Source organism: Niameybacter massiliensis (assembly GCF_001282685.1).
GTDB lineage: Bacteria > Bacillota > Clostridia > Lachnospirales > Cellulosilyticaceae > Holtiella > Holtiella tumoricola.
In genome coordinates, this window is record NZ_LN875035.1 from 1,823,794 (window position 1) to 1,881,464 (window position 57,671).

Sequence of the window (57,671 nt, forward strand, 5' to 3'; positions counted from 1 at the left end):
TTTTCAATGATTGCATAAAGTCCAAGAAAGCTATTTGGATTCTTCTCTAAAAAGGTTTTGAAATACTCAATTACCGTAAAATGATTATCATACCATTCATCACCACAAACACCTCTGTTTGCTTCTAAATAGGCACACCATCCACTTTTATTACTTGGCTCTAAATCTAGTACTTTTTTTGCATATTCAGATGCTAATTCGTGATCACTGTGAGCTCTATGATTATAAAGACAGGCTAGATTTTCATATGCTCTTACATTGTTTGGCTCTTGTTTGAGCACCCCTTCTAAAAAACGAACTGCATGATCAAAGGTCTCTGTTTTTATCCTTCTCTCATTCCAATACATATTTTCAATACGCTCAAATTCAGTTTCATTAGGTAATTGAAATAATTCATCTATAGTAATACCAAAATAAGTTGCTAACTTAGGTAATAGAGCTATGTCTGGTACACTCATTTCAGTTTCCCACTTTGAAACTGCCTGAGGCGATACACCTAAGTAATTTGCTAGCTCTTCTTGCTTTACATTTTTCTGTAATCTTAAGGATTTGATTTGCTTACCTATATTCATTACGCCCCTCCACATTCAACCTTTAGTAGTTTTTGATTTGATGTATCAGCTGATAATGCTATTATAAGGATTATTTTCTAAGGCTTCAATGGAGGCATATTTGATTGTAATCTACCCTTAGTTGAATAAAAAAGGCTTTTAAGTCATTCTACTTAATAACTTAAAAGCCTTTTTACTATGTTATACTATAGCTATATTTAATTAAACTACAAGGGGGATCTATATGCTAAGCAATGACTATAGTTTATTTTTTATACTATGTGGTATTCCTATCTTATTTTCTCTATTTGCTTCTGATAAAACAATCTTATTCATCTTAAACAGTAGATTTCACAGAGATTACCCACATAAAAATATAAAGAAGTACTCTTTATTTAAACGTATAGAACTTTGCTGTATATCTCTGATTTTAGAGATTGCTGTAGCCCTTCTTATGACATATCCTAACTTCGATATTAATTACTATGCTTTAGTTATTATCTTCTTTATAGCTATAGAATGGCTTTTAGAAGTTAAACTCTTTGGTCCTAATTAATACTATAGGCCATTAGGATAGCATCTTCTGTTGGTTTCGTATAATAATTCTTTCTTCTACCGATATCTGTAAAACCTGTTCCTGTATAAAGATTGATAGCAGGTGTATTACTTGCACGTACTTCTAGTATAAGTACTTCTAAGTTTTTGTCTTTACCATATGCAATCAGTCCATCTACAAGTTGTTTCCCTATACCTTTTCTTCTACCACTTGGGCGTACTGCAATATTGGTAATCTGCCCTTCACCTACTACATCCCATAGACCTGCATAACCTAGTACTTGTCCATCTTCTTCTGCAATAAGATAATAAGCTACTGGATTTTCAAGTTCTTTGGTTATAGATTCTAGAGACCATGGTACGCTAAAAGAGTCTACTTCTATAGCATAAATTGCTTCAATATCCTCTTTTGACGCTTTTCTAATGACCACTTTGTTCTCTCTCCTCTAGCTCTCTTTCTGCTTGGCTCTTTCTAAGATAGATTGGTACAAATTCATCTGCATCTACCATCTCACCTTTTTCAAAAGCTTCACAAGCTAGCTGAGCAAGTACACTTGCTCTTTGCATGTGTAAGAAACTTGGTGCAAACTGGGCTGCGTCTCCCATTACATCTGTAATTTTACCTTTAAGCACATCTACACCATCACCTAAGAAGATGGTCTGTCTTCCTGCAAGTTTCTCTAATAACTCATCGATTTCAACAGCTAAATGGTCACCTTCACGCTCTAGTGTTCCATTTTTCCATTGGTAAATCCCAGTATAAACTTGATTTCTTCTGGCATCCATAATTGGGCAAATCACTTCACTTGCAAATGAAATATTGTGTGCCATAACATCTAATGTAGGTATCCCAATAATAGGTACACCAATAGCAAGTGCCATAGCTTTTGCTGTTGCTACACCAATACGGATGCCTGTAAATGACCCTGGCCCACTTGTTACTGCTACTGCATCTATCTCATTCATTTCAAAACCAATTAAGCCTTTAAGATGTTCAAGCATTGGCATAATGGTTTGAGAGTGTGTAAGCTTATGGCAAATATAGTATTCACCTACTAATTTATAATCACTAATATATGCTACACTTCCTGATAAACCTGAAGCATCTATCGCTAATATATTCATGTATTCACCTACTTCATTGTAATTTTTCTATAATCAAAACCTTGTTCTAAGTCTTTCTCTATTGTAATCCATTTTGCTGTATCTGGGATAGCATCTGGTACATTGTTTGCCCATTCTACTAAGCATACACCTTCTCCAAAGAAATAATCTTCGTATCCAATCATCTCTAACTCATCTGGATCTTCAATACGATACATATCAAAATGATATAATGGCATTTCGCCTTCATATTCTTGTACAATTGTAAATGTTGGGCTTGTAATATGTTCTGTAATCCCAAGTCCAGTTGCAAAACCTTTTGAAAAAACAGTTTTACCCACACCTAAATCCCCAATGAGGCAATAAATATCCCCTTTCTTGGCATTCTTGGCGATTTCATAACCTCTATTAAAAGTTTCTTCTTCTGATAAACTAATCCATTCCATAGGGGTTTCCTTTCTTTATGTCATTAAGCATTATTTTAATACTGTTTGCTATAACTTTCAACTCTTTACGCCCTTTTATGTATTCAAAGTATAACTGAATGACATTTATTTTATGCATATTTTAAAAACTACGGCACATACTAAGTTTACATCAACAACATACAATTTTGCTTTCACTTATTCCTCTCCCTTAACCTCATAGACAAAAAATGGCACTTAGCTTATTGCTAAGTGCCATTTTTATTTGCTTTGTTTTATAATTTATTAATTAGATTTTTTGAGTGATAAGTATCTAAGTGCTGGTTGCATTGCTTTAATAATAACAGCACTTACTATAGAAACAATCACACCTTTAATTAAGTTAAATGGGATAATTACAGTTAATACGAATGGTAATTTTTCAACTTCTAATCCGTATAATGGAATAAGAATGAAGTAGTTTGCAAATGCACCTACGATTGCCATTGCAACTGTACCTAACCCTAAACCAATTACTATTGTTTTAAAGCTTTTATTTTTTCTTAACATAAATGCTAATGGTAATAAATAACCAAGGCTTACTAATAGGTTAGCAAGTTCACCTACACCACCTGTATAAGAGTTAAAGAATGCTAATGCATTTTTGATAACCGTTACGCCAAGTCCTACAAATGGTCCTACAACGATACTTCCTACAATAGCAGGTAACTCACTAAAGTCGATTTCTAAAAATGTTGGAAAAGCAGGTAATGGGAATTTAAATACTCTCATTAAGATAAAAGCTATAGCACTTAAAAGTGCAACCTTGATAAGCACTTGTGTATTAAATGATTTTTTTTGCATAAAGCATCCTCCTGAATATAAAAAAGCAACCCATTCATTCTTAGGGTTGCCGTTTTTTGTATAATCATTGCATACTTTATGAAATATTTCTATATAAGAAATAATACTCTCTATTAGATATGCTTACATGCAACTCTTCTACCATCCAGACTTTACTGTCGGTTTTGGAATTTCACCAAATCAATACATTACTTCTAATGTAGTCGCGGACTGTCACCGCCGGTCGGGAATTTCACCCTGCCCTGAAGAATTAAGTTAGCTTCTTTATTTAATTTTATGAGCTTATTATACGCCCCTATACTATAAATTGCAAGCATAAGGCTTATACTTCTTTTAAATTTTAATCTTATATATTTTTCTCACAATAATTATTCTTTTATTTTTTCCTAGTTGATTAACCTTTTTATTAAGTCATATACTATAACTAGGGTACATTTATCTAATTTCTATTTAATGACTAGGAGGATTTTAACGATGAAAGAAAAGCTTATTTGCCCAGATTGTAATCAAAAAGAAGTAGAAGAAGTTAATGCTTGTGGTGCAAGCAATTATTTTTGTAATCACTGTAAAAAACTAATCTCATCTAGCCGTGTTAAAGAAAAAAATAATCTCGAAGAACGTAAATAACATAAAAGGAGCTGCTACATTATAATGTGACAGCTCCTTTTTATACCTATCTAATTATCTAATGACTTTTCTTTTTTGGTGAGATCATTAGACCTAATACAAGTAAGACACCTACCAAACTAATTCCCATAAGAATATAAGTTGCAACTTGCCAGCTTGCCTGTTCTGCAGTCCCTAATATTACAGGCCCACAAGCAAATACACCTATATAATAAAACAGATTCATAATCGCAACAGTATAACCAATTAAACTTGGCTTTTTAGCTATGGCAGGTGCGATACAGAATAATGCTGTTATGGTAAATCCTCCAAATATAGCTACTAAAAGGGTATGTAAAATATAAGTCGATGGTCCTAATATAGTTGCCATATAGCTTGTTCCTATCAAACCTATAAAACCTAATAATGCAGTCAATAATGGCTTACCTGTTTTGTCCACAATAATCCCACATAAAATACAACATGGTATACCAAATAGTCCATTAAGTCCTGCATAGAAATTAGCTGTTCCAGCATCCAATCCATAGAATCCCATAAACAGCTGAGGGTAAGTCGTAACAAATGTGAATAATACAAATGCTACACATCCTCTTGCAAGTGCTACACTCCATAATCTACTGTTTTTCATTGCTTCTATTAACGAAGGTTTTTCCTGTTTATTATCTTCATGTTCTTCTTCTGGCACCTGAATAAAGCACCAAACAAGTATAAAGCAAATCACACTCATCCCAGCTGTAATAAACCATAAACTTTTTAAACCTAAGCTACTTGTAATGCTTAATCCTACATTCATCATTACAAATGATCCAAGTGCTGCAAATGTATTAAACATTCCCATAGCTGATCCTGCTTTTTCACCAAACCACCCTTTAATCATTGCAACCCCTACTAGGATAATCATTGCAAATGCAATACTTTCTATAGCACGGCTTATTAAAAGCACACTATAATGATTGGTTAATCCCCCTAGTACATTCCCTATCAACAAAGACATCATTAATGATAATAATAACTTTTTAGGCCCTAACTTATTCATAATGGTCGCACTCGGTATTGCTAATATAATACCTGCAACCGTAAAGATAGACATCAACCATGATGCTTGTGATAGAGAGATATTCATACTGTCACTAATCATCCCCATAATTGGTGGTACCTTAAGCTGGCTAATGGCAACTGTTATCGCACAGAAAAACAGTATACCAAACATACTCCACTTATTTTTCATTTGTTTCCTCCAAAGTCCTTTTTGTCTGTATAAATACTTCCGTAGTGTATAATTTTTAAGCCCTTCATTGCAATAACCTATGTATATTATTTTTAATGTGGTTAAAACTCTATAAGATAAGGAGGTGTATGCCGATGCGCATTCCAAAACATATAGCTGTTATCCCAGATGGCAATAGACGCTGGGCAAAATCCGCAGGTCTTGAGAAACATGAGGGCTATAACCACGGGTTAGACCCTGGACTTCTCTTTCTTAAACTCTGCAGAAAGTATGGAGTTGAAGAAGTTACTTACTATGGTTTTACAACTGATAATTGCAAACGTCCTAAAACACAAGTTGAGGCTTTCTCTAAAGCTTGTGTTGAAGCTGTAAAACTTATTGAAGATAAAAATGTCTCCCTACTTGTTGTAGGAAATACGGAATCAGACTGTTTTCCATCAGAACTACTTCCATATACCACCCGTACTAATCCAGACAGCGGTGATATTAAAGCTAACTTTCTTGTCAATTACGGATGGGAATGGGATCTTGGGGCTATGCATACTGATACTAAGAATCGAAAAAGTATTTATGATTCCCTTCGTTCCAAAGACATTTCTCGTATAGACTTAGTCATCCGCCTCGGTGGGCGCTCTCGCCTTTCAGGCCTCCTACCCGTTCAATCGGTCTATGCTGATATCTTTTGCTTAGATGATATGTGGCCTGACTTTAATGAAGATCACTTTTTAGCAGCCCTTAACTGGTACAATGGACAAGATATCACACTAGGTGGATAAACAAATAGAGGAGCTTATCTAAGCTCCTCTTAATCTAACATTAACTATATAACAATTTTTTATTATGTCTTTTTACTATGCTACAATTTCTTCATTACTTGTAGCTTCTTTTCCTTTAAAGCCATACATCCAATTCCCTTTTAAGTAATAAACCAAGAAGAATAATGAGCTTAACGACCATGTTAATGGATATGCCCAGAATATTACTTGAATATCATTGATAAAGTGAGTAGCTACTGTTACATAGATAACCCTTATCACACACCAACATGTAAGCATAACAAGCATTGGTACAATAGACTTTCCAGCACCTCTTAAAATACCTGCAATACAATGTGAAAAGGCAAGTAAGAAGAAGAAAAGAGCAATAGTTCTTGCTTGTAATGTACCATAAGCAATAACTTCCGGATCTCTATTAAATAGGCTAATTAACTGCGGTGCTGCTATAAAGAAAAGTATACCGATGGTTTCTGCTAATAGCATAGATGTAAGAATTCCAAAATGTGTCCCTTTTTTAGCACGTTCATATTTTCCTGCTCCTAAGTTCTGTCCTATAAATACGGTCATAGACATAGTAAAGCTTGTAATTGGAATAAATACAAAACCCTCTATCTTAGAGTAAGAACCACACCCTGCTACTGCTACTGCATCAAAAGCATTTATATTAGACTGTACAACGATATTAGCTAGTGCAATAACTGAATTTTGCACACCAGATGGAATACCAAACTGTAAAATCTGTTTAAGCATATCCATATGTACAGCAAGCTTCTTAAAGCTTATTTGGTACACCTCATTGGTGCGCATTAAATGACGGAAAGCTAAAATTGCACTTACAGCTTGTGCAATAACAGTTGCTAAAGCTGCTCCGCCTATACCCATTTTGAAGACAACAACAAATAATAAGTCTAATACCACATTAGTAATAGAAGAAACAATAAGAAAATATAAAGGTCTCTTACTATCTCCTACTGCTTGGAATATCCCACTAGCAGCATTATACATTACAATAGTTATAATCCCAGCAAAATAAATACGTACATAGGTCACAGCATTTTCAAATACTGATGCTGGTGTCCCCATAAGTTTTAGAATTTGTGGTGCTAGGATAGATCCTATAATAGTAAGTCCAATTCCTGAAATTAAGGCAAAACAAACAGCTGTATGAATTGCTCTTTCTACATTCTTTTTATCGTCTGCCCCAAAATAGCGTGAAATTGCAACCCCTGCCCCTGAGAATACACCTCCAACTAATCCTACTAGTAAAAAAATCAATGAGCCCGTGGAGCTAATCGCAGCAAGAGACTCCTTCCCTAAAAAGTTTCCTACAATAAGTGAGTCCACAATATTGTATAACTGCTGAAATAAGTTTCCCAAAAAGATAGGAACTGCGAAGGTTATTATTTTTTTATAAATAGAACCTTCTGTCATTAACATTACATTTGACTGCATTTTTCAATCCCCCATGTAGTTTGCATGATCTTGTTTAGTTTAAGTTTTTATAAAAATTTTTACACTAATTACTAATTATAGATTATATATAATTTTTTACAAGAGTTACCTGTCCCTGTTTAGCTCTAAAAAAAGGCACTCCATGATTGAAGTACCTATCTTAAGCTATATTTTATTTTTTATTACATTATCCCTCTACTTCATCTAAACTTTCCATAATCTTAATATGTGGATATGCTTTAAAATCTTCTTTAGTTGTTGTCCCTGTTGTTACACCTGCAAATGCTACACCTGCATTTTGTCCAGCCTGTGCATCAATATAACTATCTCCCACATAAAGGATTTCACTACTGTTTGCTTGGAAATATTCAGCTGCTTTAAGAATACCCTCCGGGCTTGGTTTAGCTTCTTGTACATCTTCTCTTCCAATAATTAAATCTACTAAATGACTTACTTCATATACTTTTAAAGTATCTTCTATTCTATAACGATATTTAGTTGAGATAATCCCTACTTTGTGCCCTGCTTCTTTCAAGCGTCTAAGCATTGGAATTGTTTCTTTATAAAGTGTTGTATGCGCTGTCATTACTTCATCTGCTTTAACTATGTATTCCTTTTCATACTGATTAAGTAAGTCTTCATCATTGGACTGCACTAATACTTTAAATCCGTCTTTAAGTGTCAAACCTATTGTACGTTTAATGGCCTCATCTGTTATATCTTCAATACTATGGGTATCTAAAACATGTCTAAAGCACATTACGATACCTCTCTCTGAGTCTGCTAACGTATAATCAAAATCAAATAAATAGATATTGTACATGGTTAATCTCCTTTTTATTTCTATATCTCTTTTTAGCATATACCTGCTTTCTAATTTGCACAACTCACTTCTATACAAAAAGGTATATCAAATAAATTCTTGATATACCTTTTCTTTAAGTTCCTAAATTATTTCAATGACTAAGAAGCTTGCATAAAGACAACCATTTTTAAACTTTACCTCATAAAATATTCATCTTTTCTTTTAGCTTCTAGTAAATTCTACAGCTGTTACATTTTTTAAACAAACAATCGCAGCTACATACTTATTAGTCTTCGACTCCTGATAGGTTAATACTACAGTAGAAAGTCCTGAAGCTGCAATATTTTTGAGCGGACTGCTTGGAAGAATGTCAACCATATTAGTAGAAATAGTACCTACTTGGTTTAAAAGGAATTGCTGTTTTAAAAAGAACTTTCTTAACCTTTCTGATGGGCAGTTGTTAAATTGACAAAGGTCAATATGCTGAGCTACACAATCACAACAGCTGGCATTATCACTAATACATGCACTACAACTAATACTCTTACCAGTTGCACATTTACAAGATGCATAATATTCATAACTACAAGGAGAAAGGGGATCTTTAATAATAGGCTCACCATTATTATCAAGATCTACTGTAGCTTCACACGTTTTTTGGCAGCAAAGCGTATAATTCAAAATAGTTTGAATACTTGTAATAAAATTGTTAAGATCCTCTTGTTTTTCAAAATAGACTTTTATTGCATCAATATTGCATATTGGGAAATATAAATCACTACCAACAAAAGATAACATACCATCTAGATTATCATCAATAGGAAGTCCTCCTGCAGTAGGAAGATCTGGATAATTAAAAGAGTTAACAATAATATTTGCAGGCTTCGGTTGTTTTAATCCTTTAAGGTAAGCTACTACCTTATTTAGAGTAATTTCACAAGGACAAATACATGGAGCAGCAGGACCGGCTGGGCCAGTAGGGCCAGCGACACCAGCTGGACCAGCTGGACCGATTGGACCGATTGGACCGACTGGACCGATTGGACCGACTGGTCCGGTTATCGGCTGTTGACAACAACAGCAACCGTCTCTACCATCTCTACCATCTCTACCTGGGGGGCCAACTGGACCGGGAGGGCCAACTGGACCGGCAACACCGGCTGGACCGGCTGGACCGGCTGGACCGGCTGCACCGGCTGGACCGGCTGGACCGGCTGCACCTGGTGCTCCTGGTGCTCCTGAAGGACCTGAAACACCTGGTGCGCCTGGTGCTCCTGGTGCTCCTGAAGGACCTGAAACACCTGGTGCGCCTGGTGCTCCTGGTGCTCCATCTGTCCCATCTTTTCCGTCTTTTCCGTCTTTGCCATCTTGACCATTCTGACCGCCTTGACCATCTGCTCCATTCTGACCATCTTGACCGTTCTGACCATCTTGACCATTCTGACCATCTTGACCGTTCTGACCATCTTGACCGTTCTGACCATCTTGACCATTCTGACCATCTTGACCATTCTGACCATCTTGACCATTCTGACCGTCTTGGCCGTTCTGACCATCTGCTCCATTCTGACCATCTTGGCCGTTCTGACCATCTGCTCCATTCTGACCGTCTTGACCATTCTGACCGNGTTATGCGGTATTAGCGTTCGTTTCCAAACGTTATCCCCCTGCATAGGGCAGGTTACCCACGCGTTACTCACCCGTCCGCCACTAACTTTGAGGAGCAAGCTCCTCGCAGTCCGTTCGACTTGCATGTGTTAAGCACGCCGCCAGCGTTCATCCTGAGCCAGGATCAAACTCTCAATTAAAAAGTTTGTCATCTGACATTTTGTACTGTTAAGTAGTACTGACTCGAATCTTTAAGATTCATTTTGAATCGACTGGTTTAATGGTTATTTGATTAAGTTGTCCATGCTTATTTCGTAAGCACTTGTTTATATTACCAATTAATACTTTCGCTGTCAACCTATAAATTGTAAAAATCTTGTTCAAAATTCATTATGTTTAGTGTATAATGAAGAAGCACACTTACGGCAAAGGATGAAGACTATGAAAATACTAATTGTTTCAGATGTAGAAAGTACATATATTTGGGATTTTTTTGATAAAGAAAAGTTTAAAGACATTGAACTGATTATTTCTTGTGGCGATTTAAAGGCATCTTATCTTTCTTTCCTTGTAACAATGATACCGGCACCACTTTTATATGTTCCAGGTAATCATGATGTAAGGTATTTAGATCAAGAACCTGAAGGTTGTATTAGCATTGATGACCAAGTCTTTATCTATAAAAATATAAAAATAGCCGGTCTCGGCGGTTGTATCGAATACTCTGGTGGCCCTTTCCAATATACTGAAAAGGTTATGCAAAAACGCACCAAAAAACTTATGAAGGCTTGTCAAAAAAAAGGTGGTTTAGATATACTTGTAACTCACTCACCTTCATTAGGCATAGGGGATGGCGATGATTGGGCTCACAAAGGTTTTGCCTGCTTTCATGATGTTTATGAGAAACTTTCACCAAAGTATCATTTACATGGTCACCAACATCTGAATTACGGAGCTAAAAATAAACGTCAGCTTATCGTAAATGAAACACAAGTTATTAATGGTTTTTCTTATTACATTCTTGATTATCCGAATCCTGAATAAATAAAAAAGCAAGTACATTTAAATGTACTTGCTTTTTTATTTTCAATATCTATCCTTCATTGTGTACAATATTTTTCATATAACTAAATGGATCTGTTGGTTTTAGATCTTCAGTATTAGGAAGTTCTCCTTCTACCCCATCCACAAGCCAATCCATGTTAATAATATCTTCATAGTCACATACTTGACCTGTTTTCACACGAAGCACTTTATTTTGATCATAAATAGGTCCTATAAATGGATTAAATTCATTTCTTATAATAGCAGTTTTAACGCCTTCTACTAATGATTTCATTGGCTGATTAATATTACGATTTGAATAAAGCACATCTACAATACCTGTATTCATCCCTAACCAGAAATTCATTGGTTGGTCTCCAGCTGAGATATCAGCAAGTGTTTTCCAAGTACCTGTTAAAATATTACGGATAACACTTTCATAAAATACACCCCAGTTCCAAATAGCCATTGCATAATGTTTTTTATCCTGTTCATCTTTGCCTATTGCATAAACACCATATTCTTTTGACATATCACCTGGTACCGGTAGATCTTCATTTGAAATAATATCTACCCCTGCTTCTATTAAATGTTTTGCAACATCTTTACCTTGCTCTGGATTATCCCATCTATATGTCCACATCGCTTTAACTTTGGCATAAGGATTTACTGCGCGTACACCAAGAGTGAAAGCATTAATACTAGAAACCACTTCTGAAATAGGATAAGGTGCTACATATCCAATAATATTAGTCTTTGTCATTGCACCTGCTATCATCCCCAAAATATATCGTGGCTCGTGAATACGTCCAAAATAGAGCGTTAAAGATTTATAAGAATGTGTTCCGGCACAGTTGAAGAATTTAACCTCTGGATACTGCATGGCTGCCTTTAAAGCAGGTGCAACAAAAGTTGGGCTGGTCGTAAAAATAATATCATATTTTTCTTTGGCCAGTTGCTCAAATACTTCATAAGCTTCTGCACTTTCAGGAACATTAATAATCTTTGTTGTTTGAATTTGATCCTTGAAGATATTATTAATGTGTAAACGTCCTAGTTCATGGCTATAGGCCCAACCAGAAGTTTCTGGTGCTTTTGCATAAACAAAAGCAATTTTCAAAGTACGTCTAAAGCTTAAGCGATCTGTTATAGAACTCAACATACCTTTTTTCTTAGGCACTTCTAAAGAGTCTGTTTTAACATTAGCCTCATCTTGTTCAATCGCTTCTAATTCAGCGATTAACTTCTGAATATATTCTTTATGCTCATTTGCAGTAATTTCTTCTGGTAAGCCATAGATCTTAAGGAAGTTTAGAAGTGCATCACCTGTGGTAATTTTAAGTCTTGCGCCACCTTCTTTAAGATAGATATTTCTAAATGGTCGATAAATCTCTGCTATAAATTGCTTTTCTTTAGAGTCAAATACATTTTTACTCCATTTATACTGATTAATAAATTCATTTAATTCTTTAAAACGTCCTGGTTGTGTAAACCAGATGATATTAATATGAGTATTTTTATAAAAATCTAAGAACTCATAATAAATGGTATTGACTTTATTACCTGGATCCCTTTTAGGTACTAAACGTGTAACATAAGCATTAAAAGACGTGGCACCCACATATTTGAGTACACTTACTCGTTTATTACCTTCTACAACAAAAAATCTATTTAAATATTCATATACTTTAATAGGGTCACGAATACCTTCATTAACATGCGCACGATATAAACTCATCCATTTATTTGCAAACTCAGTATTAATCCCCATAAGTGGCATAAAATTATGAGCAAATGAAATGCTTCTTGAATGGGTATAGGTTCCTGTAATTTTATTAATTGGAATTTCTACAAGTCCTAAAGAAACTTCGGACAAAATTTCACTAGATTGCATAACGCCATCTAATGATGGTAAATAACCAATTTCTCCTTTGTTTACCATAGCATTCCAAGATTGCTTAGCACTTTTATTTGCTTGTTCGTAAACATTTTCAAGCTCTAATTGATTCATATCTTCACCCCTTTATTAGGATTATTTAATTATGTAAAATCATTTACGGTCAAAGTTTTCTATATTATTTTCATTAAGTCCCCAGCTTAGTATACGTCCATCTAAGTTATAATACATTTCAAACTGCTTTTCATCTATATTATATAACATTTTACTTGGAGAAAGAATTTGATATGTTGGCGATTCAATGACTTCATTCAAAGTCATTGTTCCATCTGAGTTAAAAGTTACTTCCTCTCCTGTTTCCTTAGAAATCCAGGTTCCAACCAGTTTAGGTTCATTATATTGCTCAATCGTATATAAGCATCCCCCACCTATACCTAACAGACACATTGTCCCTATAATAATACGGCTTATAGAATTTTTCTTTTTATTTTTAGTAGACTTATAAGTCGACATGGTCTTGCCCCCTTTTAATGATTACTCATTATACAATAAAAATTGCCATTTTTCAATGTATCCATAAGATAAAAGAGCCTAATAATTACAATTAGGCTCTAATGTAAATCTTTTTCACTAATGCTAAATTCCATAGTTCCTGATGTATAGGGTGCAACTTCATTTAAATTAAATACAAGAACTAAGTCTCCATGAGGTGTGATGTAGAAATTTTGGTCATCTTGAATCTTAAGATTTCCATAAATCTCGTCATTTAATAAAGTTTTTGCGTCCGCTCGTTTTTCAATTTGTTTAAGGATAAGGCCTTGAAGTTTATCTTTATAATTTGCTTCATCTTTAAACAATTGATCCAGTGTGAGAATACGATTTGTCTGTAAATCTAACGTTACGTACTTATAGGTAGAAAGCCCATGAGCACCGCCTTTATATTGGTAGTCAAAGAAACTGATAACAAAATATGGACTTTTAGTTTCTTTTATAGTGTATTGACTAATCAGTTCATATTTGTTTTTAGATGAATCATGTTTCGCTTCTTTAACAAGCTTCTTTTGTAAATCTGTCCCATGTTTCTTTAGGATGGCGTTAATCTTTTTTTCAGCTTTTTTATCCTTTAAGCCACTAATAGCAGGATACTGAATTTGTACATGCCATTTTTCTTCATTTTGCATATTACTTTGCTCTTCTACTTGTACTTCCATTGGAACAGCCATAACAAATATAGCTGTCCCAGGTGTATCATTTGTACGTTCTTTGCTTGTTTCTTCAGCATAACAAGGTATTATATTTAGAAAAACACTTAAAAATAAAATCAAAGCCATTTTCCTAGCCATTTTAAAATCCCCCTGTTCATTGATGAAGTTACAAATTTAGTATGTGTAATTTATGACACTTTATAATAAGCAAACATTTGCAGAACTGTTTTCTATTTCAATGTATAGGTAAAAATAAGGTTTTATTTGTAATTTTATTGGATAAATATTGGATGAGTAGTATACTATAAAAGATAGAATGATTAAATAATTTGAGGTGTAGGAAATGAAAGATATGACTGAACAGATTCAATATATGCATCGTTTTTTTAAAACAGGCAAAACATTACCTATAGATTTTAGACTTTATTTTTTAAAAAAATTAAAAAGATATCTTATGGCTCATCAGGAAGATTTAGCTAAAGCTCTCTATGCAGATTTTAAAAAACCATACTATGAAACTTATATGACTGAAATTTATATGGTCCTTCAAGAACTTGATCAAACCATTAAAACACTTCCTAAATGGGCAAAGACAAAAAACTATACAGCTCCTTTCCCTCTTTTAAGTGGCACAACACAAGTGACCCCTAAACCTTTTGGTTTATGTGCTGTTTTTTCACCTTATAACTATCCTATTCAACTTTCTCTTTCTCCTTTAATTGGTGCACTTGCAGCAGGGAATTGTGTGATCTTAAAAGTTTCTGAGTACACACCACATACTTCTAGAGTGCTTAAACGTCTTTTATCCGAAGTTTTCCCACCTCATTTAGTATGGACATTAGAAGGTGATGCGACTATCTGCGAAACGCTATTAAACCAGCCTTTAGACTACATTTTCTTTACAGGCAGTACAGCTACCGGCAAGAAAGTAATGGCACAAGCCTCAAAGCATCTCATTCCTCTTACATTAGAACTAGGGGGCAAAAATCCTGTTATTGTAGATTATAGTGCGGATCTAAAAATAGCTGCTAAACGTATTGCATGGGGCAAATTTATGAATGCAGGCCAAACTTGTGTCGCACCTGATTATGTTTTAGTTCATGATAGTGTGGTAGATGAATTTTTAGAGGCCTTAAAAACTGAGACAGAACGTATGTTTAAAGATAAAGCAAATCTTTCTCGCCTCATTCATGAAGGCCATTATGTACACATTTTAAAATGCATCAACGAAGATAACATCTACTATGGTGGTCATTTTGATCCTGAAGATCTTTATGTGGAACCTACTATTTTATATCCAACAAAGTTAAGTGATGAATGTATGCAAGAAGAAATCTTTGGACCAGTGCTCCCCGTCCTTACTTTTAACAAACTTTCAACCGCTATCGAAACTGTACAACGTTTTCCTAAACCACTCGCATGTTATATCTTTAGTGAAGATAGGTTGCGTACCAATCATCTTTTGAAAAATCTTTCTTTTGGTGGTGGTTGTATTAACGATACCATTATGCATTTAACCCATTCAAAAGCACCCTTTGGTGGTGTAGGTTATAGCGGAATAGGTGCTTATCATGGTAAATATAGCTTTGAAACCTTCTCACGTCCACAAACCATTTGTTATAGTTCTAAGTTTGAGCTTCCTCTTCGTTATCCTCCTTACGATCGTACACTTCCACTTTTAAAGCAATACATTACAAAACGTTTTTAGATAAAAAAAGAGACTGTTTTCTAACAGCCTCTTTTTTTACTTTTAAAGATCTAGTTTCATTTCTAATCATCACACTCATGACCTGTGCAAATACAATCATGACCCGTTTGTTTTTTAATTTTATTAAGTTGATCTAAGAAATCATCTATCTCACCAATTTCCATACGATCATTAGTATGCACATCATAGATTTTACCTTTATTAAAATCTCTTAAAACATACGTGCATCCATTACTATCGTCTTTATGAATACAACGATAGCCTTCTTTATATTTTTCTTTGAGAGCATCTACATTTGTTGGCATAAAAAAACCCCCTTTTATTTAGTTAAAATAACCTAAATCAAGGGGTTTTATACATCTTAACGTCTATCAAAATTTAACTTTTTAATTTCATTTTGTTTCTGACTCGCTTCTATTTCATGGGTATAAATAGATAGTGTAATAGATGGATTACTGTGGGAAATTAATGAAGATAATGTTGTAATATCCATTTTAGCTGCAATACAATAAGAAGCAAAGGTATGTCTAAAAATATGGGCATGAATATGTCTTCCAAGTACTGTAGAAAGTTTAAGCATTAAATCATGAAGAGAGCGTGATGCTAAATGCTTATTGCTATCTTGACGACTTGGAAATATATAAGGAGAAGCTTCTAAGTTTGAAAGAATCTCTTTATTTTCAAGTTTTTTAAGCTGCATTTGATAAACACCTAAAAACTCCAATAACTGAGGATGAATAGGAATATTGTTATATTTAAATCCCTTTGCTAAAAGCAAAATACTATTGGTTTGGATATTAATATCTTGTTTTTTTATACTTACAGCTTCCGTTGCACGACATCCTGTATAAAGTAAGATACCTATAAGAAGCCTATTTCTGATCCAACAATAATATAAATAATCAAAATGATTGCTACTCCCTAATAGTACTTCATTTTCACCAATTTGACCATCTATGTAATCAATGAGTTCTTCTATTTCTTCTGTAGTTAAAATTTCTTTGGGTGCTTTAGTCTTACGCATTTTAATAGGATCAATATATTCGTACAAACGTTCATCACATAATCGTTTTTCATAACAAAATTTAAGAAACCGATGTAATACGACGCGTTTACGTTTAAGACTTGCAGGTTTTAGATCTTGACTTTGAAGTTCAATTAAATAATCCTGAATCATTTCAAAGTTAATTTCTTCAAGATTCACAGCTTCTATACACTCTTGCCATTGATTAAGATCTTGCATATAAGCTTTAAGTGTATGAGGTGAAAGCTGCATGCCTTCTAATGAGACTTTAAAATAATGAATACTCTTTTGAATCGTCATTCAATACCTCCTCTCCTAAAAAATTATATTATAAAAGGGCTGTTAAAAACAGCCCTTACTTTCTTATTATTGAGCAGGTTTTGTGCATTTTTTGTAGATTACATAGTACATAACCCCAATAAATACCCCACCGATAAGATTTCCGATCGTAACTGGAATTGCATTATTGACAAAGAAGTTTCCCCAAGTTAAAGTATCTAACTTATCTGCAGCTACTCCTGACATTTCTACAAGTTCTGGATTCATTTTAATAAATAAACCAACTGGAACATAGTACATATTAGCTACAATATGTTCTGCTCCACTAATTGCAAATGCAAAAATAGAGAAGAAACCTGCTAATATCTTACCTGTTACATCTTTTGCTGAGTAAATCATCCAAATACCAGCACATACAAAGATATTACAAATGATTGCTAAACAAAGTGCTTCAGTAAAAGGTAAATTCGACTTTGTAATGGCTGTTTTTAAAGCATAAGCTGCAAAGCCACCATCACTCATTCTAAACAAACCTGTATTTGCTTGCAAGAAAGCAATAGATACTGCACCTACAAAATTACCAGCAAGTACAATCACTAAGTTTTTAAAGAAGTCAATTACTCTTGTACGTTTTTCTAAAGTAGATAAGACAATCAGACAGTTACCTGTAAAAAGGTCTGCTCCATTAAGTACAACAAACATTAACCCTATTGGGAATACTGCACCTGTTACAAGTTTTGCTACACCTTTATCATGAATAGCATGTGCTGCAGTTGATGAAGCTAACGCCCCAAGTGCTATATAAACACCCGCCATAACTGCCATTAAAAAAATTGCAAGTACCGTACGATTAACTTTTGCAACACCTGCATCTGTTGTGTAATCTAAAATCTCATTTGGTGCTAAATAATTTTTTGCCATTTTATACACTCCTTTTCCAATCAAAGAGTATACCACCTATGCCTATTCATTTCAACATTATTCTTTCTCATTTTCCTTATTCAACAAAATTTGTTGTATTTTTGTCTGAAGTTGTTGCATATCGCTATAATATTTTTCTTGTATTTTTGTCTTTTCTTCATTAAATATAATATTTTGTTCTAGTAAGGAATTTTTAAGTTCTAATTCATACTTTTCTTTAACGGTAGCTAATTCTTGTGTATATTTTTCTATCTCTAATCGAAGTACTTCTTTACTTTTTTCTATTTCTCTTTGACTAAACCAAAGTTCTGATGCAATTTCATCGTTACGTACTTGTAAACGTTCATTTTCACTAGTACGTTCTTCTATTTCTATTTCTAAGCGCTCCCATTTACTATTTTCTCCTTTTAAGCGTTCGATTTCTTCTTCATACTTGTCGCATAGTACATGATGTTGCTTCATTTGTTGTTTTTGTTCTTTAACAACTTCTTCTAACCCTTCTTTTTCTTTTTTTAATCCACAAATCTGTGCTTCTAGGTTTTTCTTTTCTTCCTTTAAAGCTTTTATCTCAGTTTCCTTTTCTTCTTCTAACTTTTTTAATGTCTCTTTAAACATTTCTTGTTTCTCTAATAAAGCAATCTTTTCTTTTTCTTTTTCACTTAACAGCTCCTCTACTTCATTTACCCGATCTTCTACTAAAAGGTTAACCCTTTCACCCATATTTAAATACATATTTTGAATACGATTTAATAGTCTTTGCAATTCATCTATATCTTGAACCAATACACTTTCAGACTGTTTTTGACGTTCTAATTTATAGGCACTCAATAACACACTCATAAACTCTTTCCCTGTTAGTTGAGTGTTTTTCATCATCTCTGCTAACTCATTTTTCATCTCTTCTGGTACCTTTACACCAAATGTTACATCTGCCATTTATATTTCTCCTTTTAAGGTTAACCTTATTCTATCCAGGTTAACCTATATATTTTATAGTTAACTCTTTTATTTTCAACATAGTTAACCAAAGTTAACTATTATTTATATATTAGCATAGTGGATATAATTAGCACAACCTACCACAGATAATTATGTATTATCTGTGGTGGGTTTTTAATTTAAAAATAAGAAGTTGATAAAAGGATAGAAGAAAGGATTAAAAAGTAAAATGGGGATAAAAAGAAATAATAAAAAAGTAGAGGTATGAATTTTCTAACTATTTCTATCATCAGTGATATAGCCAATGTGATATAAATCAAATTCTTTAATAAAGCAAACTCAAGTATAAATTTAAAGAGAATCATCACTTTCTAGATAAGATCGTACAATAAAGATTTAAACAAATGAAGATATTTAAACAAAATTAAACTACCTTTATCCATGTACTATAGATAAAGGTAGTTTAGAAAATATTGCTTTTTGTTTATCTTCCTACACTTGTATTATCAGCAGCTCTATCCCTTAATTCATATATAGGATTTTCCTTATCCTCATAACGATAGTCTCGACCTTTTTGACAAATATAATCATGAATAACTCTGTGACTCGGAACTTGATCAACATCATGATTTAAAGTATTTTGGAATTTATAGAACTCTGATTCAGAGGATAATTCTGATACATTAGGATAATTATCTTTTATGGAAGTTAATTGTACTGTAGTTCCTAAAACATTTCTTACATATTCTTTATTTTCACCTAATGTTAATAGTTGTGGAAAACATCCATCAGGAATAATTTGTTGCCATTCTTTATTTTCATATTTCTTGAGTAGATTCGCAGCTTGATGTAAATGATTTACTTCTTCAATAAAATGTTGTTCCCATATTTTCTTAATATATGGATCGGTTTCATCTTCATAACAAGAATAGTATAAATAACACTCTGTATATTCATGCTGTAAAAGACCTTCAAGCCAAGTCATTTTTGCATCAAGTAAGCTACCATAATGACTAACATGTTGCTCTTCAATAAGTGCAATCTCCTGATATAAGCTTCTACCCCTATCTGAGTCATAAAAACCTGCTATATTCATATAATAGTTCATTGTCTGCTGTTCTGCAGCCGTAATAATACCAATATTAAGTTTAGTAATAGGATCGGCTTTACAAAAATCTACACATGCCCTAATATTATCAGCTGGATATCGATGTTCTGATATAGTAGGTCTTCCTGGCATAATTTCTGTATAATGCCCTACCAATTGTTCAGCTTTAATTCCTTTTTCCATTTCTAATAAATCTGAATAGCGATAAAGGTGATCAAAATCTTCTAGCAAAGCAAAATCTAAAGCCATCTTCACATGTTTATCAGGTTCTCTTTGTGCGAGTCTTGCTGTAAGATCTACTGCAAGTTGTTCATAACTTATAGTAGTCTCCAGAATAGATTCATCTGCTGGTTTAAGAACACTGATCATTTTTTGTTGTTGCTGTTCACTTCTCCTAGTTACAGCAATTTCTCTCCGTAATTCATTATTCGTACAGTGTCTTGAAAAATTATGCGAGAACCATACTGCTTCATATTCCGTACCATTCATTAAAATGATACGGGTTTTTGTATAGGGATCTACTTCATTTTTATTATAAGGCTTTGGATAAATTTTCTTCCAATCTTTAAATAAATTATCTGTTTTGATAGGTTTCTCTAAAAAAGGATTCACTTTAAAATCATCTCCATTCTTAATTTTAATATGCCAGTTCTATATTCATTTCATCAACTTCCTAATTGTAGAAAGTTAGATTTCTATGAAATAATCTTATATGTCTAGTTTGTGTAAATTCTCTATTTAAAATCCAAGAATAAATTGTAAAATTATTACCATTTAAAGTCAATTCAGGTTTAAAATATTTTTTTATAAAAAAACACCGAGGTCTCAGCTCCTCGGTGTTTATATATAATTCCTTTAAATAGATAAAAGATAAAGGACTAAAAAGATTAGGCTTCTATAACAGCTTCATCATCTGTCATGATAATTGTTTCATCTGTACTTGATACAAAGAGACAAGCTGATAAGTCACCTGTTACATTAACTGATGTAGTCATCATATCTAGTATACGATCTACACCAGCAATAAGTGCAATGGCTTCAAGTGGTAGACCAATTGACGAAAGTACCATTGTCATCATAACAATTACTGTTCCAGGAATTGCTGCCGCACCAATTGATGCTAAAGATGCTGTAACAATTAGAATGATTAATTGACTTCCTGAAAGTTGAATACCATAGATTTGAGCAATAAATACCGCACAAGCAGCTTGGTAAATTGCACCACCATCCATATTGATTGTTGAACCTATATTAAGAACAAATTGTGCAACTTCTTGTTTAACACCTAAGTTTTCTTTTGCACATTTGAGTGATACCGGTAAAGTTGCAGCACTACTTGCTGTTGAGAATGAAAGCATTTGTGCTGGTAAAATACTTTTAATAAATTGCATTGGATTCATTTTTGCAAAGATTTTTGCACTCATTCCATATACAAAGAAACATTGTACAAGGCATGCAATAAAAATTACAAGAATTAATTTAATTAATGAAACAAGTACACTCCAACCATTTGTTGCTACAACATCTGCAATAAGTGCACATACAGCAATTGGTGTAATACGCATAATCATTTCAACGATTTTGTACATAATATCAGAGAAATTTGTAAAGAGTACTTTTGCTGCACTCGCTTTTTCACCTAAACTATTAATTGCTACACCTACAAAGGCTCCGAAAATAATAACTTGAAGTGTATTACCATCTGTTAAGGCTTTAAATGGATTACTTGGTACAATATCAACGATTAAGCTCATTAAATTTGTTGTTTGAATAACAGGTGCTTCTGCATTTCCTAGAAGCACACCTACACCCGGTTTCATAATAAGTGCAAGAGTCATTCCAATACATGCTGCTAAAACTGTTGTTGTCATATAATATGTAAGTGTTTTCTTACCCATAAGACCTAAACGATTCATATCCCCTACATGAGTCATACTTGAAACTAATGTACATAAAATTAGTGGTACAATAACCATCTTCATTAAATTAAGGAAGATCGTTCCTATAGGCTGAATCACATATTCTAGTAGCCCATTAAATTGTCCCATTTGGATAATAATTCCTAGCACTACCCCTGCCAGAAGTCCAATAAAAATTTTGCTCGATAAACCTAGTGATTTCTTCATATATTTCCCTCCGTTTGTATTCTGTATGATTGTATACAATTATACGTGAGTGATAGGATAAAAGCAAGTGCTATTTTCAAATTTTGGAATATCATCTAAATATTTTAAAGATGTTCTAGCTATCTTACATATAAAATTACAAAAACACACGTACATACCCTTATCCGAATTAAGAAAATAAAAAATAGCCAAAATAAAATGAGCAATTACTCCATCCTGGAAATAATTGCCCATTTTATAGTTGTATATCTTCTATTATTTAGCTAAATGGGTTGCACATACATAAGCTGTTGAAAAAGCTGCTTGTATATTGTACCCACCTGTATCACCGTCAATATCTAACACTTCTCCAATACAATAAAGACCTTTTTGTTTACGACTTTCCATTGTAGTTGGATTAATTTCTTTAAGAGAAATACCACCGGCTGTTACCATAGCAGAATTCATTCCACCAATACCTGAAAGATTAAAGGTACATCTTGTCAGTTCTGTTACAAGCATCTCCCTTTCCTTTTTAGAAAGTCTTGCACAGGTCTGGTCATTTGGAATACCTAAATGTTCTAAAACCGTCTCACAAAAACTACGTGTAAGTGTATCAAATTGCTTTAAATAAGTTAATACCCCTTCTTTTCCACGCTCAGGAATTTCTTTTGCAAATTGATCACGTACCATTTCATAAGTCATAGGATAAAGATAGTTCACTGTGAGTTGATCCCCTGGCATCATCCATCTTGTAGCATCTAAAATAACTGGACCAGAGAGCCCTTTATGTGTAAAAAGTAAGCTTCCATGGCGTTCTACTTGTTTCTTGTTTTCGTGCCACAAAGTAACGCCTGCATCTTTAAAAGATATACCTGAAAGTGCACAATAGGTACGCTCATGAGTTGTTACATAAGTTAGTGCTGGCCTAGGTTCAACAACTGTATGTCCTAAAGCACTTGCTAACCGATAACCATCTCCCGTACTTCCTAGATGAGGGAAAGATTTTCCGCCTGTTGCGACAACCACATGATCTGCTAAATAACGTTCGCCATCTTGTGTCTCCAACGTAAAAATACCATCATAGCGTTCAATATGTGATACGCCTTGATTGTATTTTACTTCTACATTGCATTTCTTACACACCATCAATAAAGCATTCAATACATCTATACTTTTTGAACTTTTAGGAAAGACCTTACCATTTTCTCTTGTTTCGCTACTTATTCCTGCCTGTTCAAAAAATCGAATAGTATCTTCATTGGTAAAACGAGTAAGTGCACCTTTGATAAACTTCTCATGATCACCATAACGTGTAAAGAAATGTTCAATAGGACCACTATGCGTAAAATTACATTGCCCACTTCCTGATATTAATAACTTCTTACCTGCCTGTGCATTTTTCTCTAAAACAAGCACTTTTCTACCCGATTTTCCTATTTGACCCGCAGCAAAAAGCCCTGCTGGTCCAGCACCTATAACAATGGTATGATAATGCATAGCGTCCTCCTTCGTTTGATTTAATCTATTTGAATCGCATAAATTTATATCTTAGTTGTTTTTTAGCAACCTTTATAGAATAACAAGAATGCTGTCGAAATGCAATGTTTTTTATCAACTTTTTTCTTTTCTCTAGTCTCTCTAAGAGCTATTCACTTTTGTACAACTTCATTTATAGTTAAATTCTTCCACAAGTGTCCTAAATTTATACTGTCTACCCATTCTTAATACAGCATAAGTACTGCTAAATAGATAAGAGGTTGATCGGAATCTTCCAATCAACCTCTTATTTTAGAATGTAAATTTAGTTTTTATTTAGACTTTGCTTCGCTTTTGAATACTTTTCGATTATCCCAAATGTATTGCCCACCTGAGACAACAGTTAAAATTAATGCTGCATAAGCTAATAAAGTAGCAATCAATGGCCAAATACTTAACTGAATTGGAGCTAAGTATACAATAATCATGATCATTTGCACAACTGTTTTAATCTTTCCAAGTGAACCTGCTGCAATGACAATATTTTCATTAGCAGCTACAAGACGCAAGCCTGATACTGCAAATTCACGAAGTAAAATGATTACAACAATCCAAGCTGGTAAAATTCCTGCTGGAAGGACTGTACCTTTGTCAACAATCGCAATCATAGCAGCTGTTACAAGCATTTTATCTGCTAAAGGATCCATAAACTTTCCAAGATTGGTTACAAGGTTATATTTACGAGCTAAATAACCATCCAAAAAATCAGTGAAACTTGCTATCACAAATATAGCAAGTGCGATCCATAAAGTAACCGGCAAGCTTAGCCATGGATTCCATATCACAGCCATAAAAACAAACACTAATAGTATTCTTGCTAACGTAAGTTGATTAGCAATATTCATAACTTCATCCCCATTCTTTGTGAACTTGTTAGATTAAAGCCCCAATTAAATCGTAATCACTTGCTTCAGTAATTTCTACGTCTACGTAATCACCAGAAATTAACTCACCTTCAAATGGAATGAATACTTGTCCATCTATTTCAGGTGCATCTTGGTAAGAACGTGCGATATAAACATCTTCGCCTGTAAGTTTACCTTCAATGAGTACACGCATTTTTTGTCCCACTTTTTCATGTGTTAAAGCTTCTGAGATTTCATGTTGAATCGCCATAATAATATCTTTACGTTTTGCTTTAACTTCTTCATCAATTTGCTCTGTAAGACGTGCAGCAGGTGTGCCTTCTTCTTGTGAATAAGTAAATACACCTAAACGGTCAAAACGCATTTCTTTTACAAAGTTGCAAAGTACTTCGAAGTCTTCTTCTGTTTCTCCAGGGAATCCTACAATTAAAGTTGTACGAATCGCCATACCTGGAATCTCTTTGCGTAATTTTGTCATTTTAGCAATAAGCTCTGCATTTGTGCTCTTTCTTGCCATACGTTTAAGAACTGGGTCTGCCGCGTGTTGAATTGGAATATCTAAATAGTTACACACTTTATCATTTGTTTTGATTTCTTCAATAAGTTCATCTGTAATATTTTCTGGATAACAGTAAAGAATACGAATCCATTCAATACCTTCTACTTGTCCAAGGCGACGTAAAAGTTTTGCTAACGTTTCATCACCCGGTAAGTCTGTTCCGTATAAAGTTGTATCTTGAGCAACTAAGATGAGTTCGCTTACACCATCTTTTGCAAGACGTTCTGCTTCATTTACAAGTTGATCCATTGGACGTGAACGGTATTTACCACGAAGAGATGGGATAATACAGTAAGTACACTTGTTATCACAGCCTTCTGCAATTTTCATATAAGCAAAGTAACCTGCTGTTGTTAAGATACGTGGCATATTTTCAATATGTTCACGGTCAATTGTATCAAAGTTTTGAACTTTAACACCGTTTTCTTTAAGCACCTCAGAAACTGTTTCAACAATTTTGTCATAAGAAGTTGTTCCTACTACCGCATCAACTTCTGGCATTTCATCTAAAATTTCTTGTTTATAACGTTGCGCCATACATCCTGTTACGATAAGGGCTTTACATGCACCTTCTTCTTTATATTTAGCAACTTCTAATATTTGTTCGATACTTTCTCTTTTAGCATCTTCAATAAAGCAACATGTATTAACTACTAGGACCTCTGCCTCAGATTCATCTGCAATAAGTGTAAAGCCTGCTGCATTTAAGAGGCCTAACATATGCTCGCTGTCTACTAAGTTTTTGTCACATCCTAAAGATACAAAGGCAATTGTATGTTTCAAATTCATTTCTCCTTCCTCATGGCTGCTTGTACGCAATTGTGCATCAGCATAGCAATAGTCATAGGACCTACGCCTCTTGGTACAGGTGTCATGAGACTTGCAATCCCTTCACAAGATGCAAAATCTACATCACCACAAAGTTTGCCATTTTCATCTCGGTTCATACCTACATCGATGACAACGCAACCTTCCTTAAGCATATCTCCTGTAACCATTTTAGCTACACCAACAGCCACTACAAGCACATCTGCTTGTTTTATTTCTTCTTGTAAATTTTTTGTTTTTGAATGACACATAGTTACTGTAGCATTTTCTCGTAATAAAAGCAAACTAATTGGTTTACCAACAATATTACTTCTTCCTACTACAACACATTTTTTACCTGTTAATTCTACATCATAACGTTTGAGTAGCTCCATAATCCCCGCTGGTGTACAGCTTACAAATCCAGGCGCTCCTACTAAAAGTGCACCTGTGTTAGCTACATGGAAACCATCTACATCTTTATATGGTGCAATGGTTGCAATTACTTTTTGCTCATCCATATGACGTGGCAATGGTAATTGTACTAAAATACCATGAACATTTTCATCTGCGTTAAGTGTTTCAATAAGCTCTAATAAACTTTCTTCACTTGTTTCTTCTGGTAACTCATAAGAAAAAGATTTAATACCTACATGCTCACATGCTTTTTTCTTGTTTCCAACATATACTTTTGACGCACTATTCTCCCCTACTAAAACAACTGCAAGACCAGGATAAATACCTTGGTCTTGCAATACTAGAACTTGTTCTTTGAGTTCATCTTTGATTTGGGTAGAGATAAGAGCACCATCTATGATTTTTGTCTCCATATACTATCCCTCTTTTCTGATCTTTAGAATAAACCTGTAATAACACCTTTTTCATCAATATCAATTGCTTCCGCTGCTGGTTTCTTTGGTAGACCTGGCATAGTCATTACGTTACCTGTAAGGGCTACAATGAATCCAGCTCCTGCTGATATCCTAACTTCTTTGATTGTTGTTGTAAAGCCCTCTGGCCTTCCTAATGCTTTTGGATCATCAGATAAGGAGTATTGGTTTTTCGCCATGCATACTGGAAGATGACCAAGGCCAAGACTTTCAATACGTGCAATAGATTTTGCTGCATTTGCTTCAATAGCTATATCTTTCGCACCATAAATCTGAGTTGCAATGGTGTGAATTTTTTCTTTAATGCTTAAAGCATCATCATAAAGGTATTTAAATTCACTTGGCTTTGTTTCAAGTACTTCAAGTACTTTCTTAGCAAGTTCAATACCTCCTTCTCCACCATGTTCCCAAACCTTAGCTGGTGCAAAGTCACAACCAAGTGCTTCGCATTTTTCTTTAACAAAAGCAATTTCAGCTTCTGTATCTGTAATGAATTGGTTAAGTGTTACAACCACCGGTACACCAAATTTGTGTACGTTTTCAATATGTTTTTCAAGGTTTACAATACCTTGTTGAAGTGCTTCTAAATTTTCTTCTTTTAAGTCTTCTTTTGCTACACCGCCATTGTATTTAAGGGCACGGATTGTTGTTACAAGGACAACTGCATCTGGTTTTAAATCTGCTTTACGGCATTTGATATCAAAGAATTTCTCTGCACCAAGATCTGCACCAAATCCAGCTTCAGTTACAACAATATCACCAAGTTTAAGCGCAAGTTTTGTTGCACGCACACTATTACATCCATGGGCAATATTTGCAAATGGTCCACCATGCATAAGAACTGGCGTATGTTCTAATGTTTGAACAAGATTTGGTTTAATCGCATCTTTTAAGAGTGCAGCCATAGCACCTTGTGCATTTAAATCACGTGCTGTTACAGGCTTACCTGAGTAGCTATAACCAATGATAATATCACCAAGTTTTTGTTTAAGATCCATTAAATCTGTTGCAAGACATAAAATAGCCATGATCTCTGATGCTACAGTAATCATGAAGCCATCTTGACGAGGAATACCATTAAGCATACCACCAAGACCTACTACAATATCTCTTAACGCACGGTCATTAAGGTCTACGCAACGTTTCCAAGTGATTGTTCTTGGGTCAATTTCAAGTACATTACCTTGGTGAATATGATTATCAATCATAGATGCTAAAAGGTTATTTACAGCACCAATTGCATGAATATCCCCTGTAAAGTGTAAGTTGATGTCTTCCATAGGTACAACTTGTGCGTACCCTCCGCCTGCTGCTCCGCCTTTAATACCCATACAAGGTCCAAGAGATGGTTCACGAAGTGCAATAATTGCATTTTGTTCAAGTTTGCAAAGTGCTTGTCCAAGCCCAACTGTAATGGTTGTTTTGCCTTCACCTGCTGGTGTTGGATTGGTTGCTGTAACAAGGATGAGCTTGCCATCTTTATTGTCTTTAACATTTTCGAACAATTCGTGTGAGAGTTTTGCTTTATAGTTTCCGTAAAGTTCAAGACTTTCTTCTGGTATACCAGCTCTTTTAGCAACTTCTTTAATCGGGTCCATAACAGCTTCTTGTGCAATTTGAATATCAGATTTAAACATTCTATTCATCTCCTTTTGTAATTGGTGTAGTATTTAGTACCTTTCTAGGTTTACTCCCTTCATCTGGGCCAACAACGCCCCTTGCTTCTAATGTTTCCATTAATCTAGATGCTCTATTAAAGCCTATTCTAAAATATCTTTGTAACATAGATATAGAGAGTTTGTCTTTACCGTTTGCTAAGTTAATTGCTTCAACAACGAGTTCATCCTCATCTGAGCTTTCAATGGCAACGGGTGGTGCTACAATGCTTTCAATAACAGATTCTTCATATTGAGCTGTTCTTGTATTTTTAACAGCCTCTACAATACTTTCAACTTCTTGATCAGAAACAAAAGCCCCTTGAATACGTAAAGGCTTTGATTCACCAATTGGGCAGAACAGCATATCTCCCTTACCTAAGAGTTTCTCTGCACCATTAGTATCTAGTATGGTTCTTGAGTCAATACCAGATGATACAGCAAAGGCAAGTCTTGAAGGAATATTGGCTTTAATAACCCCTGTGATAACGTCTACTGAAGGACGTTGGGTTGCAATAACTAAGTGAATACCAGCAGCACGTGCCATTTGCGCTAAACGACAAATCGCATCTTCTACTTCTTTTGCGGCTGTCATCATAAGGTCTGCAAGCTCATCGATGATAATGATAATGCTTGGCATTTTTTGTGATGGGTCTGTTACCTTGTTATTATACCCTTTCATATCACGTACATTATTATCGGCAAAGAGTTGATAACGTTTGGTCATCTCATTTACTGCCCAGCAAAGTGCACCGGCAGCTTTCTTTGGATCAGTTACAACAGGAATCAAAAGATGCGGAATCCCATTATAAACATTAAGTTCTACTACTTTAGGATCAATCATAATTAGTTTAACTTCATCTGGAGAAGCCTTATAGAGAATGCTTGTAATCAGTGTATTGATACAAACACTTTTTCCTGAACCAGTGGCACCAGCTATGAGAATATGTGGCATTTTACCAATATCCGCAACGATTGGTTTACCACCTATGTCTTTCCCTAAGGCAAAAGCAAGTTTAGATGGAAAAGCTGTAAATTGGTCTGTATCGATGACATCACGTAAATAAACAATTTCACTAGATTCATTAGGTACTTCAATCCCTACAGCAGCTTTCCCTGGAATAGGTGCTTCAATACGTATACCTGATGCTGCTAAGTTTAAGGCGATATCATCTGCTAGATTAACTATCTTACTAACTTTAACCCCTTGTTTAGGTTGAAGTTCATAACGTGTAACTGTTGGACCTTTATGAATTTGTGTTACTTTTGCTTCTACGCCAAAGCTTAGAAGAGTTTCTTCTAGCTTCTTCGCATTACCTAAGGAAGCACGAGAACTGCTTTTTTGTGCTGTTGCCTCACTTTTCTTAAGTAATTGAATAGAAGGAAATGTATAAGGTATTTCATGGTGTAAAGAACCATCCATTTCCTCATCTGCATCAAACACACTACTTACAGGCGCTTCAGGATCTGTCATCAGATGTTTCATCTCTTGCTCATGATGATTAGGTTTAGACATAGATTTTTCTACTTCAGGTTCGTTGTAAATCATAGGTTCCTCATAAGTTGCTGCTTCTTCATATGCCTCATTTAATGGAGGTTCTTTTACAGGCTCTACACCTAAGTAAATAGGTGGATGTTCAAATTTAGGTTCTTCAAATCTTGCTTCTTCATAGGTAAGATCTCCTTCTGATACAAGAATTTCTCGTGTAGGTTGCTTAGCCTTCTTCTCTTTTCTAGGTCTACATTCACGATTTGCTAAGGTTTCTTGAATTTTTGATCTAACCTCTTCGAAAGTTTCACCTAGCCAGCTTAGAATAGGAAATCTGGTTGCAATCAAAATCCAAACACCAAAACATACAAAAAGAACAATATAACTCCCTAGTAAACCTAATAAGGTTAAGAAAACTTGTCCAATCAGTGCACCTATGTAACCACCATTTAAATAAGAAGCTGTTTTAAAGTAATCCAAACTCCATAATGCTAAAGTAGAATGATCTCCATAACTTATAAGGTGGAAAAAGCAAACAAGCATGATCAATAATGGAATAGTATAAAATAGGAAATCAAACATTTTGTCTAAACGATGTTTAATATAGTAATATCCCATAATAATCATACCAAAAGGTAAAATATAACCTCCTATTCCAAGTAATCCTATAAACAGTCTTTTAATACCTGTCCCTATAAGACCAACTTGATTGGTAAATACACTTGCAATAATCAAAATACTAAAGCCAATTAAAGTGACCCCTATAACCTCACTTGTTAAGTCAGTACCAAGAGCCTTAGACTTTTGTGTCTTTTTCTTAGATGCTGACGACTTCTTAGTCGTTTTCTTTTTCATATGTATAAACCCCTTTGAACAGTCTACAAGCATAAAGCTTATAAAAAATAATAGATGTATAAAGGAAAAATCCCATATACATCTATCATTATATCATTGAATAATTTTATTGATAAGGCTATTTTGCAATAAAGTTCCAGGTTGGAGCGAATCTACTAAAAAATCTCCAGGATTTGTAGAAAATATTCTATCTAGTATAAACCCTTCTTCTGTTTTACATGCAACCACTTCATAGCCCATATAATCTAAAATATGAAAATCTGGCGATGCTTCTGGTGGTATATAAATAGGTTGAACAGCGTAATGAATCACTACTTATCACCTTCTTTTTCTTCTATCAATTGGTGCAATTTGTGAAGTGCTTCTTTGAGCCCTCCTACTTCATTAATAATTTTTTCTTCTACTGCTTGTTTGCCAACAAGAATAGTTCCCATATCTTTTGCAAGCTTGCCTGTATCTAGCATCAATTCTCTAAAACGTTCTGAAGAAATACCAGAATTATTTGATACAAATTCTACAATACGCTCTTGCATTTGATCAAAATACTCAAATGTCTGTGCCACACCTAATACTGTTCCATTCATACGTACAGGATGAATGGTCATAGTTGCACTTGGAGTAATAAAGGCATAGTCACTAGATACTGCAATAGGGACCCCTATAGAATGTGCCCCTCCTAACACAAGTGAAACGACTGGCTTTTCAAAAGAAGTAATCAGTTCTGCAATCGCAAGCCCTGCTTCTACATCACCACCTACAGTATTAAGTACAACTAGAACACCTTTTATTTTTGGATCATCGGATAAACCTACTAATTGCGGAATAAGATGCTCATATTTTGTTGTCTTATTTTGTGGTGGCATACTTACATGGCCTTCTACTTGTCCAATGATTGTAATACAGTGTATACCGCTACCTTCTTCTTTACTTGTAGGGAGTTGTCCAAATTCCTTTATTTCATTGTTGGTATCATTGGCTGAAGTATTTTCATTTTGTTGTGTAGATTCATTTTTTGGTTTGTTTTCTTGAGGTTGTTTTGGTCCATCTTCGTTAAGAAATTGTGATTTTTTCATTAAAATAAGCCTCTCTTTATTTTGCTTTTTAAACTTAGTATGCAAAAAAAAGAGAGGCTTATACATCTAGATATTAAATTCTAAAAGAAGTGCTGTAACGGCACGGCTTACTTGTTCTGATCGAATTAAGCAACCTATTGTTGTTAATGAATCCGCTGTTTGAAGTACTTGGATGCCTTCTTTGTTAAGTGCTTTCATAATACGAGACATAACACCAGGAACACCTGTCATACGTTCTCCAATCACTGTAACTTTACAGCAATCTTCTACCATTGTATATTCATAGCCATCTTTTTTAAGGATTGCTTCTAATTTATTTTTATCTTCGCCGTCAATTGTAAAGACATTATACTCTGGGAAAATATTAATAAGGTCAATACTAATATGCTCTTTAGCCATACATTCTAATAAATCACAGTCTGCATCAAGCTTTTCTGTGATTTTAAATTGAATACGATTCAAACGATGTGCAACACCTGTGATTAATTTAACAGTTTGAGATGGATAACTTTTCTTCACACTTTGTACAATCGCTGTACCTGGCTCATCGCTAAAAGTATTCTTAATAATAAGTGGAATATTGGCACGCATTGCATATTCCACCGCACGTGGATGAATTACCTTAGCACCACTATCTGCCATTTGGAAAATTTCGTTATACGTAATAGCAGGAATAATACTTGCACATTCACTAACTCTTGGATCTGCTGTCATAATACCATCTACATCCGTGTAAATCTCTATAGACTCAGCACCTATTAATCCACCAAGCATTGCTGCTGTTGTATCACTTCCACCACGTCCTAGTGTCGTGATCTCACCTTCTACAGTCATACCTTGGAAACCTGCAACAACTGGAATGATATCTTTTTCTACATATCCTACAAGTGCATCAGATTTTCCATATAAAAGATCTGCACTTTTGTGTACACCATCTGTAATAATACCACTTTGGCCACCTGTTAGTGCAACTGCATCATAACCTGCTGCTTGAAGCATCGTTGCAATCGTAACGGCTGAGATGATTTCTCCACAAGAAAGAAGTAAATCATATTCTCTATCTTTGATTTCACCCGCCTCATCTTTTACAAATTGTAAAAGGGTATCTGTAGCATATGGTGATGGCACTCTTCCCATTGCCGAAACCACAACAACAGGTGATTTTCCTTCTTTTTTTGCTTTAAGTATCTTTTGTATAACCTGGCCCCTTGCCTCTGGTGTAGCAACTGAGGTTCCCCCGAATTTTTGAACGATGATATTCATAGTCTGTAATCCTTTCAAGAAAAATTAGCTCATTATCATATATATTATGACAATAAAAAAAGTAGAATCACTCTACTTTTCTTGTACAAATTGTTCTAATGCTTTTGCAAGTTGATCTGGACAAGATGTTCCACGTCCACGGCAGTCAATACCTTTAAGGCGTTCAATTGCTTCACTAACTTCCATCCCTTTAATTAGAGCAGCTACACCATGTGTATTACCTGGACACCCATTAATAAATTGTACTGATTTAATCATATTATTTTCTACTTCAAATTGAATTTCGCTCGCACATACACCTTTTGTTTTAAAGCTTTCCATTATTCCACTCCTTAAATACCTATTTTTCTTAAAAAGTATAACATATTTACTTAAGGAAAAAAATAAAAAGATAAAAAAAAGTGGCCCCCGCCACTTTTTTACTTTTGAATAGAAGGGTCCCTACGCCTTCTATTCGTATCCGATCATATTTTGACTAAATAGCATAAACCCATTACGTTTTTACTTTTGTTACATTTATTTGTTACAAGTGTGCTCAGATATCTGTAACTAAAATATACCATAGGGATTATCACCATTCAATACTTCTGACATGATTGGACCAAAATCATACATAATTAGACTGTTTTAGTAAGAGGAAGAAAGATTTGAACATTAAAAGTTGTTGCATTATAGTTCACTTTCATTTCTCCCTCATACTTCTCTATAACATGACGTACATTGGATAAACCTATTCCATGTCCTGTTGAAGACGTCTTTGTTGTTATAAATCTTCCATTTTTCTCAATAATATTACCATTGCAGCTATTCATCACTTCAATAGCTATATACTGTTTGATCTGTTTAGTAATAATGAGAATTTCACGACTTTTAATATCATTTTTTCGGCAGGCTTCAATGGCATTATCAATTAAATTACTATAGATGACACATAAATCTATATCTTGTATGGCATTTAGAAGCTGTCCATCCACTTTCATGACCATGCTTATATCATAAGCTAACGCCATACCATACTTATCTGTTAAAATCGCATCTATAATAAGATGCCCAGTTCTAATCTGTCCACGCAACATAGCAATATCTTTCTCTAAAGAATGTAAATACTGATTAGCTTCAGTGCTATACCCTTCACGAATTAAATCGTGAACACATTGGAGATGGTTATGAATATCGTGCCAAATACGTCTAGTGGCCTCTTCCTTAGCTTCTTGGTTACGATAAAACTCATACTGTTGTTTAACATTTTCTTGACACATTAAATAAAATTGTTTCTCACGTTCATTCTTTATTAAAGTATCAAATACAGACCACGTTAAAATATTCACTAATAATAGCCCAATACTTATAAGTACTGAACTCACTGCATTAGCCACATTAAAACTTATACTTTGTATATTACATTGAATGACTAAATCAATCGTATAAAGGGTAATAATAGGTGCTACATGTAAAACAAGTTCTACAGGTGTAAAGCCCTTTTCCTTACGTTTTACAATACGGTAAATGGTATTAATCACCATAAAGCAAATGACCTTGCTCCCTATACCCATTAATGTCCAATAAGTTTCGTAAACAAGAGATGCTGGGGGATACAGTAATCTATATTTACCAAACAACATAATAGCAGCTACATCACTCAGAGAAATTATAATACCACATAATGCTACAACCAAAAGTCTCTTTCCAATACTTCCATTATAAAGTAATAAATGAAAAAGAAAAAAACAAGTTAAGACACTCAAAGCCGTTATAGGAGATGGTCCTATTACAATATTACACATACCCATCACTAAAATAATTAAGCCTATAGCTATTATTAATTGCCATTTATTAACGTCTTCTTTATTTTTCTCTTCTAGTAAAAGGTTTGCAATTCTACAAGAAACAACCAATTCAACTAAGCCTACTACTACTGTCCCAAGCTTTAAAAGGATGATTATATTCATGGTGTTCCTCCTAAATAGTGCATAAATCTTACTTTTACTTCTTTTTGTTTATACTTACTTAGAAAGACAGTTTGTCCATTTTCTAAAAAAACTTCATTTCCTTTAATCAGCTTTAACCTTGCCATATTTACAAGAAAACTACGATGGGTACGTATAAAACCAGACTTTAAAAGTTTTTCTTCCAGGGTATTAATATTATATTGGCATGTATACTGTTCACCATCTAAATAGATATTCGTCTTACGTATATTACTTTCTATATAATAGATATCTTTAAGCTTGAGTCTTAAATCTCCGCCAGTTGTAGGGAAAATAAAGGCGGGTTCATCATCTACTTGAATATGATTCATAATATCTTGCAACGTATGTATAAAGTCTATATGCTGTATAGGCTTTATAATATAGTCATAGGCGTGGATCTTATATCCTTCTAATGCATGACTTGTATCAGATGTAACAAAAATTATCATGACCTTTTCATCAATTGTACGAACATGTTTAGCTAATTCAATACCTGTCATTCCACCCATATAAACATCTAAGAACAATACATGGTAATGGGCACCATCCCATTGTTCTAAAAATGCTTCACCACTTGCATAGTCATCGACGCTAAGCTCTGCGCCTCTTTCTGCGGCAAATGCTGTAATATATCGCCGTAATTTTGCTCGCTCCTGCGAATCATCTTCGCAAATTGCAATTTTTATCATGTCTCTCACCATCTAGTCAAATTTTTTCAATTAACATTATAATTAAATCGTTTTCAAAAGTAAAGAAAAAGAGACTTTAGGTTCTAGCCTAAAATCTCTTTTTCTTTTCAAAACTCTTACACTTTATTTCATCTGTGGTGTGACCTATGCCTTGTTGTCTCTGGCATTCATGCACATGATACTCAACCACACGATTATCATGTGTGTAATAATGATAACGATTTTCCATATAATGCTTACAACCTATACATTGTTTTTTTTCAATGCATTGTTTCATGCTCTTCCCCCTGACCATTTAAACTCTAATAATATATTTATAATAAGCGTTATATTTTTAGACCAATCTTTTGGGGAAAGTTAAAATTATTTTATTTTCATAGGGATACCAGAAACTAAGAAATAAACTTCCTCAGCTTCTCTTGCTAAAAGTTGATTAATGCGTCCAGCAATATCTCTAAAAATACTACCTAAACGGTAGGCTGGTACGATGCCTAACCCTACTTCATTAGATACGAGAATAAATGCCTTGTTGGCCTTTTTACAGGCAGAAACAAATGCTAATACCTGTTTTGTAATATCTTGTTCCATTTGATCAATTGTGCCGCGATCGACATGATCAAAGTCTACCTGATATTCTAATAATAAGTTACTAACCATTAAAGTTACACAATCCATCATTACTACATTTGCCCCAATAAAATCAGGCTGTTCACTTAATGTCTCAAAATCTTTGTATTGCTCTAATGTATGCCAGTGACTGGGACGTGAAGCTTGATGTTTCTTGATACGGTCCTTCATGTCCTCATCAAAAGCAATAGATGTTGCCACATAAAGTACATCTCCACCTAATGTTTCATTAAGTACTCTTGCCTTTTCTTCAGCATATGAGCTTTTGCCACTTCTGGCGCCTCCTAATATAAGAATCATCTTAAGCCTCCTTCTCATTTGCTCTAGGAACAACATAAGTATTCCCATGATCGTGAATAATCTTTAGACGATGATGATACACTTGTTGTAGTATCTCACTTTCTAATACCTCTTGTCTAGATGCAGCAAGGAGCACCTCTCCCTCTTTGAGTAAAACAATTTCATCACAATATTGAAAAGCTAAATTCAAATCATGAATCACCATAATAATGGTCAATTGATGTTGATCTTTAATAGTCTTTAGTCTATTTAACAACTCTACACTATTATGCACATCTAGCATAGAAATAGGCTCATCCAATAAAAGTATAGGTGTCTCTTGGGCTAAAGCACGGCCAATAAAAACTTTCTGAGCTTCTCCTCCACTTAAGTTAAGCATAGAACGCTCACGTAGCTTTTCTAATGATAATTCATGAATAATACGTTCAATCACTGTTTCATCAGCTTTTGTTGTATGTCCCATATAATCTAAATAAGGATAACGTCCCATAGCGATCATTTCTTCAACTGTAAAGTCTAGATCTCTTGGATTTTCTTGAAAAACAAAGCTACACTGTTTGGCATATTCTTTGACTTTTACTTTCGTGACATCTTGATCTTTTAAAAACACTGTAGAGGAAGAAGGTTCAATAATACGCATCATATGCTTAAGTAATGTACTTTTCCCTGCACCATTAGGTCCAATAATGCCGTAGATCGTATGCGGTTTAAAAGTTAAAGATATGTCCTTTAAAATAGGTTTATCTCCAATCTGATAAGACAAATTTTGAACCTTAATCATAGCATGCTCCTTTTACGTTCTTTATAAATTAAATACATAAAGTATGGGGCACCAAATAAGGAGGTAATAATCCCTATTGGAATTTCCGAAGACCCAAGTAGTGCCCTAGATAGATTATCACAACATAGAACAAAAATCATGCCTAATAGCCCCGTAATGGGTAATGTCTTACGATAATTTGCTCCAAATAAAAGTCTTACCATATGTGGAATAATAAGCCCTACAAAACCAATGGTTCCTGTAAAACTTACGGTTGTCGCAATAAGTAAGCTACTTAGAATCAAGAAAACTTTTCTAAGTTTTAACACATCTACCCCCATAGCTTTGGCTGCATCTTCTCCCATCAATAACAAGTTAAGTTCTTTACGATAAAAGAAGAAACAACACAAAATAGGAAAGGTAAGAAGACTTAGTAATAAAACACGTGGGTAAGAGGCTCCACTAAGTGAGCCCATTCCCCAAGCAAATAAGGTTAAGTTTTTATTATCCGAATAAGTTCTTATTAAAGATAAGATAGCTGAAAAGAAATAATTAATGGCAAGACCTGATAATAGAAGCCTAATGGTAGACGTCTTCCCTTTTGTCCCTGCTAGGGTATTGACAAGTATATTGGCAACTAATGCACCTAAAAATGCATAGAGAGGTGAAAACCCGCCTAACATAAAGCCAATTCCAGCGCCTAATGAAGCCCCTGATGAAATTCCTAGCATAAAAGGGTCCGCCATATCATTTTTAAATAAGGCTTGGTAAATCGCGCCAGTTACAGCTAAATTGATTCCTGTTAAAAGGGCCATTAAAATACGTGGAATACGCAATTGGATAATCACCATTAACTGCCCAGCATCCACTAACTCTTTATAGTCTCCTCCGAGTAAACTATAAAATAATACTTTACATACATCAAAAGGATGGATTCTAGAAGCTCCAATTGCAATAGAAAGAATGGCAAGCACAAGGGTTACTACCGCAAGGATGCCATAAATTTTATAAAAGGTCTTGGCACTTTGTGGTTTTTTCATAACCGTCACACACTATTGTAATTCTGGATTAATGATTTGAGCAAGTTTGCTGAAAGCTTCTGCAAGACGAGGACCTTGTCTTGATATCATATCTTGATTAATTTCATAAATATGTCCTTCTTGTACTGCACGTAAATCTTTGTAGAACTCTGTTGTTTCAAAAGCTTCTTTAAGACCATTTCCAGCTGGTACAATAATCATATCTGGATCACCTTCTACGATTTTTTCTTTTGAGATACTCCATCCTTCTACATCTTTAGCAACGTTATCACCACCTGCTAATGTGATCATTTCACCAATAAATGTATCACCACCTGCTGTTGAGTCGCTATCTCCATACCATACTGCATAGTAAACGCGAGTTTTAACTTCTTTATTTAAAGCATTAACTTTATTCATCGTTTCTTCAATTTGTGCTTTCATTCCTGCAACAACTTGTTCAGCTTCTTTTGTACGACCTACAAGTAAACCAATATTTTCGATTGCTGAATAAGTGCCTTCAAAGTTTTCTTGTTCATTTAAGAATGCTACTGGAATATTTACTTCTCTTAATTTGCTAATGACTTCATCTGAAACATGAGTAGATGCTACAACAAGATCAGGTTGTAGGGCAACGATTGTTTCAACGTTTGGATTTGATGTGCCTCCTACATCTTGTGCCTCTGTAATAGCTTCTGGATAGTTACAGTATTTCGTACGACCTACTACTTTATCTGTTACACCAAGAGCACCTAAGATTTCTGTTGTGCTTGGTGCTAATGAAACGATTTTTTGTGGTTCTTCATTTAATGTAATTGTTGTACCTGTAGAATCTACAATACTTACTGGGTAAGTGGCTACTTCTGGGGTACTTTCTTCTACTGATGTATCTTCTGCACTGTCTTGTGCTGTTTCATTTTGTACAGGTGTTGGTTGTTCATTACTTGTACAACCTACTAAACTTAAACTAATGCAACTTGCAATAAGGAATGCTTGTAAAAATTTTCTTTTTTTCATGGGATATGTCCTCCTAAGATGTAATAAATTATTTAAATAAAATGGAATAAATTGTTTCGAGGTCTAAATGATCTCTTAATAAATTAGCTAATTGACTATATTGACTTTCTTTAAAAGCAGCATAATCGGTATGTGTACTTCCAGCAAGCTTAATGCTGTCTGCTCCAAGCCCTTTGGCACAGGCTAGTGCATTTAAAAATGGGAGTGTAAAGCTGAGTTTGTCAAAAATACCATGTATATAAGTACCATAAACCAATGCATCTGGATCATGATAACCCTCTATACGATGGTCTGCACTTCCTAATGTTTCGTTTAATGCCACAAAAGGTACAAGACTTTCATCATACCAAATGGTTTGACCCATGTGAATTTCATACCCTTCTATCGGTTGGTTTAAACACCCTTTTAAATGGCCCTTGTCACTTACTATATATCCCTTTACTTGTGTCATGGTCTTTTCAGTTTCAAATTGTGTATCAATAGATAGAAGATTTAGACCTTCTACTTCTCTTATGGTTGTTTCCATTAAGCTTGGATTATACAACTTACGACCTAGCATCTGATAACCGCCACAAATACCAAACAATGTTTTACCTGCTGCTTTATGCCTATGTAAAATAGGCACAAAACCTTCCTCTTTCAAGAAGTTCAAGTCATCGATTGTGTTTTTTGATCCTGGCAAAATGATTAAGTCTGCATCTTCTAGCTCATGAGGCTTGGATGCATAACTTACAGCTACTCCTTCTAAAGCAAATAGTCGATTAAAATCTGTAAAATTAGAAAGATGTGGAAGCCTTATAATCTTAATAATAAGTTTTTCTTCTAGTGTACTTGGATGTTGCTCAAAAACAGTACTTACACTATCTTCGTCTTCTAAAGCTAATTTAAAGTAAGGGATCACACCTAAAACTGGAATATGAATGATATCTTCTAACATCTTAAGTCCTGGCTTTAAGATTTCAAGATCACCTCTAAACTTATTAATGACAACACCTTTAACACGTTTACGTTCTTCTTCAGATAAAAGCATAAGGGTTCCAACTAAAGACGCAAATACGCCTCCCTTATCAATATCGCCAATTAAAATTACTGGGGAGTCAATAAGTTCTGCCATCCCCATATTAACGATATCTCCTTCTCTTAAATTGATTTCTGCCGGACTACCTGCCCCCTCTAAAACAACCACATCAAAATCATCTTCTAATTTTTCATATAATGTTTTAAGACGCTTTTTAAGTTCTGGCTTAAACTGTTGATATTCCATAGCTGTCATATCTTTAAAAACTTCACCTTCGATAATATATTGCGCTTTCATATCACCAGTTGGTTTAATCAGTATAGGATTCATAAGTGCATGGGGCTTAATACCAGCGGCTTCTGCCTGCATCACTTGTGCTCTCCCCATTTCTTTACCTTCTTCAGTAATATAAGAGTTCAAACTCATATTTTGTGATTTGTAAGGTGTTACCTTATATCCATCTTCATGAAGTACACGACATAGCCCTGCGACTAGTACACTTTTTCCAACAGATGAAGCTGTTCCTTGAAACATCACTCTCGGTTTATGCATATAATTCTCCTTTAATTTTTTACAATAAAAAAAGTTAGCAGAATATTCCTTCTACTAACTTGAATAGGCGTACAGAATTAACTTGTAAAGCATACGTCTTTCCCTCCGAAAGAATACGTTTAACTTATAAGGCAGGTCTCCTGGCTCGTAGTTCATCCTCCGGTGGCCTTACCATAAGTAACCTTACAGTGGCATTTTCACCTTCGTCCCTAGTAACAGTAGCGGGGGCTGCAGCTTTTAACTTTCCCTATTAAGCTTTTTCAAGCACCTTATAAGTGGATTATTATTGATATTGTCGGCTTATCATTACATATATTTACCAACTTGTCAAGTATGTATTACTGTTTATTCATGCGTATAAAGATAATCATGTACATAATAAAAGCAAAAATCAAAACACCCATTGTTATTAAGATCAATAGGTTAACAACAGTTGTACTAAGCATTGGTACTGCGATTAAAATAATCATTGCAAAATAAAATACTGCAGTAGAAACTTTTCCATACCATAGTGCGCCATTTAACTTTTTACCTTTACGATATAAGAATAAACAACTTAAACCTTGTGTCACTTCTTTTACAACAAAAATGATTGTTAACAAGAACGCCATATTGTAACGAAAAACAAGACACAGCACAATGGACGCTTGTGTAAGTTTATCTGCTAATGGATCAATAAATTTACCGAGTTCTGTGACTTGGTTGTACCTTCTAGCAATAAAGCCATCTAAAAAATCTGTTATTCCAGATAAAACTAAGATGCCAGCAGCTATTAAGCAATCTGTGGTCGTTGTCGCAGTAAAATAAGTCCAAATAAAAAGTGGAATCATTATAAGCCGCAAGTAACTTAAAAGGTTAGGAATACTTAAGGCTTCTTGTAAAAATTTTTCTTTTTTCATCTTATAAACTCCCCTTTTAGTATATTCCTTAAAACGGTATTTTATACTTTATTTTAAATAAGCCTATTATTATAGTATAAAAGGTATTCCTTAAGTTAGCAAGCTTAGCTTAAAGAATACCTTTTTACTGACTTTATTGAGCTTTAAAACTTGAACAACATGTTTCCACGTATGCGGCTGCATTTCCTGAACCTTCTACAGCAATACAATCTAACATGCATTGATCATTTTTATGATGTACACAAGTTGCAACAGTACAACTTACAGCTTTACAAGCTGATTTGTAAGCAGTATGTTCTGCTAAATTACTATAAGCATCTTCATTTAAAAAAGTACCACAACAAGTTGCTTCATCTACAACCGCTGCTTGTCCGCCAATTGCTACACGTTCTGCATAGCATACATGATCTTTATTGTAGGAACAGTTTGATACACTACATTTTACTTTTGTCATTGTAATCCTCCTAGCTGAAATAACGGTCTAATAATCCTTTGAAAGCACACCCATGACGTGCTTCATCTTAGAACTTTATATTTGACCTTTGATTTTTAAAACTTTTATAATATTCATCCCACACATTTGCCCACATCCTTATATTTTGTGGGCAAACTATAAGAATAGTATATCTCATCTATTTTTTATTATTCGTATCATATTTTAATTAAATACAAAAAAGAGACCAGTCCCTCAACTGATCTCTTTACCCCTTGATAGTACTTCTTTACTCCTTGAATATCTATTATGTAACCCTTTATCCCCACACATATTAAAACATAACATATGTTATGTTTTCAAGTTCGATTTTATAATGTGTTATAATATTATACATTCCATACATCTATCAAGGCAACATGCACCCCCTATATTACTTCATCGCATGTTGCCTTACTTTTTTATGTATGATAAATTAACATTTTAAGTGCAACACTTTCAAAACAATAAAAATAGCCTATATAGTTACGCTTATGTTAAAGTAAACTCACCACAAAATCACTTTAAAGGACATAAATATATGAGCTATCAACATATTACGTTGCTGTATAGCAAATTTTATTGAATTAGGTTGGAGTCTTAGGAAAATAGCCAATCATCTTAGTAGAAATGTTTCTACTATATCAAGAGAAGTTTCTCGTAATAAAATGAATCATAAATATAATGCTGCCATTGTACAAGAATCCTATGCTTTAAGGAGACAACATTATGGCCCTAAAGGAAAATATTCTCACAATCCTCTTATCATCTATGTAGCAAAACTTATGCCTAATAGACAATCTCAAACCTTTAAGTACTACGGCACTTTCCACGTAAACTTGTAAAAACTTTAACTGTTGATAGAGGGGAAGAATTTGCAGGGTATAGAAAGTTGGAAAATACTTTAAATACTGAAGTCTACTTTGCAGATCCTTATGCATCATGGCAAAGAGGAACAAATGGCCTCATTCGTGAATTTTATTCTAAGAAATATAACTTTAGTGGGACAACTCAAGATCATTTAAATAAGATAGTGGCTAAAATTAATAATAGACCTCAAAAATGTCTAGGATATAAGACACCTAACGAGGTCTTCTTAAGAGAGCTCAATGAATGTCGCACTTAACTTGACAAACTATCTTAAATAAAAAATAAAGGCAAGCCTAAGCCTGCCCTCGCCAATAAATTTTTTCACTTTCTTATTGCTTCTATTTAATTTATGATGTATCTCCTTAGTCAAGTTTTTCTTTTATTCATATATGGTGAATTCCCAATATCTTTATGATATATATATGTAATTACTTCATTTTTAGATTCGTAGATTTTATTAATGGCTTCACTAGAACTGCCATCCACAATAGCCTCCGTAAGCTCATCTCTTAAATTTTCTGTATTTATTCTAATTTTTTTTTCTAATTCTGGATCTATTATTTCAATCATCTTACATACACCTGTATAAAACTCATAATTTAACGTGCTTAATCTATCTATTTGCTTTCTAATAGCTTTCTTAGACTTACCAGCATTCTTTAGTACCTTTATATTTTCATCATAAAAATGTAATATTTTATCATAATTTTCTTCTAATAGTAATTTACGCATCCAATATTGTCTAACAGTAGCTTCATATTCCTTCTTGTAACGCACTTTATCATTTGTAAAAATATATACTATAACACATATATTTAAAAATGCTATAATTAAATCTAAAATTGTATAAACATCTAGTCCTGTCTCTTGCAATAACTCAATAGTTATACTCATAAATATTCCTCTTAATTATTTATCAAATTCCTTTTTAGCTCTAGCTATACCTTCTTCAATATTTCTTCTAATGATATTATTACATATAAATTTATACTTTTCTCTAAACTTATCTTCTCCTAATTTTTGGTAACTCAAACTAAACATCCCTAAGAAAAATGAAGGATTTATACTATATATTTTCTCACTTATTTCTATATTGATAATGTTATTACTAGTATCTAATTGATCAAGATTTGCTTTTTGTCTAGCTATCTTACCCTCATCTCTTCCTGATAAAATTTTTGAACCCTCTTTTAACATTTTGTCTAATTTTATTATTTTTTGATTATTTAGGCTCATACTTTACACTCTCTTTCAAATTATCTTATTAAAACATATGCTAATTAAATCAACATATGTTCTTATTTTTTATCTTCTTTAATTTTTTTTATATATTTTTCATCTAATGGAAATTTCATTTCTATAATTGTTCCTGGGAAAAAATTTTTCAACACCCTTATGTTCTCACTATCAGGTTTTTCTAATAAACTATTTTCTTTATTAAATGCAATACTTTTAAAGCCTTGCCCAAGAATTTCATTTTTTTCTTTACCTAATGAATACTTATTATTTAATATAATTTGAGTCGATCCAGAAGTAATACTCATAATTGCTTGTTCACCAATTCTATTTCCTGAAATAGACTTAAAAGCTTCTAGTAAAGTTATGGTTCCTGTACCATGTGTCTTATCTTGATGTTTTAATCTGCTAATTCCTTCTTGCAATGCTACCAATGTCCAAATAGACTCTTTTGTACTATTTCCTCTTTCTATATTATTACTATGAGCATTTGTAATTTTCTCCAATATTTCATTAACATATTCATCTGTTGTATCTTGTAACCCTTGATATATTGTCTTTCCATAATTAAATATAACTAGATGACATTCTCCATATCCTTCTTCGTGATGGTAATAATGTCCTAATGCATACCATCTTAAATATTCTTCATTCAATTTACGAATTTGTATTTTTGCATGTTTACTGCAATTATCTAGGATTTCACCTAAAAAATTACTCACCAAACTATAGCCTTCCATTTCTAATGTAAAATTATTTTGTTCTAGACACTCAACAAAATAGTCTGTAATTTTAGTAGCTGCTCTAGCAGAATCCGAGTGGCTTCCTTTTAATAAATCTAATGTTACTATATTTTCTCTAGTTGGTAAGTTGAATCCTAAATGTTTAACTATTCCACTAGCCTCTAACAAAGCCTTAATTCTATCATCAGCCCCTTCAACAGTACCTTTAAAATCAACGGGATTCCTACTCTTCTTTCTACTTGACTCTAATTCTAGTATTATCGTATCCATTATTGTTGATGCAGCGATTCCTATTTCCTTGCAATTAATATGTTTAATATGTATTTCTTTAATATTAGGTTTTTTATTCAAGAAAACAATCCGTTGTAATACATTTAAAGTTTCATCCGGATTACTAGTAATACTAAATACTTTGGGTATATAAATAGTTGCTATTCTATTGTTCAGTCCTCTGCTTTTTTGAGTAAAATTATTTTCTTGTAAAAAAAAGATATCGCTTATAGAATTATTCCTAATAGTTAATGGCTTTTTAGATCTCATTTTTGCTCGCTTTTTATATACTTTCCGAGTTCTCCTTTTATATATTAAAAGTTTCTTATATCTGTAGTATGATCGCTTTTTCACATTCTATCTCCTTATAAAAATTTACCTTTTGAGGATAATTATGACGTAATTTTATATAATTATACTAGTATTAAATAATTTTGTCAGTATTTTAAAAGAGTTTTAGAAAATATTTATATAGAGTAGCATTTAAATAACAAATCAATATTGAACTAAAATCTCTTAAAACAGTATTCTATTTAATCCATAAAAAGCGTTCTACTTTTAATAGTCAGTTGCTTTTTATCTTGTATCATTATATCTTATTTTTGTCTTTAATTCATGTTATTTTTAGTTTTCGAGATGCTGCAAAAAGGTAGCCTTTCATGGCTACTTTTTTTGTTGTTTACTACAATATCTTTACTGTTTACACCGAATTATATTTTAGTTTTTCATTCTATGATAGCATTTAGCTAACAAGCTATTGAATAACATCAAAATTCAGTATACTACACGTTGTCTTTTCCATGAGCCACAATAGCTTGTTGCCTTTTAATGATTAGTAACAAAAAGAGTAGTCTCCCCAAAGGCTACTCTTTTTTGTTATTCATTATAATATTTATATGTTTTACACCACGTTATCCCTTTCTCACCTTATTCTATGGTAGCATTTAACTAACAAGCTATTCAACCGTTTTAAAATACTACAAAACACTTCGTATTTTTTAATTTCTTATGAATCCCGATAGCTTATTATGCCAAATAATGTAGTAAAATAAAGTACAAAAAGAGTAGTCTTTCCAGATGTGGCTACTCTTTTTTTGCATACTCACTTATTGTTGCTGTAGATATAGGTCTATTAACTACAAAATCCAGCTTCTATTAAAAAAGTGACTTTTATTTTAATTGCTGTTAAATAGCAACATCTATAAATGACAAAAAATAGAACCTTACCTTAAGTCGACTACGGCACATGTAGCTTATAATTTCTTGCGAGCATTAAGGACTTACACTGGTTTTAATATTTGAGATAGCAGATTACTTACGCCAGTAATCGGGCAGCTCTTGTAGTTTTAGGTCCCCAAGTGAGAATATGGCGCTATCTCATTGCTATACGGATTACTAATCCTAATGATCATATAATAATATATTAGCAGAATTTATATTTTTATCTATAATTTTTCATAACAAATTCAAATTTTCCATTTCCCCATCTACACTTGTTATTCGTTTCATCATTTCAACATTTTATAGCATATATTTTATATTTATCTGCATACATGATATTATCAACTTGCGAGTTATTGAGTTGAGTTATTCTATCTTTTCATTCTCTAATAACTCGCTCTTTCTGGGGGAACTAAACGTTTTATGTCAAAGGAGCAGTTTATACACTGCTCCTTTTTTCATGACTTCATGAATTTTTAATTCTATTAATATAGCTCTATTAAGCAAAAAAATAAAAGGTAGAGTCTAAGCCCTACCTTACAATCTACCAGCATATTTAATTAAAAGACTTCTTACATGATTCACGTTATACTTGCCTGTATTCCAAAGTGTAGCATCTGATATGACGTTTTCTTTCATAAGCCTATCTATTCCACCCAACTTACTCAGCAACGCTGGTACGTTCTTTAAATTAATCCTGTCTAGCCTATTCCAGCTTGCATCATTTATCTGCACACCACTATCAATGATTTTAGTTACTGCCTTTTTTAGTTCTGGATCTTCTTTTATCACTGGTTCTTTCCAACCTTTAGGCACTTGAACATGTGGTGAATCTCCAAATGCTCCACCCCATTCTAACCCTAAATCAGATACGATCTTTCCACATTTATTAAAGAATACTTTATCACTATACTCTTGCCCTTTTACATTCTTACAGAAGTCAAAAGCCATACCACCTAAATGATTACTATCTAAAGTCCAAGTAACTTGCTTCTGTGATGGATTAGCATATTTCTCAGCAAATGTTACAGGTATGCCCATAGCTTTTGCTTGTGATACTGTTCTACCTTGGCATGCTAAATAGTACTGTCTTTCTTTTGTTCTTAATGTCTCTACTATGAGCACATTTAATTTTTGTCTTTGGCATTCTTCCATAAAAAGAGCACAAGCCTTTTGAGCCTGTGCTGATAATTGTTTTATATCTCTACATTGTTTTGTTAAATCACTCATTTTCATTTACCTTTCCTTCATCTGCTAATCTATTTTTTACTTCTAAAATATCTACTAAAACCTTAGGAATTTTCAAACCTAGTAGCGCCGCATTTTCAATAATAGAAATCCCCTCTGTTGTAATATAAAACCAAAGTGTTGCTGTTCGAATCATTCCACCCGTATTAAACATCTGGTCACATACATTGGCCACAATCAAAACCATAAACATATTTCCTTTTTTCTCTAATCCTTCAGCTGCTGCTCTGGAGCTCAATCTACCATTTTTAGTTTTATCACTTTTACCTCTATAGGCCTTTCTTAATCCCATATAAAAATCAACTGCCGATAACAGCAATAGAAATAAAATAAGCTTATCTGCTACCCCAAACAAAAATGTAAATACCGCTGCAATAAAAGCTATTAATATCTCAAAAACTCTTTCAATATTCATCTTTTCTCTCCTTATTTTATGTGTTTAGGCACTAAAAAGAGCACCTCAAATGAGATGCTCTAAATTCTGTGTTTATTTTCATACGTTATATCTTTAATCTAATTATTTTCTTTACTTATTATACTTTTCACTACACTCCATATGGATATTAGTGTTAATATAGCACCAAGTATAGTTCCTATTGTTATTAAAACAAAAGACAAACTACCATCTAATAATATTGGTAACATAAATACCAACAGAGCTAAAAGGGGCAAGTTCTTGTTAAGTCCTTTAACTACTCCTTTTTTCCCTACAAAATAATATATAATGCTTAACACTAAAAGCATTGGGACCGAAATCATTACTATTACCAAAAATTGAGTTCCTGAATTTTCATGCCAAGAAACTTGTGGGTAGTATGAAGTATATACATATTCAGATAGTAAGATCGTCATAAATAATATACTATTTAGTACTAATAATAATATTTTACTTTTAATATTTCTCATCAAATCACATCCTTAGTCAATAATATTTATTATATAACATATCATTGTTTTATCCTACTAATCCAAGTTCCTTTTTGACTTCTTCTTGATACTTTTCTGGAATAACTTTTTCCCCTATTCCTTCTAACTGCCATTCATAATCAGCAACTAGTACTACACAAATCTCTGTTTGTTGTGCAGCTGGACACTTTTCTACTTTCTTTCTTCCTGCATCTACTAATCTTGCATTTGCTCTTACTTGTACTGGATATTGTGCTGTATCAATCATTGTGATACCTCCTTTAAATTATTTTATTTATATAAATTCTATTTGGGATTTAATATCAGGTCTAGTTTTTCATCCACCGCCATAAGCAACTCCATAATAAGAATTGAATCACTCTCGACACTCTCGACTTTAGTATTAGTATCTGTACTCAATTCCATATTAAGTAAGTTATCACTCGCAGTAGCCTCAGTGTTTGAGTGAATAATCGGTATAATTAATTTTAAATCATCAGGTCTTTTGCCTAACTTACACCATGAAAACTCATTTTGTGCCCTATTATAAGTTAATTGGTACTCATAACCATCATTGGGGGATTCACCATAGGTCACACCATTGGTAGTAACACAGTTTTCATCATCCCTATACTCTTCATGTTCTTTGAATGTGTCATCAGGGTGTGCCCAAACAACAACATCACCACTTAAATATATTGTCATAGAATTTCCTCCACACCAAAAATTGAAATTTGTGCATTATCTATTACCCAAGAGTGGAAATGTAACTCTTGTCCAGCAAACAAATAAACACTACAGAACGTACCTTGATTTAAATTAGAATCACGTGATGCACCATATTCATATACTAATTTTCTACCCTCGCCAAAGTTGGGGTTTGCGGTATTGACGGGAAATCCAATCATTGTAGAATCTAAAGTTGGTGTACTTACTCCCTGATATTGTGACCCATCTAAAGGTAACAACGAGAACGGTGAATGTACTGCTATCTTTGATGTTCCTGTCACTCCTTGACGAATATTAAAATAAAGTACAACAGTACCTGAACGTTTAGCTACAAACTTACCTAAATAAGTCCAGTTACCCGATATTTTATTAATGGGTCCGTCATAGATAGTCTGCAATAACGAATGTTTGCTAATAGTATATTTTTTCTCAGAAACGTTTGCTATGGATGCAGTAACATGATCCTTGATATTATCCTTACAAGCTGTTACATGGTTATTTGTACCAGTTAAACTATCTGTAATATGTCTATTAGTTCCACTTAACTCAGTACTCACATGATGTTTAGTAGCTGTATGCTGACTTGTAACATGGGTTGTCAGAGTACTTATTTTCTCTAAAATAGCTGTTTTAGCTGAATTAAGCCATTCATTAATTAAAGTATTAAGTGGTTTAGATGGATCAGAATTAACTTTCTCATTAATAACCTGTCTAACGTCACTTGAAACATCTATATTTTCAATCTGCCCAGCTAGAGCATTAATTTGTTTTTCATTATTTTTCATTGTTGTATCTATGTTATCCATATTTTCATTGATAATAGCAATATCCACTGCATCTGTACCATCAGGTTTCTTCAACCCATAATTTGTAGTATTTTTCATTACATTGCTCCTTTCTATATAACCTTAACTTTATCCCATGTATGTATTGATAAAGCTGACCAAGTGTAGGCTTTTAGATTATTCCAATAGTTATAGGTGTATTCAAAAGTAAAGGCTAGATGTGCAGGTTTTACTTCTTCTATTGCACTTGTTAAATCCTTCATATTAGCAGGGACACCTTTTATACCTACAAATTTAACCACAAATCTATATTCGTTAGGGTACTCTATCACTTCTACCTCTCCATTTGAAAAGGCACTGGCTAGATTTACAATCATTTGTTTAGTTGTTGTTCCTGAACCTCTAATCTTAGATTTAATGCGTTCTCTTCTGAATTCATAATTCTTTTCTATTTCAGTAGGTAAACCCAATATTTTCTCCCACCTTGATAGCCCCCAAGTAGCTGTTTCAATAAACATCTGATTAAATAAATCTTGTTTAAAAGCTATTACCTCAGCTACGTTCATTCCTAAAATCTCTTGAAGAACTTTCATTTGCTCAATTTCATACCAATAGGTAGGTAGATACTTCATTAAGTCAACTTCTATGATTTCATCATGTGTACTTTCTTGAGATGATCCATAGGAGGATTCTCCATATAAGTTTTGGCCATAACCCATCCATTACACCCCCTTCAAATCATTCCAAGTAAGTCCTATTCTGGGCAAAAAATCACTTGCGTGTTTACCATCAAGCAAATCAGCGTCCATCCCTGAACCTGCCCCATCATTATTACTTGTCCAAATTTTTCTCCATCCTGGTGAATAACTACTTCCATTATTGATATAAACAAATTCCGAATTAAGAGTAAGTGCACTCCCTCCACTTGATGTTGTAGGCGTAAGAATTCTAATTGTATAGGCTGTGGATGTTCCAAGCACTTCTACTATGCAACCTGCTAAATGAATCTTTCCAAATCCAGAATCAGTTATAATCTGATTCGAAGCATAACTCCAACTACCTCTAGCAATCCAGTGTGGCTGTTGAAAAGCTCCTAAGTTAGTGAGTAAGTTAATAAACTGTGTCGTTGTAATTTCATTATTATTCCCACCCAAGTTTACTGAACCTGAATGTACCCTTGTAAAGCTAGAAGCGTGTAAATTATCTACGGTATCAGCATTTCCACCATTTGCTGGTAATGAAGAAGGCCTACCAGTAACACCTGTCCACGCTACAGATTCAGCTTTATCTACTACTCCATTGCCATTAGTGTCATATACGGCCTTAGTCATATCACCATAACCAGCAGCACCTAAATCCTCTTTTGAGACAAACTTAGCATTAGCCTCCGTTTCTGTATAATATCTACTATCATGATCATGTTCTAGTGCTGCTGCACCTATATTACCTGGTGTTACATCTTGCCAGGTATTATCACACCTTAGGAATTTCTTATTGTTAACTGTTTGAGTTGCAGGAATATGATTACCATGGGAAGCATTGGCTTTTCCATTCCATGTAGCTTTTTCCGTATCTGTAACATGACGCGTGTTAGCATCATTAGGATGTACATATCTATTAGCATTAGCCTCTATACCAGATAACTTACTTTTTTCAGCTGTTGTATAATCTTCAGTACTTAATCCTTTTCCACTTACCTTATCTACTTTATTGGATACTGTATTCCATAAATTTCTTTCAGCTGCAGTTATATGTTTAATGGCATCTGATAGATGTGTATAAGCTGCATTCCAATTATTAATCACTGTTTGTGTTAGTGCATCTATAATCCCCTTATTGCTATGGGTGTGTTTTTTACTATTCATATCATCTAGAGTATTCTTATCCTCTTTAGCCATAAGTCCATCTATCTGGCTTGTAGCTTTAGGAATAGCATTCGCACTAACAGCAATCCACTTCGTGCCATTAAACCTATATGTATAGTCTGTGTCATTCACATTAACTGTCCAACCATCTTGAGGCTCTGGATAAGTCGTTGCAATATCTGCAAAGGTGTCAACTGATTCTTTCCAATCTATGTTCATTTCCAAAGCAGCCAATTTATTATCTATTTCATTGCGTGTATACTTGTCATTCCAGTTAGCTCTCTCTGTAGAAGTCAAATGCCTTGCTGTATCTTGATCATGTGCATTAAACTCAGCCTTAGAGGCCTGTTGAATGTTGTCTACGCTTCCTAAACCTACTTGAGTTTTAGTGACTTGATGTGGGTTACTCAAATCTTCTTTATGTAAAATAAACTCAGCTTTAGAAGCTTGTTGGATATCTTCTACATTTCCAAGTCCAATCTGATGTTTATTTACAGCATGTGGGTTATCCTTTGTATTTTTATGATTCAGTATTTCTTGCTGTGCTAATCCTAGATTCTGATTAGTAGCTTCTAAATTTTCATTCGTAGTTCGTAAGTTTTCATTTGTTATATCTAAATCCCTTTGAAAGGCTCTACTATTCCAGCTTTCTCTTTCATTACCTGTAATATGACTTACCTTATCCCCATGATGAAAATTTAGCTTATTCTTTACATGATCTATAAGATTTTCTAAGTAGTAAGCTGCACCTTGCAATTTATTAATATCTTCAGCTTCTACCATATCTCCATAAGTCTCATAGGTAATGTATAAGACATCAGATTGACTAAATACTTTAAGATAAGTCTTCCAAACCTCTTCTTTTTTCTCTAAGGTATAAGCTAGTACACGTTCCCCTTCCTTATTAGGCAACGTATAAATTTCTATAGTTTTTTCTAGAACATGATCATGCTCCAAAAAACCTTCCCACTTACCAGCCTCTAATGTAATTTGTTCATCTGCAATTATGTAAGGTTTATCTCGTTTATTTAACCTGGCAACAAAATTGTAAATTTGCTTTAGGTTCATACTACACCTCCACTACTATATTTCCTATAGCAGGTATTTCTTCTTCTGTTAACCTTATGTTGGCCTGAGTATTATTAAGCTTTAAATGGGTATAATCTATAACTCCATCTACATCTAGAATTAAACTTCCTATAATAGCATACGAGATAATATTTTTCTTAAAAGTAATGCTTTTAAAATACTCTTGTATCTTTACCTTTACATTCTGTTTAACACTCTCTAGCAATACATCTGTTCCTATCTCTAAGGTTACATTAATATCAATGTTCTTAGGCGTTGGTGCGACTACTGATACACTTGCACCTATAGGTCTTACCTTTTCTATATGTAAAGCCACTTTATCTATCAAGCCTCTGTCAGCGGGAAGTTTGTCTGTATCTGTAATAAGTACCTTCACCGTCCCTGGTCCATCCCATAAAGGAAATATTTTAGCATCGCCTACACCTTCAACTTCTGTTGCCCATATTTTATAATGATGAACATTCCCAGAAGTAGCAGGCATACGAACATTTAAGTAAAATCGCTCTCTTAAACGATCATCTGATTCTAAATCTTCACCTGCTATCAGAATATCTTTTAACTCTGCTGTTGTAAGACCTTTTATATAAGAAATAGGTAGTAAATTACCACTGTATAGGTTGCCTATTCTTCCTAGTTGTTCACATTCAAGCTTATACTCAAAGTCTTTTATCTTTTCTACTACACAATAAGTTGCATCTTCTAGACCAAATCTACTGCCTATTGGTACTTCTACATTAAAAACACCTTTTCTGATTGCTTGAGTAGCTTGTTTTCTATAAATGCCCATATCTGCACAGCATTTATCTAAATCTTCTCCTGTACTTGTATCAACATAGGTTCTATCTGCCATATACGCAAGTTGCATGTAGACTTGAGCCAATTCGAAACAAGCGGGTGCTAACGCCATATGCATGAGACTTCCTTCTCTTTTGTCCATATCATTAGGCACTTTTTCTAAAGCACTCTTAATCAATTCTTCAAAGGTCATATTTTCACCTCACTTTCTATCCGGATATCTCCATGTACAGTTACTGCAGTAAAGCTTACGTAAAGCCCCTCTTCAATATCAGTTATGGCAACATCCTCTAGTGTTGATATCCTGTCATCTACTAATAAGCACTCATTTAGTAATCTTGGTAACTCTACTCTTGCTAAATCTTTAGGCTTACCTACCAACTTATTCATTTCTTCACCATAATTCCAACTGAAAATAAGATGATTGTATCTTCCTGTTTTTAATACAAGGTAGATACTTTGTTCCATAGCCTTCTTATCATCTATCGTTCCTAATATTTTCTTACTTTCAAAATCTATATAAAAAGTTTTAGAAGGCATATGTTCAAATGGTTGCTCTGTACTAAGATCAAGTAAATTACTCTGCGGTATAAGAGATTGTGGCATTAGGATCACCTACCTTATCCAAAACAACATATTCTTCACCTGCCGCACTTACAATAAGCCTATCACCTATCTTTATCTTAGGTTGAAGAATACAAGTACGGATAACTTCCGTTAAAGAGCTCCCACTACATATATCCCCACCACTACTTGCTGTCGTTTTATAGTCTTTTACTTGAAGAACTCTTTCTTGAAGACTTTCTGGGAATATAAGTAACTCCTCTGTTAATTCTAGATTTTCATTAATTTTGACCTTTAGAGGATTTATACCTGTCACTTTACATGTAAAAAGTCTAATCCCCATCCCTTCATATTGATGCTTTGCAGTTCTTTGCATCTTTTCAAATAGACTCATTTATATCACCACCATTTCTAAACTCATTGTGTGTTCTTGATCTGTAAATGTATGTACTGCTGAGTTAATTAAAAAATAGCCCTCTATGTTTTCTTCTGGAATAGAAACATATGGACTATAACCTGCTTTACATCTTATATCACCTAGACACTCTAGTTTAAGCGATTTTTTCTCACGATTTTTAAGCTTTAATAGGGCCTGCGCTTGCTCCACGACTTGTGCCTTATTCAATTCTTTATCAAGCACATCATGATACTGCAATCTCCCCCAACGCGCCTGAGTTATTTTGTCTTCTACTACAACTTCGCCTTCTACCCCGTCTTGTATCAGCTTAACCCGATTATAAGTATCTGAATCAATATCTTTAATAGACTCATAATCCAATAGGAGTGTATCGCCGTCTATAACAAGGTCAAGCTTTGTATCTGCTATATCAAGAAGTTCCATAGCACCTACATTGTCTTGAAGAAAATAAGTTCTACCCGTTGCTAGGAGTGTTTTCTCTAATGCTCCATAGATCGCATCAAAGTACTCTTTATTGTCTGCTATGGTCTTAGGAATGACATAACCTGTAGAGGCAACCTTGCCTAATTTTATCTGATTAACCTTTGCAATAAGTTTTACAATCTCATCTGCAGTCTTATTGGCCATACCAAAGCTATCTTTATTTTTCAGATACCTCATTTGGTCATAAGCAAGGATTTTCTTTTCCTCTTCGTCACTTACCTTAAAAACATAACCATAAAATAGAGCGACTTCATTGACTTTAAACAATACAACATCACCATTATTTATAGTGATTTTATGGGTAAAAACATCTCCGCCTATATAATCAAATTCTAAGCTTCCTGCTCTTCCTTTTCTTGAAGTCTTATAAATAACCTTCCCGTGTGGAACTTCAAAAATACTGCCTTGTCTATTATCAATAAGTAATTGAGTCGTCATAATGTTAACACCTGACCTGGATAAATTACATTAGGATTTGATATATTGTTCTTCTTCGCAATGTCCTTATATTTGCCACTATCCCCTAAGCACTTTTTAGCTATACTACATAAAGTATCTCCTTTTTGTACTGTATAAGTCTTAGGAATCTCTTTTTCTACCGGTCTTTGTTCTGTTTTTGTAACAGACGCTTGATTGGTTTTAGATTCATTAACTATTTCAACCTTTTTAACCTTAAACCATCTATACTCCTTAAAACTTATGGTGTATTCAATATCACCGACAGCACCAGCTTTTTCTTTATAGCTAAAGTCTTCAATGGTACAAGCCCAAGATAAATCGACACTGGTACCTGTAATCACAAGTCTTACAGGTTTGCCAGTGTCTCTCCATCTTTTTATTTTTTCAACATATACTGCTGGTTTTAATAAATATTTGCTTGTTACATATGGCCCATTCTCCATAGGGAAAAGACCTTTTAAAGTTAAGGTGTATGCCTTAACCTTATTAATTATTGTTACTTCACCTATATTTTGAAGTATGTGGCTTTTATTATTTCCTTTTTCCTTAACTTCAACTTCTTCTGGTAATACCGGAAACTCGAAGGCTTCTGCTTGATTATTGAAACTTAAATAGATTTTAGCCAATTCCATACACCTCCTTTGTACTTGCTTCCATTTCTTCCTCTATGGATTTCTCTATACGTCTTAAAATTTCATCAATATCTACCTCTTTACTTACTGGCCCTGTTTTGATATTAACTTTCGGAGTTAGTGTAACAAAGTTCTGGATAGATTCCATTTCAGCAAGTTCGCGCATAATTTCAAGGTCTTCATTGGATACATCTACTGTATCTTCAATGCTTCCAACTGAATCAATATGTCCACCTTCAAAGCCCATACTATTCATAGATGTTGTAAGGTCTTCAAAGATTTGTATTGCTCCATTTGATAAATCCACACCAAAGTCATAACCTTTATTAAAATTATCCGCTACATCAAGCCTTTCCATACGTTCTATAGTAACTGTTTGTTCTCCGAAGGTGTCATCAGCCCATGATTGCATATTGCTTCTCCACCCTGCTAGTGTATCAGCCATGCTAGAGCCAAAAAGTGCATCCATAGCATTTGCTATACTCTCTAAAATACCTAATACTGTGTCTGCAAAGCCTATAAATAATCTAACAGTTGCTGCTAAAGGATCATTACAAAAGTTCCCAAGAAACTCACCAAATACAGCAAATAAATTCCAGATGTCAGCAACTAAGTTGTAAAGGAATGCGTAGAGCCCAAAGAATATCCCTGTAACTGTTCCTATAATTTGTTCTGTTGTTACACCCATACTATGCAACATAGTCATAAACAATATTACGCTACCGATCACCATTAATATAGGATAATTCATTATAATCCACGCACCAGCTTGTGCTATTAATGCTGGTACCATTGCCCATAATTTCGGCAATAGCATACTCCCTATAATCATACT

General features: G+C 33.9%; 62 protein-coding genes, 2 pseudogenes and 2 riboswitches (2 of these 66 only partly in view). Of the genes and pseudogenes, 8 read left to right on the forward strand and 56 right to left on the reverse strand.

What is annotated here, in order from left to right; translation table 11 throughout:
• A protein-coding gene (locus BN2390_RS13965) for a helix-turn-helix domain-containing protein (protein WP_053984938.1) crosses the window boundary here: on the reverse strand, positions 1-572 show its 5' portion. The gene continues 460 nt to the left of window position 1, outside the view; 572 of the gene's 1,032 nt are visible here — the first part of the coding sequence; the start codon lies at positions 570-572; its stop codon lies beyond the left edge, outside the window.
• Between the two features lie 223 nt (positions 573-795).
• Here BN2390_RS13965 and BN2390_RS13970 point away from each other — a divergent pair, with 223 nt between their 5' ends.
• The gene (locus BN2390_RS13970) at positions 796-1,107 is read left to right on the forward strand and encodes a hypothetical protein (protein ID WP_053984939.1); all 312 of its coding nucleotides are present in this window, start codon (positions 796-798) and stop codon (positions 1,105-1,107) included.
• On the opposite strand, the gene rimI is transcribed toward BN2390_RS13970, so the two are convergent.
• The 4 genes from rimI to BN2390_RS13990 all read right to left on the reverse strand — a co-directional run bounded on the left by rimI (position 1,100) and on the right by BN2390_RS13990 (position 3,478).
• Complete coding sequence (gene rimI, locus BN2390_RS13975; protein ID WP_053984940.1) at positions 1,100-1,537, reverse strand: ribosomal protein S18-alanine N-acetyltransferase; 438 nt, start codon at positions 1,535-1,537, stop codon at positions 1,100-1,102. The two genes, BN2390_RS13970 and rimI, sit on opposite strands and share 8 nt — an antisense overlap.
• Entirely contained in the window at positions 1,527-2,231 is a 705-nt protein-coding gene (tsaB, locus tag BN2390_RS13980) for a tRNA (adenosine(37)-N6)-threonylcarbamoyltransferase complex dimerization subunit type 1 TsaB (RefSeq protein ID WP_053984941.1), read from the reverse strand. Before tsaB ends, rimI begins: the two co-directional genes overlap by 11 nt.
• 8 nt (positions 2,232-2,239) lie before the next feature.
• Positions 2,240-2,656 carry a tRNA (adenosine(37)-N6)-threonylcarbamoyltransferase complex ATPase subunit type 1 TsaE gene (gene tsaE / locus BN2390_RS13985; RefSeq protein ID WP_053984942.1) on the reverse strand — a complete coding sequence of 139 codons (417 nt, stop codon included), beginning with the start codon at positions 2,654-2,656 and terminating at the stop codon, positions 2,240-2,242.
• Between the two features lie 264 nt (positions 2,657-2,920).
• Positions 2,921-3,478: an ECF transporter S component gene (locus tag BN2390_RS13990; protein WP_053984943.1), complete on the reverse strand. Its 558-nt coding sequence runs from the start codon at positions 3,476-3,478 to the stop codon at positions 2,921-2,923.
• 129 nt (positions 3,479-3,607) lie between these two features.
• A riboswitch (FMN riboswitch) is annotated at positions 3,608-3,732 on the reverse strand.
• A 220-nt stretch (positions 3,733-3,952) separates the two neighbouring features.
• Here BN2390_RS13990 and BN2390_RS21430 point away from each other — a divergent pair.
• Entirely contained in the window at positions 3,953-4,105 is a 153-nt protein-coding gene (locus BN2390_RS21430) for a YfgJ family double zinc ribbon protein (RefSeq protein WP_082238793.1), read from the forward strand.
• A gap of 58 nt (positions 4,106-4,163) precedes the next feature.
• Here the strand turns inward: BN2390_RS21430 and BN2390_RS13995 are convergent, their stop codons facing one another.
• Entirely contained in the window at positions 4,164-5,333 is a 1,170-nt protein-coding gene (locus BN2390_RS13995) for an MFS transporter (protein ID WP_053984944.1), read from the reverse strand.
• 134 nt (positions 5,334-5,467) lie between these two features.
• Here BN2390_RS13995 and uppS point away from each other — a divergent pair, with 134 nt between their 5' ends.
• Positions 5,468-6,109, forward strand: coding sequence for a polyprenyl diphosphate synthase (uppS, locus tag BN2390_RS14000; protein WP_053984945.1), 642 nt, complete (start codon positions 5,468-5,470; stop codon positions 6,107-6,109).
• A 75-nt stretch (positions 6,110-6,184) separates the two neighbouring features.
• Here uppS and BN2390_RS14005 read toward each other — a convergent pair whose 3' ends face one another.
• The 4 genes from BN2390_RS14005 to BN2390_RS22285 form a co-directional block, all read right to left on the reverse strand.
• Positions 6,185-7,561 (reverse strand): MATE family efflux transporter, encoded by a 1,377-nt coding sequence (locus BN2390_RS14005; RefSeq protein ID WP_053984946.1) that lies wholly within the window; start codon positions 7,559-7,561, stop codon positions 6,185-6,187.
• Positions 7,562-7,748: 187 nt separating this feature from the next.
• The gene (locus BN2390_RS14010; protein WP_053984947.1) at positions 7,749-8,384 is read right to left on the reverse strand and encodes an HAD family hydrolase; all 636 of its coding nucleotides are present in this window, start codon (positions 8,382-8,384) and stop codon (positions 7,749-7,751) included.
• 204 nt (positions 8,385-8,588) lie between these two features.
• On the reverse strand, positions 8,589-9,164 hold the full coding sequence (locus tag BN2390_RS21950) for a hypothetical protein (RefSeq protein WP_053984948.1): 576 nt from the start codon (positions 9,162-9,164) through the stop codon (positions 8,589-8,591).
• A gap of 260 nt (positions 9,165-9,424) precedes the next feature.
• A complete protein-coding gene (locus BN2390_RS22285) occupies positions 9,425-9,985 on the reverse strand; it encodes a hypothetical protein (RefSeq protein WP_278308271.1) in 561 nt (186 codons plus the stop codon).
• 430 nt (positions 9,986-10,415) lie between these two features.
• Here BN2390_RS22285 and BN2390_RS14025 point away from each other — a divergent pair, with 430 nt between their 5' ends.
• Positions 10,416-11,018, forward strand: coding sequence for a metallophosphoesterase family protein (locus BN2390_RS14025; protein WP_053984950.1), 603 nt, complete (start codon positions 10,416-10,418; stop codon positions 11,016-11,018).
• A 49-nt stretch (positions 11,019-11,067) separates the two neighbouring features.
• Here BN2390_RS14025 and BN2390_RS14030 read toward each other — a convergent pair whose 3' ends face one another.
• The 3 genes from BN2390_RS14030 to BN2390_RS14040 all read right to left on the reverse strand — a co-directional run bounded on the left by BN2390_RS14030 (position 11,068) and on the right by BN2390_RS14040 (position 14,258).
• A complete protein-coding gene (locus BN2390_RS14030; RefSeq protein WP_053984951.1) occupies positions 11,068-13,029 on the reverse strand; it encodes a BMP family ABC transporter substrate-binding protein in 1,962 nt (653 codons plus the stop codon).
• A gap of 39 nt (positions 13,030-13,068) precedes the next feature.
• A complete protein-coding gene (locus tag BN2390_RS14035) occupies positions 13,069-13,428 on the reverse strand; it encodes a hypothetical protein (protein ID WP_053984952.1) in 360 nt (119 codons plus the stop codon).
• A 98-nt stretch (positions 13,429-13,526) separates the two neighbouring features.
• Complete coding sequence (locus BN2390_RS14040; RefSeq protein WP_053984953.1) at positions 13,527-14,258, reverse strand: DUF3298 and DUF4163 domain-containing protein; 732 nt, start codon at positions 14,256-14,258, stop codon at positions 13,527-13,529.
• A 205-nt stretch (positions 14,259-14,463) separates the two neighbouring features.
• Between BN2390_RS14040 and BN2390_RS14045 the strand changes: the two genes are divergently transcribed.
• Complete coding sequence (locus BN2390_RS14045) at positions 14,464-15,828, forward strand: aldehyde dehydrogenase family protein (protein WP_053984954.1); 1,365 nt, start codon at positions 14,464-14,466, stop codon at positions 15,826-15,828.
• A gap of 62 nt (positions 15,829-15,890) precedes the next feature.
• Here BN2390_RS14045 and BN2390_RS14050 read toward each other — a convergent pair whose 3' ends face one another.
• The 26 genes from BN2390_RS14050 to BN2390_RS14175 all read right to left on the reverse strand — a co-directional run bounded on the left by BN2390_RS14050 (position 15,891) and on the right by BN2390_RS14175 (position 42,505).
• Positions 15,891-16,133 carry a hypothetical protein gene (locus BN2390_RS14050; RefSeq protein WP_053984955.1) on the reverse strand — a complete coding sequence of 81 codons (243 nt, stop codon included), beginning with the start codon at positions 16,131-16,133 and terminating at the stop codon, positions 15,891-15,893.
• A 56-nt stretch (positions 16,134-16,189) separates the two neighbouring features.
• Positions 16,190-17,152 carry a tyrosine-type recombinase/integrase gene (locus BN2390_RS14055; protein WP_053984956.1) on the reverse strand — a complete coding sequence of 321 codons (963 nt, stop codon included), beginning with the start codon at positions 17,150-17,152 and terminating at the stop codon, positions 16,190-16,192.
• Positions 17,153-17,218: 66 nt separating this feature from the next.
• Positions 17,219-18,052 (reverse strand): formate/nitrite transporter family protein, encoded by an 834-nt coding sequence (locus tag BN2390_RS14060; protein WP_053984957.1) that lies wholly within the window; start codon positions 18,050-18,052, stop codon positions 17,219-17,221.
• Between the two features lie 57 nt (positions 18,053-18,109).
• Complete coding sequence (locus BN2390_RS14065) at positions 18,110-18,988, reverse strand: hypothetical protein (protein ID WP_053984958.1); 879 nt, start codon at positions 18,986-18,988, stop codon at positions 18,110-18,112.
• 487 nt (positions 18,989-19,475) lie between these two features.
• Positions 19,476-20,711: a hypothetical protein gene (locus BN2390_RS14070; RefSeq protein WP_053984959.1), complete on the reverse strand. Its 1,236-nt coding sequence runs from the start codon at positions 20,709-20,711 to the stop codon at positions 19,476-19,478.
• Between the two features lie 275 nt (positions 20,712-20,986).
• Entirely contained in the window at positions 20,987-22,225 is a 1,239-nt protein-coding gene (locus BN2390_RS14075; RefSeq protein ID WP_053984960.1) for a dicarboxylate/amino acid:cation symporter, read from the reverse strand.
• Positions 22,226-22,480: 255 nt separating this feature from the next.
• Positions 22,481-23,704: a BaiN/RdsA family NAD(P)/FAD-dependent oxidoreductase gene (locus tag BN2390_RS14080; protein WP_053984961.1), complete on the reverse strand. Its 1,224-nt coding sequence runs from the start codon at positions 23,702-23,704 to the stop codon at positions 22,481-22,483.
• A gap of 311 nt (positions 23,705-24,015) precedes the next feature.
• Positions 24,016-24,588 carry a CDP-diacylglycerol--glycerol-3-phosphate 3-phosphatidyltransferase gene (pgsA, locus tag BN2390_RS14085; RefSeq protein ID WP_053984962.1) on the reverse strand — a complete coding sequence of 191 codons (573 nt, stop codon included), beginning with the start codon at positions 24,586-24,588 and terminating at the stop codon, positions 24,016-24,018.
• Between the two features lie 28 nt (positions 24,589-24,616).
• On the reverse strand, positions 24,617-25,957 hold the full coding sequence (rimO, locus tag BN2390_RS14090) for a 30S ribosomal protein S12 methylthiotransferase RimO (protein ID WP_053984963.1): 1,341 nt from the start codon (positions 25,955-25,957) through the stop codon (positions 24,617-24,619).
• A complete protein-coding gene (gene folD / locus BN2390_RS14095) occupies positions 25,954-26,805 on the reverse strand; it encodes a bifunctional methylenetetrahydrofolate dehydrogenase/methenyltetrahydrofolate cyclohydrolase FolD (RefSeq protein ID WP_053984964.1) in 852 nt (283 codons plus the stop codon). The genes rimO and folD overlap by 4 nt, the downstream gene beginning before the upstream one ends.
• 23 nt (positions 26,806-26,828) lie before the next feature.
• On the reverse strand, positions 26,829-28,502 hold the full coding sequence (locus tag BN2390_RS14100; RefSeq protein ID WP_053984965.1) for a formate--tetrahydrofolate ligase: 1,674 nt from the start codon (positions 28,500-28,502) through the stop codon (positions 26,829-26,831).
• A gap of 1 nt (position 28,503) precedes the next feature.
• Positions 28,504-30,864, reverse strand: a complete 2,361-nt coding sequence (locus BN2390_RS14105) for an FtsK/SpoIIIE family DNA translocase (RefSeq protein WP_053984966.1) — start codon at positions 30,862-30,864, stop codon at positions 28,504-28,506.
• Between the two features lie 93 nt (positions 30,865-30,957).
• On the reverse strand, positions 30,958-31,176 hold the full coding sequence (locus BN2390_RS14110) for a YlzJ-like family protein (protein ID WP_053984967.1): 219 nt from the start codon (positions 31,174-31,176) through the stop codon (positions 30,958-30,960).
• Entirely contained in the window at positions 31,176-31,937 is a 762-nt protein-coding gene (locus BN2390_RS14115; RefSeq protein WP_082238795.1) for a ClpP family protease, read from the reverse strand. Before BN2390_RS14115 ends, BN2390_RS14110 begins: the two co-directional genes overlap by 1 nt.
• Positions 31,938-32,003: 66 nt before the next feature.
• On the reverse strand, positions 32,004-33,200 hold the full coding sequence (gene dapG / locus BN2390_RS14120; protein WP_053984968.1) for an aspartate kinase: 1,197 nt from the start codon (positions 33,198-33,200) through the stop codon (positions 32,004-32,006).
• Positions 33,201-33,272: 72 nt separating this feature from the next.
• Entirely contained in the window at positions 33,273-33,521 is a 249-nt protein-coding gene (locus BN2390_RS14125) for a TIGR03905 family TSCPD domain-containing protein (RefSeq protein ID WP_053984969.1), read from the reverse strand.
• A 296-nt stretch (positions 33,522-33,817) separates the two neighbouring features.
• Positions 33,818-35,149, reverse strand: a complete 1,332-nt coding sequence (locus BN2390_RS14130) for a sensor histidine kinase (RefSeq protein WP_053984970.1) — start codon at positions 35,147-35,149, stop codon at positions 33,818-33,820.
• A complete protein-coding gene (locus BN2390_RS14135) occupies positions 35,146-35,859 on the reverse strand; it encodes a LytR/AlgR family response regulator transcription factor (protein ID WP_053984971.1) in 714 nt (237 codons plus the stop codon). Before BN2390_RS14135 ends, BN2390_RS14130 begins: the two co-directional genes overlap by 4 nt.
• Positions 35,860-35,947: 88 nt before the next feature.
• Positions 35,948-36,136: a hypothetical protein gene (locus tag BN2390_RS14140; RefSeq protein ID WP_053984972.1), complete on the reverse strand. Its 189-nt coding sequence runs from the start codon at positions 36,134-36,136 to the stop codon at positions 35,948-35,950.
• A gap of 86 nt (positions 36,137-36,222) precedes the next feature.
• Entirely contained in the window at positions 36,223-36,786 is a 564-nt protein-coding gene (gene cobU / locus BN2390_RS14145; RefSeq protein ID WP_242847678.1) for a bifunctional adenosylcobinamide kinase/adenosylcobinamide-phosphate guanylyltransferase, read from the reverse strand.
• A 1-nt stretch (position 36,787) separates the two neighbouring features.
• Positions 36,788-37,567 carry an ABC transporter ATP-binding protein gene (locus tag BN2390_RS14150; protein ID WP_053984973.1) on the reverse strand — a complete coding sequence of 260 codons (780 nt, stop codon included), beginning with the start codon at positions 37,565-37,567 and terminating at the stop codon, positions 36,788-36,790.
• Positions 37,564-38,586, reverse strand: a complete 1,023-nt coding sequence (locus BN2390_RS14155; RefSeq protein WP_053984974.1) for a FecCD family ABC transporter permease — start codon at positions 38,584-38,586, stop codon at positions 37,564-37,566. The genes BN2390_RS14150 and BN2390_RS14155 overlap by 4 nt, the downstream gene beginning before the upstream one ends.
• A 12-nt stretch (positions 38,587-38,598) precedes the next feature.
• Complete coding sequence (locus BN2390_RS14160; protein WP_053984975.1) at positions 38,599-39,582, reverse strand: ABC transporter substrate-binding protein; 984 nt, start codon at positions 39,580-39,582, stop codon at positions 38,599-38,601.
• 28 nt (positions 39,583-39,610) lie between these two features.
• A complete protein-coding gene (locus BN2390_RS14165) occupies positions 39,611-41,152 on the reverse strand; it encodes a cobyric acid synthase (protein ID WP_053984976.1) in 1,542 nt (513 codons plus the stop codon).
• A 113-nt stretch (positions 41,153-41,265) separates the two neighbouring features.
• Positions 41,266-41,439: riboswitch (cobalamin riboswitch) on the reverse strand.
• A gap of 51 nt (positions 41,440-41,490) precedes the next feature.
• Positions 41,491-42,051: a CDP-alcohol phosphatidyltransferase family protein gene (locus BN2390_RS14170; RefSeq protein ID WP_053984977.1), complete on the reverse strand. Its 561-nt coding sequence runs from the start codon at positions 42,049-42,051 to the stop codon at positions 41,491-41,493.
• A 133-nt stretch (positions 42,052-42,184) separates the two neighbouring features.
• A complete protein-coding gene (locus BN2390_RS14175; protein WP_053984978.1) occupies positions 42,185-42,505 on the reverse strand; it encodes a DUF1540 domain-containing protein in 321 nt (106 codons plus the stop codon).
• A gap of 587 nt (positions 42,506-43,092) precedes the next feature.
• Here BN2390_RS14175 and BN2390_RS22420 point away from each other — a divergent pair.
• From BN2390_RS22420 to BN2390_RS14180, 3 genes and pseudogenes are all read left to right on the forward strand, one after another.
• Positions 43,093-43,176 (forward strand): annotated as a pseudogene (locus BN2390_RS22420) (helix-turn-helix domain-containing protein); the annotation flags it as partial.
• A gap of 15 nt (positions 43,177-43,191) precedes the next feature.
• Positions 43,192-43,368, forward strand: coding sequence for a hypothetical protein (locus BN2390_RS22135; RefSeq protein ID WP_242847679.1), 177 nt, complete (start codon positions 43,192-43,194; stop codon positions 43,366-43,368).
• 32 nt (positions 43,369-43,400) lie between these two features.
• A pseudogene (locus tag BN2390_RS14180) lies at positions 43,401-43,649 on the forward strand (transposase); the annotation flags it as partial.
• 110 nt (positions 43,650-43,759) lie between these two features.
• Here BN2390_RS14180 and BN2390_RS14185 read toward each other — a convergent pair.
• The 17 genes from BN2390_RS14185 to BN2390_RS14265 form a co-directional block, all read right to left on the reverse strand.
• A complete protein-coding gene (locus tag BN2390_RS14185; protein ID WP_053984980.1) occupies positions 43,760-44,287 on the reverse strand; it encodes a hypothetical protein in 528 nt (175 codons plus the stop codon).
• Positions 44,288-44,302: 15 nt separating this feature from the next.
• A complete protein-coding gene (locus BN2390_RS14190; RefSeq protein WP_053984981.1) occupies positions 44,303-44,629 on the reverse strand; it encodes a hypothetical protein in 327 nt (108 codons plus the stop codon).
• Between the two features lie 62 nt (positions 44,630-44,691).
• The gene (locus tag BN2390_RS14195; RefSeq protein WP_053984982.1) at positions 44,692-45,996 is read right to left on the reverse strand and encodes a hypothetical protein; all 1,305 of its coding nucleotides are present in this window, start codon (positions 45,994-45,996) and stop codon (positions 44,692-44,694) included.
• A 1,404-nt stretch (positions 45,997-47,400) separates the two neighbouring features.
• Entirely contained in the window at positions 47,401-48,093 is a 693-nt protein-coding gene (locus BN2390_RS14200; RefSeq protein WP_082238926.1) for a M15 family metallopeptidase, read from the reverse strand.
• Positions 48,086-48,526 carry a phage holin family protein gene (locus BN2390_RS14205; RefSeq protein ID WP_053984984.1) on the reverse strand — a complete coding sequence of 147 codons (441 nt, stop codon included), beginning with the start codon at positions 48,524-48,526 and terminating at the stop codon, positions 48,086-48,088. Before BN2390_RS14205 ends, BN2390_RS14200 begins: the two co-directional genes overlap by 8 nt.
• Before the next feature lie 98 nt (positions 48,527-48,624).
• The gene (locus tag BN2390_RS14210; protein ID WP_053984985.1) at positions 48,625-49,017 is read right to left on the reverse strand and encodes a hypothetical protein; all 393 of its coding nucleotides are present in this window, start codon (positions 49,015-49,017) and stop codon (positions 48,625-48,627) included.
• A gap of 49 nt (positions 49,018-49,066) precedes the next feature.
• The gene (locus tag BN2390_RS14215) at positions 49,067-49,285 is read right to left on the reverse strand and encodes a hypothetical protein (protein WP_053984986.1); all 219 of its coding nucleotides are present in this window, start codon (positions 49,283-49,285) and stop codon (positions 49,067-49,069) included.
• Between the two features lie 38 nt (positions 49,286-49,323).
• Positions 49,324-49,722 carry a hypothetical protein gene (locus BN2390_RS14220; protein WP_053984987.1) on the reverse strand — a complete coding sequence of 133 codons (399 nt, stop codon included), beginning with the start codon at positions 49,720-49,722 and terminating at the stop codon, positions 49,324-49,326.
• The gene (locus BN2390_RS14225; protein ID WP_053984988.1) at positions 49,719-50,630 is read right to left on the reverse strand and encodes a hypothetical protein; all 912 of its coding nucleotides are present in this window, start codon (positions 50,628-50,630) and stop codon (positions 49,719-49,721) included. Before BN2390_RS14225 ends, BN2390_RS14220 begins: the two co-directional genes overlap by 4 nt.
• Before the next feature lie 14 nt (positions 50,631-50,644).
• Complete coding sequence (locus BN2390_RS14230) at positions 50,645-51,250, reverse strand: YmfQ family protein (protein WP_053984989.1); 606 nt, start codon at positions 51,248-51,250, stop codon at positions 50,645-50,647.
• A gap of 3 nt (positions 51,251-51,253) precedes the next feature.
• Complete coding sequence (locus BN2390_RS14235; protein ID WP_053984990.1) at positions 51,254-53,464, reverse strand: hypothetical protein; 2,211 nt, start codon at positions 53,462-53,464, stop codon at positions 51,254-51,256.
• A 1-nt stretch (position 53,465) separates the two neighbouring features.
• Entirely contained in the window at positions 53,466-54,473 is a 1,008-nt protein-coding gene (locus tag BN2390_RS14240; RefSeq protein ID WP_053984991.1) for a baseplate J/gp47 family protein, read from the reverse strand.
• Positions 54,470-54,886 (reverse strand): DUF2634 domain-containing protein, encoded by a 417-nt coding sequence (locus BN2390_RS14245; protein WP_053984992.1) that lies wholly within the window; start codon positions 54,884-54,886, stop codon positions 54,470-54,472. The genes BN2390_RS14240 and BN2390_RS14245 overlap by 4 nt, the downstream gene beginning before the upstream one ends.
• Positions 54,858-55,238 (reverse strand): DUF2577 family protein, encoded by a 381-nt coding sequence (locus BN2390_RS14250; protein WP_053984993.1) that lies wholly within the window; start codon positions 55,236-55,238, stop codon positions 54,858-54,860. The genes BN2390_RS14245 and BN2390_RS14250 overlap by 29 nt, the downstream gene beginning before the upstream one ends.
• Positions 55,239-56,183: an XkdQ/YqbQ family protein gene (locus tag BN2390_RS14255; RefSeq protein WP_053984994.1), complete on the reverse strand. Its 945-nt coding sequence runs from the start codon at positions 56,181-56,183 to the stop codon at positions 55,239-55,241.
• Positions 56,180-56,830: a LysM peptidoglycan-binding domain-containing protein gene (locus BN2390_RS14260; protein ID WP_198524917.1), complete on the reverse strand. Its 651-nt coding sequence runs from the start codon at positions 56,828-56,830 to the stop codon at positions 56,180-56,182. Before BN2390_RS14260 ends, BN2390_RS14255 begins: the two co-directional genes overlap by 4 nt.
• Positions 56,823-57,671 carry the end of a tape measure protein gene (locus BN2390_RS14265; RefSeq protein ID WP_053984996.1) on the reverse strand. The gene runs 1,140 nt beyond the window's last position, so the window shows 849 of its 1,989 coding nt (coding positions 1,141-1,989); its start codon lies beyond the right edge, outside the window; the stop codon is at positions 56,823-56,825. The genes BN2390_RS14260 and BN2390_RS14265 overlap by 8 nt, the downstream gene beginning before the upstream one ends.

Excerpts from the sequence above, each read along its gene's own strand:
- BN2390_RS13970 (WP_053984939.1), top strand. The coding sequence starts at position 796 with ATGCTAAGCAATGACTATAGTTTATTTTTTATACTATGTGGTATTCCT.
- tsaB (WP_053984941.1), bottom strand. The coding sequence starts at position 2,231 with ATGAATATATTAGCGATAGATGCTTCAGGTTTATCAGGAAGTGTAGCA.
- tsaE (WP_053984942.1), bottom strand. The coding sequence starts at position 2,656 with ATGGAATGGATTAGTTTATCAGAAGAAGAAACTTTTAATAGAGGTTAT.
- BN2390_RS13990 (WP_053984943.1), bottom strand. The coding sequence starts at position 3,478 with ATGCAAAAAAAATCATTTAATACACAAGTGCTTATCAAGGTTGCACTT.
- BN2390_RS21430 (WP_082238793.1), top strand. The coding sequence starts at position 3,953 with ATGAAAGAAAAGCTTATTTGCCCAGATTGTAATCAAAAAGAAGTAGAA.
- BN2390_RS13995 (WP_053984944.1), bottom strand. The coding sequence starts at position 5,333 with ATGAAAAATAAGTGGAGTATGTTTGGTATACTGTTTTTCTGTGCGATA.
- uppS (WP_053984945.1), top strand. The coding sequence starts at position 5,468 with ATGCGCATTCCAAAACATATAGCTGTTATCCCAGATGGCAATAGACGC.
- BN2390_RS14005 (WP_053984946.1), bottom strand. The coding sequence starts at position 7,561 with ATGCAGTCAAATGTAATGTTAATGACAGAAGGTTCTATTTATAAAAAA.
- BN2390_RS14010 (WP_053984947.1), bottom strand. The coding sequence starts at position 8,384 with ATGTACAATATCTATTTATTTGATTTTGATTATACGTTAGCAGACTCA.
- BN2390_RS21950 (WP_053984948.1), bottom strand. The coding sequence starts at position 9,164 with ATGTTATCTTTTGTTGGTAGTGATTTATATTTCCCAATATGCAATATT.
- BN2390_RS22285 (WP_278308271.1), bottom strand. The coding sequence starts at position 9,985 with ATGGTCAAGACGGTCAGAATGGAGCAGATGGTCAGAACGGCCAAGATG.
- BN2390_RS14025 (WP_053984950.1), top strand. The coding sequence starts at position 10,416 with ATGAAAATACTAATTGTTTCAGATGTAGAAAGTACATATATTTGGGAT.
- BN2390_RS14030 (WP_053984951.1), bottom strand. The coding sequence starts at position 13,029 with ATGAATCAATTAGAGCTTGAAAATGTTTACGAACAAGCAAATAAAAGT.
- BN2390_RS14035 (WP_053984952.1), bottom strand. The coding sequence starts at position 13,428 with ATGTCGACTTATAAGTCTACTAAAAATAAAAAGAAAAATTCTATAAGC.
- BN2390_RS14040 (WP_053984953.1), bottom strand. The coding sequence starts at position 14,258 with ATGGCTAGGAAAATGGCTTTGATTTTATTTTTAAGTGTTTTTCTAAAT.
- BN2390_RS14045 (WP_053984954.1), top strand. The coding sequence starts at position 14,464 with ATGAAAGATATGACTGAACAGATTCAATATATGCATCGTTTTTTTAAA.
- BN2390_RS14050 (WP_053984955.1), bottom strand. The coding sequence starts at position 16,133 with ATGCCAACAAATGTAGATGCTCTCAAAGAAAAATATAAAGAAGGCTAT.
- BN2390_RS14055 (WP_053984956.1), bottom strand. The coding sequence starts at position 17,152 with ATGACGATTCAAAAGAGTATTCATTATTTTAAAGTCTCATTAGAAGGC.
- BN2390_RS14060 (WP_053984957.1), bottom strand. The coding sequence starts at position 18,052 with ATGGCAAAAAATTATTTAGCACCAAATGAGATTTTAGATTACACAACA.
- BN2390_RS14065 (WP_053984958.1), bottom strand. The coding sequence starts at position 18,988 with ATGGCAGATGTAACATTTGGTGTAAAGGTACCAGAAGAGATGAAAAAT.
- BN2390_RS14075 (WP_053984960.1), bottom strand. The coding sequence starts at position 22,225 with ATGAAGAAATCACTAGGTTTATCGAGCAAAATTTTTATTGGACTTCTG.
- BN2390_RS14080 (WP_053984961.1), bottom strand. The coding sequence starts at position 23,704 with ATGCATTATCATACCATTGTTATAGGTGCTGGACCAGCAGGGCTTTTT.
- pgsA (WP_053984962.1), bottom strand. The coding sequence starts at position 24,588 with ATGAATATTGCTAATCAACTTACGTTAGCAAGAATACTATTAGTGTTT.
- rimO (WP_053984963.1), bottom strand. The coding sequence starts at position 25,957 with ATGAATTTGAAACATACAATTGCCTTTGTATCTTTAGGATGTGACAAA.
- folD (WP_053984964.1), bottom strand. The coding sequence starts at position 26,805 with ATGGAGACAAAAATCATAGATGGTGCTCTTATCTCTACCCAAATCAAA.
- BN2390_RS14100 (WP_053984965.1), bottom strand. The coding sequence starts at position 28,502 with ATGTTTAAATCTGATATTCAAATTGCACAAGAAGCTGTTATGGACCCG.
- BN2390_RS14105 (WP_053984966.1), bottom strand. The coding sequence starts at position 30,864 with ATGAAAAAGAAAACGACTAAGAAGTCGTCAGCATCTAAGAAAAAGACA.
- BN2390_RS14115 (WP_082238795.1), bottom strand. The coding sequence starts at position 31,937 with ATGAAAAAATCACAATTTCTTAACGAAGATGGACCAAAACAACCTCAA.
- dapG (WP_053984968.1), bottom strand. The coding sequence starts at position 33,200 with ATGAATATCATCGTTCAAAAATTCGGGGGAACCTCAGTTGCTACACCA.
- BN2390_RS14125 (WP_053984969.1), bottom strand. The coding sequence starts at position 33,521 with ATGGAAAGCTTTAAAACAAAAGGTGTATGTGCGAGCGAAATTCAATTT.
- BN2390_RS14130 (WP_053984970.1), bottom strand. The coding sequence starts at position 35,149 with ATGAATATAATCATCCTTTTAAAGCTTGGGACAGTAGTAGTAGGCTTA.
- BN2390_RS14135 (WP_053984971.1), bottom strand. The coding sequence starts at position 35,859 with ATGATAAAAATTGCAATTTGCGAAGATGATTCGCAGGAGCGAGCAAAA.
- BN2390_RS14140 (WP_053984972.1), bottom strand. The coding sequence starts at position 36,136 with ATGAAACAATGCATTGAAAAAAAACAATGTATAGGTTGTAAGCATTAT.
- cobU (WP_242847678.1), bottom strand. The coding sequence starts at position 36,786 with ATGATTCTTATATTAGGAGGCGCCAGAAGTGGCAAAAGCTCATATGCT.
- BN2390_RS14150 (WP_053984973.1), bottom strand. The coding sequence starts at position 37,567 with ATGATTAAGGTTCAAAATTTGTCTTATCAGATTGGAGATAAACCTATT.
- BN2390_RS14155 (WP_053984974.1), bottom strand. The coding sequence starts at position 38,586 with ATGAAAAAACCACAAAGTGCCAAGACCTTTTATAAAATTTATGGCATC.
- BN2390_RS14160 (WP_053984975.1), bottom strand. The coding sequence starts at position 39,582 with ATGAAAAAAAGAAAATTTTTACAAGCATTCCTTATTGCAAGTTGCATT.
- BN2390_RS14165 (WP_053984976.1), bottom strand. The coding sequence starts at position 41,152 with ATGCATAAACCGAGAGTGATGTTTCAAGGAACAGCTTCATCTGTTGGA.
- BN2390_RS14170 (WP_053984977.1), bottom strand. The coding sequence starts at position 42,051 with ATGAAAAAAGAAAAATTTTTACAAGAAGCCTTAAGTATTCCTAACCTT.
- BN2390_RS14175 (WP_053984978.1), bottom strand. The coding sequence starts at position 42,505 with ATGACAAAAGTAAAATGTAGTGTATCAAACTGTTCCTACAATAAAGAT.
- BN2390_RS22135 (WP_242847679.1), top strand. The coding sequence starts at position 43,192 with ATGAATCATAAATATAATGCTGCCATTGTACAAGAATCCTATGCTTTA.
- BN2390_RS14185 (WP_053984980.1), bottom strand. The coding sequence starts at position 44,287 with ATGAGTATAACTATTGAGTTATTGCAAGAGACAGGACTAGATGTTTAT.
- BN2390_RS14190 (WP_053984981.1), bottom strand. The coding sequence starts at position 44,629 with ATGAGCCTAAATAATCAAAAAATAATAAAATTAGACAAAATGTTAAAA.
- BN2390_RS14200 (WP_082238926.1), bottom strand. The coding sequence starts at position 48,093 with ATGAGTGATTTAACAAAACAATGTAGAGATATAAAACAATTATCAGCA.
- BN2390_RS14205 (WP_053984984.1), bottom strand. The coding sequence starts at position 48,526 with ATGAATATTGAAAGAGTTTTTGAGATATTAATAGCTTTTATTGCAGCG.
- BN2390_RS14210 (WP_053984985.1), bottom strand. The coding sequence starts at position 49,017 with ATGAGAAATATTAAAAGTAAAATATTATTATTAGTACTAAATAGTATA.
- BN2390_RS14215 (WP_053984986.1), bottom strand. The coding sequence starts at position 49,285 with ATGATTGATACAGCACAATATCCAGTACAAGTAAGAGCAAATGCAAGA.
- BN2390_RS14220 (WP_053984987.1), bottom strand. The coding sequence starts at position 49,722 with ATGACAATATATTTAAGTGGTGATGTTGTTGTTTGGGCACACCCTGAT.
- BN2390_RS14225 (WP_053984988.1), bottom strand. The coding sequence starts at position 50,630 with ATGAAAAATACTACAAATTATGGGTTGAAGAAACCTGATGGTACAGAT.
- BN2390_RS14230 (WP_053984989.1), bottom strand. The coding sequence starts at position 51,250 with ATGGGTTATGGCCAAAACTTATATGGAGAATCCTCCTATGGATCATCT.
- BN2390_RS14235 (WP_053984990.1), bottom strand. The coding sequence starts at position 53,464 with ATGAACCTAAAGCAAATTTACAATTTTGTTGCCAGGTTAAATAAACGA.
- BN2390_RS14240 (WP_053984991.1), bottom strand. The coding sequence starts at position 54,473 with ATGACCTTTGAAGAATTGATTAAGAGTGCTTTAGAAAAAGTGCCTAAT.
- BN2390_RS14245 (WP_053984992.1), bottom strand. The coding sequence starts at position 54,886 with ATGCCACAATCTCTTATACCGCAGAGTAATTTACTTGATCTTAGTACA.
- BN2390_RS14250 (WP_053984993.1), bottom strand. The coding sequence starts at position 55,238 with ATGAGTCTATTTGAAAAGATGCAAAGAACTGCAAAGCATCAATATGAA.
- BN2390_RS14255 (WP_053984994.1), bottom strand. The coding sequence starts at position 56,183 with ATGACGACTCAATTACTTATTGATAATAGACAAGGCAGTATTTTTGAA.